Raw genomic sequence first — 47,666 nt, forward strand, 5'->3', positions numbered from 1 at the left:
GCCTCGAAAGCGCCGCGCGAAGCGCAAGTCTCGAGGCCGAAACGGCGAGACACAAGGGGGCCTCGACCCCGCGCGCCGAAGGCGCGCCAAAAAACACAGCACCTTCGCGAGCAAGCCCACGCCCCCCGCCTTCACAAACCAGCCCACACCCCCACCTCCACAAACCAGCCCACACCTCGATCCCACGGCCGGCGCTCCGAACTCAGCGCCTCCAAGAGCGAGCCCGCACCTCCCACCTTCCGCCCTACCACTCCGCACCCCCAACCCCCCGCGCGCGCCGGCGCGCCACAAACACGGCTACCATCCGAGCCATGAGTTCGGAATTGCTCGTCGATGTCTCAGCGGGCATCGCCGTCCTCACGTTGAATCGGCCGGCGAAACAGAACGCCTTCAACCATGCCATGACCGAGGCGCTGGGTGCCGCGCTGAAGCGGTGTGATGCCGAGGACGCGATCCGGGTGGTGGTGATCACCGGTACCCCGCCCGCTTTCTGTGCGGGCGCCGATCTCTCCGACCGGGTGGGCGAGGTGAGCGCGAGTATCGATCCACCGCCGTTCCGAGTGCGTAAACCGGTGATCGCGGCGGTGAACGGGCATGCGGTGGGGGCCGGGCTGGCGTTGGCGCTGCAGTGCGATCTGCGCTACATGGCCGACGACGCGGTCTACGCGCTGAGCCAGGTCCGGCGCGGCGTCCTCGCCGACGGCTATGTGCACTGGACGCTGCCGCGGCTGGCGGGGCTGGCCAATGCCGCCGATATCCTGCTCACCGGCCGTACCTTCGACGGGGCGGAAGCCCGGGCCATGGGCCTGGCCAATGCCTGTCTGCCCGCGGCGGAGGTGATACCGACCGCGATGGCGGTGGCCCACGATATCGCGGGCGGTTCGGCGCCCTTGAGCGCCGCGCTGTCCAAACGGCTGCTGTGGGAGGGGGTCGAGCTGGAACCCGACGTGGTCGCACGGCTCGAGGCCGATCTGAACGAGCACATCGCCGAGGGCCGGGATGCCGGCGAGGCGATGTCGGCTTTCCGGGAGCGCCGGCAGCCTTCGTGGTCCGGATCGATCAATGACGAATGGCCGAGCTGGGCGCGTACGAAATGGTCCGGGCAGCAGAGCCTGGACTGACCCCGCTCAGCCGCCGCCGAGCAGGACCACCAGGAACAGCACCGCCATCACGACCATGAGGATGGTGCCGATCACGCCCAGGATGAAGCCGACGACGACCTGCGTGTGGCCTCCGTACGCGCCACCGGACTCCTCGATCTGATCGAGTGCGCGTTTACCCAGTGCCCAGGCCACCGGCCCGGTCAGCCCGCAACACAGCACGCTGAGCGCACCGAGGAACAGCACCGCCGTCGCATGCGGGTGCTCTACCGGCTTACCGATGGGCGCGTTGGGTATCACCACATGACGAATTCTACGGTGCTGTGCCGGATTTGCGGTCCGGGCGCGGCGGATTCACTCCCGAACCGCTCGCTGACCGCCGCTCCGACACGCCCGATCGCCGTGCCGCGGCGGCGGGCACGGCCCAGCGACCGGGCCGGACCGGCCCCGGGTCCGGGCGTTCAGGCCCGGCGCTGCCGGGCTGTTTCGGCCAGCACCACGCCTGCGGCGACGGAGGCGTTCAGTGATTCCACCGGGCCCGCCATCGGGATGCTCAGGACCGAATCGCAGGTCTCCCGGACCAACCGTGACAGCCCCTTGCCCTCCGATCCGACGACGATCACCGTCGGTGCGGTGCCGTCGAAATCGTCCAGGGACAGATCCCCGCCGGCGTCCAGACCCACGATCTGGACACCGGTGGCGGCCCAATCCTTCAGCGTACGAGTGAGATTGGTGGCACGGGCGACCGGCATCCGGGCGGCGGCGCCGGCGCTGGTACGCCACGCCACCGCGGTGACGCTGGCACTGCGGCGCTGCGGGATCACCACGCCGTGACCGCCGAAGGCCGCGACCGACCGGACGACGGCGCCGAGGTTGCGCGGATCGGAGATATTGTCCAGCGCCACCAGCAGCGCGGGCTCGGCGGATCCCTTCGCCCGGGCCAGCAGATCGTCGGGGTGGGCGTACCGGTAGGGCGGCACCTGTAGCGCCAGGCCCTGGTGCAGGCCGTTGGAACTCATCCGGTCCAGATCAGTGCGCGGCACCTCGAGAATGGAGATGCCGGTATCCGCCGCGAGCCGGACGCTCTCGGTGAGCCGCTCGTCGTTCTCGGTACCCACCGCCACATAGAGTGCGCTGGCCGGGACCCCGGCGCGCAGACACTCCACCACGGGATTGCGGCCCAGCACCAGTTCGGGTCCGTCGTCGCCGCGCCGCCCGGCGGGACGCCCGCGGCCGGGCGGATTGTTCTGCGCGGCTTTGGCTTTCGCCGCCGAGCGACGCGCCGCCGGATGTTTGGTGCGCTGTTCGGCCGGGGGCGTCGGCCCGCGGCCCTCCAGCCCGCGCCGCCGCTGGCCGCCGGACCCGACCACAGCCCCCTTCTTGGTGCCGCCTTTACGGATCGCACCGCGACGTTGTGAATTGCCGGCCATCAGCCCGCCTTTCCAGGGGTAGGTGCGCCCAGGGACCATTCGGCACCGTTGGGTGTATCGGTTACTTCGATTCCGGCCGCTTGCAGCCGATCGCGGACGGCGTCGGCCGTCGCCCAGTCCTTGGCGGCCCGGGCCTGCTGCCGCCGTTCGAGCTCGGCGCCCACCAGTACGTCCAGGGCGGCGTCGGCGGCCGAATGGTCGGCGGCGGCGTGCCAGTGCGGGTCGAGGGGGTCCACACCCAGGACATCGAGCATGGCACGGATCTGCCCGGCGTGTTCGCGGGCGGTGTCGAGCACCCCGGCGTCGAGGGCGCGGTTGCCCTCGTGCACGCCGTGATGGATCTCGGCGAGCGCCTTCGGCACGCCGAGGTCGTCGTCGAGCGCCGCGGCGAATCCGTCGGTCCATTTACCCATCGGAATATCCCCGCCGCGTTCGGCCACCCGCTGCACGAACGCTTCGATCCGCTGATAGGACTGGGCGGCGTCGTTGAGCGCCTTGTCCGAATATTCCAGCATCGACCGGTAGTGGGCACTGCCCAGGTAGAAACGCAATTCCACCGCGCGCACCGATTTCAGCACATTCGGAATGGACAGCACATTGCCGAGCGATTTCGACATCTTCTCGCCGCCCATCGTGACCCAGCCGTTGTGCAGCCAGTACCGCGCGAAACCGTCCCCGGCCGCCTTGGACTGCGCGATTTCGTTCTCGTGGTGCGGGAACACCAGGTCCATTCCGCCGCAATGGATATCGAATTCGGGCCCGAGATAGAACTCGGCCATGGCCGAGCATTCCAGATGCCAGCCGGGCCGCCCGGGACCCCAGGGCGACGGCCAGGCCGGCTCTCCCGGTTTGGCGGCTTTCCACAGCGTGAAATCACGGGGGTCGCGTTTGCCGAGGCCGGCGCTCTCGCCCTGGTGCACATCGTCGAGCCGGTGCCCGGACAGATGCCCGTACTCCGGGTAGCTGCGGACATCGAAATACACATTGCCCGCGGAGGCGTAGGCGTGCCCACGGTCGATCAGGCGCTGCATCAGTTCGACCATCTGGGTGATATGGCCGGTCGCGCGCGGTTCGGCGGACGGCGGCAGCACACCGAGTTGCCGATAGGCCTGATCGAAGGCGCGTTCGTGCGTCGCCGCCCACTCCCACCAGGGCCGGCCGGCCGCGGCCGCCTTGGTGAGGATCTTGTCCTCGATGTCTGTGACATTGCGGATGAACGCGACATCGGAGCCGTTGGCCGTCAGCCAGCGGCGCAGAATGTCGAAGGCCACGCCGCTGCGCACATGACCGATATGCGGTAGCCCCTGCACGGTCGCCCCACACAGGTACACCGAGGCGTGGCCGGGTACCAGCGGCGTGAAATCACGCAGGGTCCGTGTCTCGGTGTCGAACAGGCGCAGCGTCACGGCAGTCGATCCTAGTTTCGTGTATGGATTGCACTCGGATTTGGTGCAGGGGGGATATGGGCAGGGTAGCGGTGCGGCCCGGTGCACCGGCAGTCGGCTCGGCCGCGCGTGGGAACTTCGGTATTCCACTGCTGCGCGTTCACGGTCGACAGTTGTCGCGGTGAGCGGCTCACCGGCTCGAACCGATCACAGACCGGATCGGCCCCGGCGCCGGGCCACCGCACCGAGCGAGCGGCCTCGCGGGCCCTATGCCGGTCGCACCTCGCCACCGTCTCCGGGCTGTCCACTCGGCCGCCCGGGACAGTGCAGCAGCGCGGTCGCGACCGCGGCGATCCCCTCACCACGCCCGGTGAGGCCCAGGCCGTCACTGGTCGTGCCGGACACCGATACGGGCGCGTCCAGCAGATCACCCAGCACCTGCTGGGCCTCGGCGCGCCGCGGACCGATCCGCGGGCGGTTGCCGATCACCTGAACGGCAGCGTTGACGACCGCATATCCGGCGTCGTCGAGCAGCCGGCGCACTTCTTTCAGCATGGCGGCCCCGGAGACCCCGGCCCATTCCGGCCGGCCGGTGCCGAAGACAGAGCCCACGTCCCCCAGGCCCGCCGCGGACAACAGGGCGTCGCAGAGGGCGTGTGCGGCGACGTCACCGTCGGAGTGGCCCGCGCAACCGTCCTCGCCGTCGAACAGCAATCCGGCCATCCAGCAGGGACGACCCGGCTCGATCGGATGCACATCGGTGCCGATTCCCACCCGCGTGTTCAGCACGACGTCACCGCCGGGTTCGAGGCGAGCAGGGATTCGGCCAGACGCAGATCGAGGGGGGTGGTGATCTTGAAAGCCAGTGGGTCGCCGGCGACGGTGCGCACCTCGACGCCCAGGCGCTCGACCAGGCCGGCGTCATCGGTCGCCGAACCCGCGTCGGCGTAGGCGGCCCGTAACGCCCGCGCGGCGAAGCCCTGCGGAGTCTGGATGGCGCGCAATACGCCGCGATCCGGTGTCCCGGTGACCTTCCCGCCGTGATCGACGGTTTTCACGGTGTCCACCACCGGCAGCGCGGGCACGACCGCGGGATGACCGGCGCGCAGTTCGTCCACCACCCGGGCGATCAGGGCGGGCGGAGTGAGCGCACGGGCCGCGTCGTGCACCAGGAAAAACGCGGTATCACCGGCGGCCGCGAGGCCGGCGCGTACCGAATCGGTGCGCTCGGCGCCGCCGACCACGATCCGCACCGGAGCATCGGGGGGTAGGAGAGCTGCCGTCCGGTCGACGTGTTCGGCGGGCACCATCACAATGATCTCGTCGACAACCGCGGCCGCCACCAGCCCGTTCACGGCCAGTGTGAGCATGGGTATGCCGCCGATCGGGACGAACGCTTTGGGTATGCCTGCACCCAAGCGCACGCCACGACCGGCGGCAGGAACCAGTGCGGTGACGGGACCGGCGCCACGGCCGGGACCGTCTCTTCTGTGCACGATCAGGAAGCCGCGGCGAGGACCTCGTCGAGAAGCGTCTCGGCCTTGCCGTCATCGGTGCCCTCGGCGAGCGCGAGCTCCCCGACGAGGATCTGCCGAGCCTTGGCCAGCATCCGCTTCTCGCCCGCGGACAGGCCACGATCCTGTTCCCGGCGCCACAGATCGCGAACGACCTCGGCCACCTTGTTCACATCGCCGGAGGCGAGTTTCTCGAGGTTGGCCTTGTAACGGCGGGACCAGTTGGTGGGCTCTTCCGTGTGCGGCGCACGCAGCACCTGGAAGACCCGATCCAGGCCTTCCTGGCCCACTACATCGCGGACGCCGACATATTCCGCGTTTTCCGCGGGAACCCGAACAGTGAGGTCACCCTGTGCGACCTTCAGGACCAGATACTCTTTCTGCTCACCCTTGATGGTGCGGGTCTCGATAGCTTCGATCAAAGCCGCCCCATGATGGGGATAAACGACGGTATCTCCGACCTTAAAAATCATGTGTCCCGTGCCCCTTTCGATGTTCACAGTTTAACACGCGACTCGATAACGGCGCGATCAACTGCGCAGGTCAGGGCCACAACGACCAGGCACTGGGGCTTGACAGGACGAGTTTGGTGTGCATTACGTTGTGCCCGAACGAGTGTCGGGCACGGGCCCTTCGAGGGCATATGAAAACCCACTCCGCGCGGCGGCGCAAGCGGGTCGCGGAGGCCCGATCGTTACCGGTCAGCGCGACGTCCCGGGACCGCCACGACACCGGTCGGCGAGCCGTTTCACAACACGAACCGGGATGGCGCCCGAGACTACGATCCCCGACCCACCGGACACGCCGTGACGTGCGACAAATCACACACCGCCCGGCATGTAATCCCCCCTGACACCGCCCGGTGCGTCCCGGGCCCGAACCCAACTACTACAGTGCCTAGTTGGAGTGCGCCCACTCGGACATGGAGGACAACCCGTGACTGCCCTGACTGCTGTGACTGCCGCTGGCCCGGTCCCGACCCGGCGGCGCCGCATGGTGGCGGCCGCCGCGCTCGCCGCCGGTGCGGCGCTCGTCCTGTCCGGCTGCGGCGCCGGCCAGATCTCGCAGACCGCCGTACAGGTCGCCGCCATCAACGGCAACACGGCCAACGCCGGCGATATCGCCCTGCGCAATGTGCACATCGTGTTCCCGGGCAACGGCACCACCACCCACACCGCCGGCGGCAAGGCCGCGCTCGCGCTGTCGATCGTGAACACCGGCGCGGTGGGCGCCGATGAACTCACCGGCGTCACCACCGACCTCGGGAACGTCCAGATCACTCCCGGTGAAGGCGGCAAACTCGAGATCGCCCCCTCCGAAACGGTCGTCGTCTCCACCCCGCAGGCCGGGGCGGAGACCCACACCAGCGGCGAAACGATCAAGACCGAAGGTGGCGAGACCACAGCGGCCCGCATCGAGATCACCGGCCTCACCCGGGACATCATCCCGGGCCTCACCTACGAGGTCACCTTCAACTTCAAGAACAACGGGAACGTTCTGGTCCAGGTGCCGGTCGATGCGGGTGTGGCAGCGCCTCGGCACGAATCGGAACTCTCCAAGAGCACCACGGGCTCGGCCGGCGGGCACTGAGCCCTTCGGCGCCGACCACGGCGTCGCGAATGAACACTGTCGGCAGTGCTGCGTAGGGTGCGGCTGTGGCAGTGACCAAGAACAAAGCCGTCTATCGGTGTTCGGAGTGCGCGCACGAGGTCGCCAAATGGGTCGGTAAATGCCCCGGCTGCGGGTCCTGGGGGACCGTGGACGAGGCGATGCCGGTGGCCGCCGCGGCGGCGGGGCCGGGGCGAAAGGCCATGCTTCCGACCACCGCGGCGGCGCCGATCTCCCGGATCGATTCACAGACGACGACGGCGCGGCCGACGGGGGTTTCCGAGCTCGACCGGGTGCTGGGCGGCGGGATCGTCGCCGGATCGGTGGTATTGCTGTCCGGCGAGCCGGGGGTGGGTAAATCGACCTTGCTGCTCGAGGTGGCACACCGCTGGGCGCGGCAGCGCGACGAACGGGCCCTCTACGTCACCGCGGAGGAATCGGCGGGGCAGGTGCGGTTGCGCGCCGACCGGACGGGTGCGGTGCACGACCGGGTGTATCTGGCCGCCGAATCCGATCTGTCGGTGGTACTCGGGCATGTCGATCAGGTGAAACCCACACTGCTGGTGGTCGATTCGGTACAGACGATGCTGGCCGCCGATACCGACGGGGTGATCGGCGGTGTCACCCAGGTACGCGCGGTGACCGCGGCGCTGACGTCGCTGGCGAAGGCGAGTGGTATCGCCGTACTCCTGGTGGGACATGTCACCAAGGACGGTGCGGTCGCCGGGCCGCGCACGCTGGAACACCTGGTCGATGTGGTGTTGCAGTTCGAGGGCGACAAGAACACCACGTTGCGGATGGTGCGCGGGATCAAGAACCGGTTCGGCAGTGCGGACGAGGTGGGTTGTTTCGAACTCCACGACGACGGAATCGCCTGTGTGACAGATCCTTCCGGGCTTTTCCTGCACCATCGCGCGGATTCGGTGCCGGGTACGGCGGTCACCGTCGCGATGGACGGGAAGCGGCCGCTGGTCGGCGAGGTGCAGGGGCTCACGGTGGAAACGCAGGCTCCGGCGCCCCGCCGGGCCGTCAGTGGACTGGATTACAACCGGGTGGCCATGGTGCTGGCGGTGCTGCAGAGCCGGTGCGGTGTCTATGTCGGTAAACAGGACGTCTACGCCGCCACCGTGGGCGGTATGCGGCTCACCGAACCGGCCGCGGACCTCGCCGTCGCGCTCGCCATCGCCAGCGCGGCCCGCGATACGGCACTGCCACCCGGGTGGGTGATCCTCGGCGAAGTGGGACTGGCCGGGGAAGTCCGGCGGATCACCTCGGTGACCCGCCGGCTCGCCGAGGCCGAACGGCTCGGGTTCACCACCGCGGTGGTTCCGCCGGGCACCGACGGCAAGGCCACGCCGATGACCCTGCACGAAGCGTCCAGCCTGCGCGGTGCGCTGCGGTTGGCCGGCCTGACGAAGAAGTGACTCCGCTCAGGCGATGTTGAAGGGTTCGGGCGCGCTGCGCACCGAACCCATCTGCGCCACCACGTTGTAGGCGCCGGCGGGTACCTGCACCCGCTCCCCCGCGCACTCCGGCTGCGAGGTCGCGCCCGTCCAGGTGACGGTGAACGCGGCCTGCTCACCGCGGTCCAGGGTGCGCACATCCGGATCGCCGTCGGGAAAGCAGTCCGTGCTCGCCCACAGTTGCCGCCCGCCGTCGAGCGAATGCACCGATACGCGCTGCAACCCGGATCCCATGTCCCGGGTGCACGGCGCACCGGAGATATTGGTGATCACGATCCCGAACACCGGTTCCTCACCCGTCTGGTAGGTGGGCTGCCCCACCGACACCTTGATGGCCAGTGACTGGTCGGCGCATTGACCGGAGGCCGCCGGGGCGGGTTCGGTACTGCGCGTACCGGATGCCGTACCGGACGCACGAGTGCCGGTCGCCGTGCTGGACGACGAGGCCGAACTCGTGGCCGGCTCGGTGGTCTCGGAGGTCGATGCCGCCGCGGCGGCATCGGGCGAATCACCGCCGCGGGAGACGGTGACGGCCAGCCAGATCACCACCGCGAGCGCGACCACGAGCGCGCCGATGGCGAACACACGACGCCGCCAGTAGATCTCCGGCGGTAACGGTCCTGTCGGTTCCAACACGTGTCAACGGTAAGCGCAGCGGGCGGCGGCGGCCGTCAACGGCACACCCGAAGGTGGCGCCGACGGCCGGGCCACCTGTCAGACGGTCTCCCCGATATTACCGACCACCCGGTGTAGCTGTGCCCGGCCGTCGACGAGTTTGTAGGTCACACAGGCGATCGCACATTTACCGGCCGCGACCCGCTCGGACACGATCATCGACCGCTCCATCAGCAGGCGGCTGGTCTCCACCACGTGACGGGCCTCGAGTTCGTCCACCGATTCGAGTCCTTCGCGGCGCCCGATCAGCATCGACGGCGTCACCTTCTCGACGATGCTGCGGATGAAGCCGCCGGGCACCTCGCCGCCGTCCAGCGCATCCAGGGTCGCTTTGACCGCGCCGCAGCTGTCGTGCCCGAGCACCACGATCAGCGGTACATCGAGGACACCCACGCCGTATTCGATGGATCCGAGCACCGCCGCGTCGATGACATGGCCCGCGGTGCGCACCACGAACATATCGCCGAGACCCTGATCGAAGATCAGTTCCGCGGCGACACGGGAATCCCCGCACCCGAACAGCACGGCGGTGGGATGCTGGCCGCCGACGAGCTTGGCTCGATCGGCGGCTCCCTGGCTAGGATGCAGCAGCGTGCCGTTCACGAAGCGCTCGTTTCCTTCGCGCAGCGACTTCCAGGCACTTACCGGGTTGGACTGAGGCATGGTGTCCATTCTGCACGATTTGATGTGCGCGCTTGCTTCCGTCCCGTTACAGCGCGGCGTCCATCCACGCCGAACCGGTGGAACTGCACGGTGAGGTGAACGGAGCGGGTCGGTGAGCAGCGCAGGTATCGGGAAATCGGGTTCGGGCGGGCGCGGTGCCGTGGCGATCGAACCCGGCGCGATCGACTCCGACACGCTGATCGACTGGTACGCCCGCACGGCCCGGGACCTGCCGTGGCGGCGGCCCGGGGTGAGCGCCTGGCAGATCCTGATGAGCGAGATCATGCTGCAGCAGACACCGGTGTCGCGGGTGGAACCCATCTGGCGGGAATGGGTGCGGCGCTGGCCGGTGCCCTCGGCCATGGCGGCGGCGAGCGCGGGCGAGGTGCTGCGGGCGTGGGGCAAACTCGGCTATCCGCGCCGGGCCCTGCGCCTGCACGAATGCGCGCGGGTCCTGGCGGCCGAGCACGGCGACCAGGTGCCCGACGATGTCGAGGTGCTGCTCGGGCTGCCCGGTATCGGCGCCTACACCGCGCGGGCGGTCGCCTGTTTCGCCTACGGGCAGCGAGTCCCGGTGGTGGACACCAATGTTCGCCGGGTCGTGGCCCGGGCCGTGCACGGACGGGAGGCCGGGAATCCGGCCGCGCGCGATCTACGCGAGACCGAGGCCCTGCTGCCCGGCCGGATCGACCGCGCCGCGGTGTTCTCGGCGGCCCTGATGGAGCTCGGCGCGACGGTGTGCACCGCGCGGACGCCGGACTGCACTCGCTGCCCGCTGCCGCGCTGCGCGTGGGTCACGGCGGGCCGGCCGGTGGCCGAGTCGACGCGCCGGAGCCAGAAATACGAGGGCACCGATCGGCAGGCGCGGGGACGTCTGCTCGATGTGTTGCGGGCGGCGCACGCGCCGGTGGAACGCGTCCGGCTGGACCTCGCCTGGACCCGGGACCCCGGCCAGCGCGACCGCGCACTGGATTCGCTGCTGGTGGACGGATTGATCGAACAGACCGACGACGGACGCTTCGCCCTCGCCGGAGAGGGCTGAAGGCCCCCCGGCCGGGGCGCTCAGACCCCGGCGGCGGTCTCGGGCGCTTCGCGCAGCACGCGAGCGAGGAAACGCTCGACCTCGGCGCGGTAGCGTTCCGGCTGATCATCGTGCACCAGGTGTCCGGCCTCGGGAACCAGGACGTGCTCGGCGGCCGGATGCAGTCCGGCCATCCGGCGCATCTGCCCGGGCGGGGTGATGGTGTGTTCGCCTTCGATCAGCAGGGTGGGCACGGTGAGCCTCCCCCACTCCGTCCAGAACGACCGAGTACCCCACTCCTCCGAGATATCGCGGAAGGTGGCCACCTCGCCGTGCAACCGGTAACCGTCCGGGTCCCGCCGGAAGGAATCACGGAAGTAGCGACCGGCGACGGGACCGAAGTACGCCACCAGGGCGGCCTCGTCCGCGAACGGCTGCGGCCAGGCCTCGACCATCGCGGCCCAGTGGGCGGCGGTACGACCGGTGAAATCGGCCGCCATATCCTCGACCACCAGCCCCCGCACCCGGCCCGGATACGCGGCGGCGAACATCCAGCCGTGCAGGCCGCCCATCGAATGCCCGATCACGATCATCGGCTCGGGGATCCGCGCGGTGGCTGCGGCCAGATCGGCGACGAAGGCGTCGGTGGTGAGTTCGGCCGGAGCGGGGCGCCCGTGTCCGGCGGCGTCGAAGGTCAAAACCCGGCCGTGCTCGCGCAACCACCGGACCTGGCCCTGCCAGGTGCGGGCGCTGCCCATCAACCCGTGCAGCAGCAGTATCGGGACCCCTGCCCCACCTTCGTCGTGCAACACGGGGCCGAGTTTATGCACAACCCTCCACAGAGTTTATGCACAACCCTCCACAGACCGGCGTGGGCGCCACCGGGCGTGGCACGGTCGCCGCACGCTCGTCCCGCTGTGGCGTGCGGCACTGTTCCGTCCGGCCCCGCTGTACCTAAGCTCGAGGTATGCCTGTTGTGAAGATCAATGCGATCGAAGTCCCCGAGGGCGCGGGACCCGAGCTGGAGAAACGGTTCGCCCATCGCGCGCACGCGGTCGAGAACTCCCCCGGGTTCCTCGGCTTCCAGTTGTTGCGGCCCACGGCCGGCGAGAACCGGTACTTCGTGGTCACCCAGTGGGATTCCGAGGAATCCTTCACGGCGTGGCGCGACGGTCCCGCCAAGGAGGCACATGCCGGACAGCAGAACAAGCCCGTCGCCACCGGCGCATCGCTGCTGGAATTCGAGGTCGTACTCGATGTAGCGGGTAAATCCGCTTCCTGACCCGTCCCCCACACCCTGGCCACGCCACCGACCCCGGAGGCGTGGCCAGCGCTTGTTCGCCGCATATTGACGACCGGCAACAGCCGGTGTCACAGTTTCAAGTGAAAGCGGAGGTGATGCGGTAATCCGGTGAGAACCCGGAGCGGTCGCGCCACTGTGATGTCCACCCCGGAGGGTGGGCAGAGTCAGACACCCGCACCTGCGCACAACTCGCGAACCGGACGCGAGCATCCGGATGAGAGGATCCACCATGGCCATAGCGCATGTTCCGAGCAGGGCTACCGATACAGCAGCGACCGTGCTCATCACCGTCGGCGTCGTCGCGCTGGCACTGCTGACGCTCTACCTGGTCGGATTCGACCAGGGCGCCATATCGCGCGGTGGCATGTTCCTGCACGAGCTGATGCACGACGGGCGCCACCTGCTGGGTGTCCCGTGCCATTGAGCGGATCTTTCGGTGCCCTGCTGCTCCGTGGTCTGCTCGCCGGTCTGATCGCCGGTCTCCTCGCGGGTGTCGTCGGTCATTTCGTCGGCGAACCGAAGGTCGATGCCGCCATCGCCATCGAGGAGGCCGCGGCTCCCGTTCCCGACCATGCCCATGACTCCGGCACCGGACATACGCACGGAGAGACAGCACACGGCGACGAGGCCGAGGTGAGCCGGCCGTGGCAGAAGTTCGGGCAGTTCCTGGCCGGTGCGCTGGCCGGGATGGCCTTCGGGGCGATCGTCGCGACCGCGGCGCACTACGCCCGGCGGTTCACCGCCCTGCCCGGCCATCGGCTCGTTCTCGGGCTCGGTCTGGCCGGCTGGGTCGCGGTGGTGGCCGTACCGTTCTTCGAATATCCGGCCAACCCACCGGCCGTCGGTGATCCGGAAACGATCAACGAACGCACACTGCTCTGGGTGGCCGCGGTTCTGCTGGGGCTGGTGGCCGTCGCAGCCGGTGTGTCCCTGTGGAGAGCACTGCGATCGCGGCCCGAATCCCTCCGGCTCGTCGCGGCCGTGGCCGGTTTCGTACTGATCGTCACCCTCGGCTACGTTCTGCTGCCCGGGGTGAACGAGGTGGGGGCCGACTTCCCGGCCACGCTGCTGTGGGAGTTCCGCGCGGCGTCGCTGGCCGTATCGACCACGCTGTGGGTCGGTATGGGTCTGGCTTTCGCGGCGCTCACCGAGTGGAGCGACCGCGGCGGTACCCGGGTAGCGGAGACCGCTGCTACGGCAGGTTGATCCGGGTCGCGATAGTCGCCGGGCAGGGTCGTCGTATGACCGACACTGCACTCGCCCACCGGGACAACCCACTCGCTCAGCGGCCCGCGGCCGTCACCACCGCCTTCATCGCGCTGGTGGCGGCCGTGGGCTTCGGTATCGCCGAAACCGCGATCCGTGGTGCGCTGCTGGGCGACGCCGCGAATATCGGCGCACTCACCGGCGGTTGGCTGCTGCGCAGCGGGATCTATCTGGTGGTCCTCGTTGTCGCGTGGCGAATGCTGCGGGGCGAGCGCTGGGCCAGAAATCTGCTCACCGTCGGGATAGGCGTGCTCGGTACGGCTTCACTGCTGGTGGAGCCCGTGCGAATGCTCATGGACGGGGGCACCGGTGTGTTCGCGGATATGAGCGCCACGACCGTATCCGTGGCGCTCACCCGGGTCGGCCACCTCGGCGCGGTAACCCTCGCGATCCCCGCCATGCACACACCGGGCGCCCGGGCCTGGTTCCGAGCGGGCACGACACCGTGAGGCTCGGGTAGGGGCCGTGCGCTGTCCCGGGCCCGGATCGGGGCCCGGGACAGGCGTTTCAGGATTCCAGGGCGGCGTCGAGGGTGATGTCGTCCACTCCGCCCAGCGCTTTGCTGACCGGGCATCCGGCCTTGGCCGCGGCCGCGGCCGCCGCGAAACCCGCCTCGTCGAGCCCGGACACCCGGCCGCGCACCGTCAGGGCGATCCGGCTGATCCGGAAACCGCCCGCCGGGTCGGGGCCCAGGGTCACCGCGGCCGAGACGTCGAGGCTCTGCGGGGTACCGCCGACCTGAGCGATCTCGTTCGACAGCGCCATCGCGTAGCAGGACGAATGCGCTCCGGCGATCAGCTCCTCCGGGCTGGTCGTGCCGTCGGCATCGTCGGCCGCCCGCTTCGGGAACGACACCTCGTACTTGCCGACCCCCGAGCTGACCAGCTCGACCTGGCCGGAGCCGTCCTGCAGACCACCGGTCCATGCGGTGCGCGCGGTACGTGTGGGCATCACGATCCTTTCGAAGACTATTCGTTGCGAGTCGGAGTCGAACCTACTCGTACCCTCAGCTCGTCGCAGTTCGTTCATCGAGGCGGGCCAGTATCGCGGGCCAGGCCGCCCGATGCCGGTCACGGGCCGCTTCGTCGGCAAACCCGCTGTGCTGCAACCGCAACCGGATGCCACGGGGCTGTTTGACGAACTCCACGCGCACCACCGTTTCCGCGCCCTCGGTGCCGCCGGCACCGGTCACCCAGGTCAATTCGATGAGCCGGCCCGGTTCCAGACGGAGGAAACGACCGTAATGCGGCCGGGATTTCCCGTCCTCCTCCCGGGTCTCGAAATAGAAGGGCTCGTTCACCTCGGGCCGCATTCGCACCGAGGACGGTTCCGCGAGCCAGATATCGAAGCCCTGGGTCCACGCCAAGTAGAGGAGTGCGGGTGCAGCGGTCATCACCCGCTCCACGGTGAGTTCGTACGGCCGTGTGGACAGGTCCGGTACACGCACTTGCTGGTCGACCATCACTGGACCATACCCGCGCAGGCGCGGGTACTGCCGCAGATGCGGGGATCACGCGCCGCTACCGACCGGCCCACCCGGAACCGGCGCGTTCCTGCGCGGAATACCATTGCGGCACCGGGATTCCGGGTGTGCGCCGACGACCGAGCACAGCAGGCGAATAGGGTGGTGCAGGTGGAGAGTCCAGGATGACGAGCTGGCAGATGGTCGGACTACTGGGCTGGGTCGCGCTGGCCGCGGCGCTGTTCGAAGTGCTGCGGCACCGCCGCCTGCTCGCACAGACCCGGCAGGCCCTGACGACCGCCGAACGCACGGTAGCGCGGCAGCAGCGCGAACTCGAGGTCGGCACGGAGCGCTTACTGATCGCCCGGGAACTGCACGATGTGGTGGGCCACAATCTCTCGCTCATCAATGTGCAGGCCGGCATGGCTCTCCAGCAAGTGGAGGCCAAGTCCGCGAAAGCGGCGGGTACGGTCGCCGAGATCAAGACCACCAGCCGCAATGCGCTCGAGGATGTGCAGGCACTGCGCCACGCGATCCAGTCGGTGGAGTCCGTGTCCGGCACACCGGCGCAGCCCTCCCACGACCACGGCCCCACCCGCGGCGAAGACTTCGCCGCGGGCGACCGGGCGAGACGTTCCCGCCGCGGCGGTTTCGCCCGGCGCGACCGGCCCGGTACCGACCGGTCGCCCGGGAACGGAGGCGGCGGCCGCCCACCGGCCGCCGCGCAAGCGCCGCCCCCACCACCTCGTGAACCCGATCCCACCATGTCCGACCTGGACGAACTCCTGCGCAAGCCCAGGCTGGCGGGGCTGACGGTGCACACCCGAGTCCTCGGCACCCCGGATTCCCTGCCCGCGGCGATCGACGACGCCGCCACCCAGATCGTCCAGGAATCCCTGGCCAATGTCGTACGCCACGCCCCGGGCGCCGAGGCCACCGTCACGGTGCGCTACTCCGCCGACTCGGTGGATCTCACCGTCGACAACACCCGCCCCACCGGTAAGCCGGAACACGCCGGCCCCACCCGCGGGATGGGGATCATCGCTATGCGAGAGCGCACCCATGCGCTCGGTGGCGCGTTGACCGCCGGCCCCAAACCCAGCGGCGGCTACCGGGTCGCGGCGCGGCTACCGAGCCGCCCGCTGCGGATCGCGATCGACCCGGATGCGCGCCCGCGAGCCCGCAAAGAAAGCGGCCACAGTACCTCCCGCGAAGCGGCGCCCACGGTAGCGGTGACCGCCGAACCACGCGGCGGCACCGGCGGCCCGGCCGATCCGGGGCCCGCGCCCGAGTGAACGCACGGTTCAGCCCGGTTTCGCCTCACGGCGCTCCTGCTCGGTGAACCCGGCCGCGCGCGCCGAGCCCGCCGGGGCCTGCAGACGCCGTGAATACGCCCCTGCCGCCCGGAACACCCCGGCGACACCCGCCGGGGCCGCCCCGTAGGTGATGGACTGCTGCGGGGCGAAGCCGAGAGCGCTGCCTATCTCGACCGCGTCCATATTGGCGCCGAGGAACAGGAAATCCCAGCTGTAGACGTTCTGCTGCTGTTCGATCAGCGATCGCACGGCGGCATGCGTCCATTCGCGGCTCGAATTCTCGTGCCCGTCGGTGAGGACGACCACGATCACGGTGCCGGGTCGCTCGTCTTCCGGCCGCCCGGCCAGTTCGGCGCCCAGGTCGGTGACCAGCTTGCCGATGGCGTCGTAGAGCGCGGTACCGCCGCGCGGCTGCAACACCGGTGGGGGCACCTCACCGATCGGAATGTTCGAGTACACGCATTCGTACTCGGTGTCGAATTGCGCGAGGGTGACCCGCACGGCCTTCTCCACCTGCCGCTGTTCCTCGAAGTAGGCGGCCAGGCCGCCTTCGGTGTCGGATTTGATGGTCTGCATGGAGCCGGAGCGGTCGAGCAGGACCGCGATCGTGGTGAGATCCGGATTCGTCATGGTGATACCCCCGCTTCGTATCGACTGAACTGCCCCCACCGTACGCGCGCGCACCGACCGGGATCTCTCGCCGACCGGCTGCACCCCACACATACGGAAAAGGGCCTGCCCACCGGTGTGATACCGGTGGGCAGGCCCTGTGTACCGCGCTGTCGGCTACTCGCCGGAAGCGGCTTCGGTCGGACCGTCGGACGCGCCGGTGAGCACGACCTCGGGCTTCTTCTCGCCGTCTTCCTTGGTGAGCTTGGCCTTCGGGGAGAAGGTGAAGCGGGCGTCCTCGCCGGAGCCTTCGCCGTCCCAGCCCTCGACATCGACCTGGACGGTCTGGCCGGGACCGATCTCGCCGAAGAGGATCTTCTCCGACAGCTGGTCCTCGATCTCACGCTGGATGGTGCGGCGCAGCGGCCGGGCACCGAGCACGGGGTCGAAGCCACGCTTGGCCAGCAGGTTCTTGGCATTCTCGGTGAGCGTGATTGCCATATCCTTGTTCTTCAACTGCCGCTCGACGCGGGCGATCATCAGATCCACCATCTCCACGATCTGCTCGGTGGTGAGCTGATGGAAGACGATCACATCGTCGATACGGTTGAGGAACTCCGGCCGGAAGTGCTTCTTCAGCTCGTCGTTGACCTTGAGCTTCATCCGCTCGTAGTTCGAGCCCTCGGCGTTGCTCTGGGTGAAGCCCAGACCCACGGCCTTCGAGATATCGGAGGTACCGAGGTTCGAGGTGAAGATCAGCACCGTGTTCTTGAAGTCCACGGTCCGGCCCTGGCCGTCGGTGAGACGACCGTCCTCCAGGACCTGCAACAGGGTGTTGTAGATCTCCTGGTGGGCCTTCTCGATCTCGTCGAACAGCACGACCGAGAACGGCTTGCGGCGCACCTTCTCGGTGAGCTGGCCGCCCTCTTCGTAGCCGACGTACCCGGGAGGGGCACCGAACAGCCGCGAAGCGGTGAAGCGGTCGTGGAACTCGCCCATATCGATCTGGATGAGCGCGTCGTCGTCGCCGAACAGGAAGTTCGCCAGCGCCTTGGACAGCTCGGTCTTACCGACACCGGACGGCCCGGCGAAGATGAACGAGCCGGACGGACGCTTCGGATCTTTCAGGCCGGCGCGGGTACGCCGGATGGCCTTGGAGACGGCCTTGACCGCGTCCTCCTGGCCGATGATCCGCTTGTGCAGCTCGTCCTCCATGCGGAGCAGACGGGTGGTCTCCTCCTCGGTGAGCTTGAAGACGGGGATACCGGTCCAGTTGGCCAGCACCTCGGCGATCTGCTCGTCGTCGACCTCGGCCACGACATCCAGGTCGCCGGAGCGCCACTGCTTCTCGCGCTCGGCCCGCTTGGCGACGAGCTGCTTCTCCTTGTCGCGCAGCCGCGCGGCCTTCTCGAAGTCCTGCGCGTCGATTGCCGATTCTTTCTCCCGGCGCGCGTCGGCGATCTTGTCGTCGAATTCGCGCAGGTCCGGCGGCGCGGTCATCCGGCGGATGCGCATCCGGGCGCCGGCTTCGTCGATCAGGTCGATCGCCTTGTCCGGGAGGAACCGGTCATTGATGTAGCGGTCGGCCAGGGTGGCCGCGGCCACCAGGGCACCGTCGGTGATGGACACCCGGTGGTGTGCCTCGTAGCGGTCGCGCAGACCCTTGAGGATGTTGATGGTGTGCTCGACCGTTGGCTCGCCCACCTGCACCGGCTGGAACCGGCGCTCCAGGGCGGCGTCCTTCTCGATGTACTTGCGGTACTCGTCGAGGGTGGTGGCGCCGATGGTCTGCAACTCACCGCGGGCCAGCTTCGGCTTCAGGATCGAGGCCGCGTCGATCGCGCCCTCGGCGGCACCCGCACCGACCAGCGTGTGCAGCTCGTCGATGAACAGGATGATGTCGCCACGGGTGTTGATCTCCTTGAGCACCTTCTTCAGGCGCTCTTCGAAATCACCGCGGTAGCGGCTACCCGCGACCAGGGAACCCAGGTCGAGGGTGTAGAGCTGCTTGTCCTTCAGCGTCTCCGGGACCTCGCCGTTGACGATGGCCTGGGCCAGACCCTCGACGACGGCGGTCTTACCGACACCGGGCTCGCCGATCAGGACCGGGTTGTTCTTGGTACGGCGGCTCAGCACCTGCATGACCCGCTCGATCTCCTTCGAGCGGCCGATGACGGGATCGAGTTTGCCTTCCAGGGCCGCCTGGGTGAGATTGCGGCCGAACTGGTCGAGCACCAGCGAGGTGGACGGGGTACCAGCCTCGCCCCGGGCGCCGGATTCCACGGGCTCCTTGCCCTGGTATCCGGACAGCAGCTGGATGACCTGCTGGCGGACCCGGTTGAGGTCGGCGCCGAGCTTGACCAGTACCTGGGCCGCGACGCCCTCGCCCTCGCGGATCAGGCCGAGCAGAATATGCTCGGTGCCGATGTAGTTGTGACCGAGCTGCAGCGCCTCGCGCAGGCTCAGTTCCAGCACCTTCTTGGCGCGGGGGGTGAACGGAATATGACCGGACGGGGCCTGCTGGCCCTGGCCGATGATCTCTTCGACCTGGCTGCGCACGCCCTCCAGCGAGATACCGAGCGACTCCAGGGACTTGGCCGCGACACCCTCACCCTCGTGGATCAGACCCAGCAGGATGTGCTCGGTGCCGATGTAGTTGTGGTTGAGCATCCGGGCCTCTTCTTGGGCCAGGACGACGACACGCCTCGCGCGGTCGGTGAACCTCTCGAACATCGCTCCCTCACTCTCCTGCTCCGGACTCTATGGCCGGCTGACGCCGTGGTGTGTCGTGGACAACCGTCGGCTTCAGCCTGCCATGAAGGCCAGGGGTTGCGGCCCCCGCCTCCCACTCTAGTTGGCAGGGGATTACGCCGCCGCCGCTCCACCCTAATGATGCGGCCCGACGGCAGACCTATTCACTCATAACGCCCTTACCCACCGATTGGTTTCCCACTCGGGTTTTGCCCAGAGCGAACAGAACGACTCCCAGAGCTGGGGAGATGGCCGGCGGCGGACAGCGGACCCCGGTACGCCCCGACCCGGGCAGGCAGTTGCCCCGGTGCGCGCAGTCTGCCCGGGCAAGTACCGGCCGGAGCAGCGGTCCGACGACGCGAGCCCTGGTAGGTCGCTTCCCCGACCCAGGCGGCCACTGTACGAGCGGGCACGGGGAAGCGGCCGCCCGGTCAGAGATCGCGATCGGTGATCAGCCCACTGCGCATGGCCAGCGCGGCCAGCCGGACCCGCTTCTGGTTCTGGGGCAGGTCCTCGACGCCGAACTTGGCGAACAGGGCACGAAGATGGGTCTTGACGGCGTCCACGCTCAGGAACAGTTCATCGGCGATCTGCTGGTTGGTGGCCGGGGCGGCGAAGCCGGCATCCCCTTTGAACGGCCGGCACAGCGCCACGAGCACCCCGCGCTGCGCCTCGGTGAGCGAGCGCACGGTCGGCAGACCGCCACCGGAGGTTCGGGTGGCGTCGTCGGCGACGCCGTTGAAGTCGTGGAAGGACACCAGTGAAGTGCCCACCCGGATACGGTCCCCGGGCATGAGGCGGCGGCGACCGTTGATGCGTTCGCCGTTGACGAACGTGCCGTTACGGGAAAGGCCGTCGTCCACGATGGTCCAGTGCCCGGCGAGGTATTCGACCGCAGCATGCAACCGCGATACCTCGGCGTCCCAGCGCAGCGACAGATCGGCGCCCGCAGAGCGGCCGATGGTGAGCCGCTGCCGGTCGGGACTCAACATCACCTCGCGCCTGCGGCCTTCGTCATCGGTGAATCGAAGGAACGAACCGACGGATCCGGACACTGCGCCGATACCTCACCTCTCCATATCGGCAGCAACTGCCGAACACTGCGGACCCCTTGCACTGCGGCGCACCGCGCCCGGCCGATCACACCTATGGTGCCGGGCAGTCGGCCGCTCGGGCAAGATGGAACGCCGCCGGGCGCAGCGGCCCCGGCGATCGACGCCGGGGCCAGCGGTAATTCCAGATAGCTATCGAGAAGACCAGCCGTCCGCGTGTTCCGTGAATTACCCACACGCGCGACGGTTGAAAGAAGAACTATCCCTTCGCGGCCTTGTTGTATGCGTCGGTGATATCGGCGGAGATACGGCCCCGCGCGGAAACCTTGTGACCATTCCGGCGCGCCCACTCCCGGATGGCCGCGCTTTGTTCGCGGTCCATGGTGGCGCGGGCCTTGGTGCTACCGGAGGCCGCGACCGCGGACTTCACCCGACGCCGGCCGCTCACCCGGCGGGCGCTGGTCACCCACTGCTCCAACTCGTCCCGAAGTTTCGCCGCATTCGTCGACGACAGGTCGATCTCGTACGACACCCCATCGATTGCGAACTCGATGGTCTCGTCCGCGATGGACTCACCGTCGACATCGTCGATCAGGCTAACGGTGACCTTCTTTGCCATGAGATGAACGTCCTCTCGAAATCGTACGGCCTGCAATATCAGGCCGATTACCCGAGGCAAGAATACCTCGAATTCGGAAAATTCCAAGACGAGCAGCCTGCTTTGCAAACCGCTCGCTCAACGGCCGACCGGCCGCACTATTGGGAACAGTATCGTTTCCCGGATTCCCAATCCGGTGAGCGCCATCAACAACCGATCGATTCCCATACCGGTTCCGGTCGTCGGTGGCATCCCGTGCTCCATCGCGGTCAGGAAGTCTTCGTCGAGCACCATTGCCTCGTCGTCACCGGCCGCGGCCAGGCGGGCTTGATCGACGAACCGATCGCGCTGGATCACCGGATCCACCAACTCCGAATAGCCGGTGGCCAACTCGAAGCCCCGGACATACAGGTCCCACTTCTCGGCGACACCGGCCCGCGACCGATGTTGCCTGGTCAGCGGGGACGTCTCGACCGGGAAATCGCGGACGAAAGTGGGCACGTACAGCTTGTCGCCGTAGCAGTGCTCCCACAGTTCCTCCACCAGTTTGCCGTGGCCGTAACCCTTACCTTCGGGAATTTCCAGACCGACTCGATCGGCGAGTTCGAGCAATTCCGGAACAGTTGTTTCCGGCGTGACCTCCACCCCTGACGACTCCGACAACGACGGGTACATCTCGACCGTCGCCCACTCCCCGCTCAAGTCGTATTCCGAACCGTCGGCGAGGGTGACGACCTGAGTTCCCAGCGCTTCCTCGGCGACTTCCTGGATCAATTCCCGGATCATCCGCGCGGAGTCGTCGTAGGTGCCGTACGCCTGATAAGTTTCGAGCATCGCGAACTCGGGCGAATGGGTGGAATCGGCACCTTCGTTACGGAAGTTCCGATTGATCTCGAAGACCCGCTCGATTCCTCCGACCACGCAGCGCTTCAGAAACAACTCCGGGGCAATGCGCAGGTAGAGATCCATATCGAGCGCATTGGAGTGGGTGCGGAAGGGCCGTGCGGCGGCGCCGCCGTGCAGTGTCTGCAGCATCGGCGTTTCGACTTCGAGGAAATCCCGGCGTTCCAGGGCATTGCGCAGCGCGCGCACCACCGCCACCCGGGTACGGGCCGTCCGGCGGGCCTCCGGGCGCACGATCAGATCGACATAGCGCTGCCGGACCCGCGCCTCCTCGCCCATCTCCTTGTGTGCTACCGGGAGCGGACGCAGCGCCTTCGCGGCCATGGACCAGGAATCGGCCATGACGCTCAATTCACCCGTACGCGACGAGATGACCTCACCGTGCACGAAAACCATATCGCCGAGGTCCACATCGGACTTCCACGCCGCCAGCGCCTCCGCGCCGACTCCGTTCAGGCTCACCATGGCCTGCAATGTGGTGCCGTCGCCCTCCTGTAGCTGAGCGAAGCACAATTTGCCGGTATTTCGCATGAAGATGACCCGGCCGGCCACACCGACGAGTCGCCCGGTCGCGGTATCGGCCGCGAGATCCGGATAGGCGGCGCGGATTTCGGCCAGGCTATGGGTGCGCGGCACCGAAACGGGATAGGCCTCCCCGCCCGACTCGAGCAGCCGCTCCCGCTTCTCCCGGCGGATCCGCATCTGCTCGGGGACGTCGTCGACCTCCACAGAGCGGCTGGATCGCCCCGCGGGAACAACGCCCGCGGAGCCGCCGGATGACGAGATGTTCGGGTTGCTCACAGCGAACCACCCTAGCGTGCACCGCAAATCGATTCGTCATCCGCCCGCCCCAACCGCGCGATAAGGAATCACTCGCCGAAGGCGCGCCACGGCGGCCCCGGAGAAATAGACCATTTGGTTGCTTAGAATTTTCCCGGGGCGCCGACGCACGGCGGAAATGTATTGTCGTCCGGCCGCATTCGGCCGAGGACAACAATTCAGAGAACGGCGAGCGAACGAACTTCCCTGGTGAAGTGCGCGGCGCCGGTGGCGACCGCTCGCATACGGGCCGCTTCCAGGGCCTTGTACCCGCCGACCAGATCGGTCGCGCGGTGCAGCCCCAATTGGCGCAACGACGCCGCCGCCAAGCTGGATGTGTAGCCCTCCGAGCACACGACCACCCACTCGACATCGTGATCGGTGGCCAGCGCCAGGCGGGCCGAACTGCTGGGATCGAGCCGCCACTCGAGCACATTGCGTTCGATGACCAGGGCTCCGGGCAGCGCTCCTTCCCTGGCTCGCTGCGCCGCGGGGCGGATATCCACCAGAATCGCCCCGCGGGCGAGCGCGGCGGGCAGTTCTACGGGATGGATCCGGCGCAACTGGGCGCGGGCCTGGTCGAGCATCTGATCGATGGTCAGTCGCGACATCAGAGGTCACCTTCGGGCTGGTCGGTGAGAACGGTGTGGGTACGCCGCAGGCTGCCGTGTCCGGTCACTTCGTAATAGGACATGGCGGTGAGCGGCGGCGAGTAGGCGTGCACACTCAAGGTGGGATCCAGCGGTCCGACTCCGGACGAGCCGGATACCGCGATCCGGTCGGGGGCGCGCACGACATCGTGCACCCAGCCGATCGGGAAGGCGGCCTGATCGCCGGCGGACAGCACCCGGTGCCGCAGTTCGGTACCGTTCCAGCGGTACTCGGCCAGCGCCCCGCTGAGTACGGTGAGCGCCCCGAGCGAACCGGCGTGATCGTGCAGTTTCGTGGATTTGTCGGGAGTCCAGCTGATCAGCCAGACATCGACCTCGTCGTCGGCGACCAGCCGGGTGGCCCAGCGATCGACCGCCGGCCACAGACCGTCCGCGGGAAGCAGATGGTCGTACCGTCCGGAGAGCACGTCCTCACCGGTCTCGTCGGTCAGGCGGAGCAGATCCGCCGGACGCAGCCGCGTCGGCAGGGCCGGGGCGATCGGACGATCGGGAATCGGATCGGCGGCCGCGGCGGAAGTATCACGGGCCGACCGGCGCACTACAGACGAGAGAACAGGCGAATGCATGAGCGCATCTCCAGGATGTAAAGAAACGGTCGAGGACTGCAGAATGCCTCGAACGGTCGAGGCGAATCAGCCTCGACAACACTCCTGGGTACGCATGCGGTTCAGCACACGGTGAGCTTAGCAAGCCGAGCGCGGCGAGGCCACATTCGGATCAACGGAATATGTCACAGCCGCGGGCAGCGACATCAGCCGCGAGTGCGGCGCTGGTTACGTTCGAATACCAGCCGCAACCCCGTGATCGTCAGGTGCGGCTCATGGTGCTCGAGGGTCTCGGATTCATCGATGATCAGCGGAGCCGCCGCACCGGTGGCCACCACCGCCACCCCGTCCTCGGCGAAACCGTCGATATCGTCGCGAATACGATCCACCAGCCCGTCCACCAGGCCGGCGAAACCGAAGATCGCACCGGACTGGATGCATTCGACGCTGTTCTTGCCCACCACCGACCGAGGCCTGCTCAGTTCCACCCGGCGCAACGCGGTCCGCTCGGTGAGCGCCTCGGTCGCGGTCTCCACTCCGGGCGCGATCACGCCGCCGAGGAACTCCCCCTTGGCCGATACGAGATCGACACAGATCGACACACCGAAATCCACGACGATCGCGGCGCCTCCGAAACGATGATGGGCGGCCAGACTGTTGACGATCCGGTCCGCGCCGACCTCTTTCGGATTGTCCACGAGCAGCGGAATACCGGTCCGGACGCCGGGTTCGACCAGCACATGCGGCACATGTTGCCAGTAGCGATCCAACATGAAGCGCAGTTCGCGCAGTACCGGTGGCACCGTCGACAAACCGGCCACACCGGTCACCGCGTCGAGATCCGGGCCCACCAGCCCCCGCAGACTCATCGCGAACTCGTCGGCGGTGTGCAGCGGGTTGGTATGGATCCGCCAGTGCCGGACCAATTCGGCCTCCGGTCCGGACCCCGCGATGAGCCCGACGACCGTGCTGGTCGTCCGGACGTCGATGGTCAAGAGCATGCGGTCACCGGCGCCGCTCAGACGAAGGTCAGCTTGCGTGGGCTGACCAGATCCGAGCCCTCCGGCGCGTGCGCCGGATCCGAACCCAGCTCGACCGGACGATTACGGTCATCGACGAACACGACCTTCGGCTCGTACTCGCGCAACTCGGCCTCGTCCATCATGCCGTAGGCGATGAGAATCACCAGGTCACCGGGGTTGACCAGATGAGCCGCGGCACCATTGATACCGATCACGCCGGATCCGCGCTCGCCCGCGATCACATAGGTCTCGAGACGGGCCCCGTTATCGATGTCGACAATGCAGACCTGCTCGCCCTCGAGCAGATCGGCCGCATCGAGCAGATCCTGGTCGATGGTCACCGACCCGACATAGTGCAGATCGGCGTGAGTCACTGTCGCCCGGTGGATCTTCGACTTCATCATGGTGCGCAACATCATCGTCGCCCTTCTGTATTCATCGCGCCGCCTCCGGCGGCAGCGGGTCGGGGCCCTCGTGATTCCGGCCCGATTCCGGGGGGCATGAGGTCGGCGTCGGGGTGGCCGTCCAGCCGGGCTCCCAACTGGACAGGGGCATTGTCGATCAGCCTGGTGCTGCCGACGCGGGCCGCGATCAGCAGCCGGGCGTTACCGGACTCGGGGGCGGGGCCCAGGTCGGCGGCCCGCAGTTCCAGATAGTCGAGTTCGATCTCGGGCACGGCGGCCAGGACCGCGTGCGCGGCCCCCAGCACAGCGTCCGCGCCGGCCGCTCCGGAGCGCGCGCCGGCCAGTAGGGCCGCCGACAGCGTGGTCGCGAGTTCGCGCTGGATCGGATCGAGGTAGCGATTGCGGGAGGAGAGCGCCAGGCCGTCGGATTCGCGCACGGTCGGCACCGCCACGATCTTCACGTCGAAGTTCAGGTCGCGGACCATCTGGCGGATCAGGGTGAGCTGCTGGTAGTCCTTCTCGCCGAAGAACGCCTCGTGCGGACGCACGATCTGCAGCAGTTTGGCCACCACGGTGAGCATCCCGGCGAAATGGGTCGGCCGGGAGGCACCCTCCAGGTCGGCGCCGACCGGTCCGGGCTGGACGGTCGTCCGCGGGCCGTCGGGATACATATCCGCCGCACTCGGTGCGAAAACCAGCGCCACTCCCTCGCCGCGCAGCAATTCCACATCGGCGTCGAGGGTGCGTGGGTAGCTGTCCAGGTCCTCACCGGCACCGAACTGCAGCGGATTGACAAAGACGGACACCACCACGATCTGGTTGGTCCGCTTGGCGCGGCGTACCAGTTCGAGATGGCCTTCGTGCAGCGCGCCCATGGTGGGCACGAAACCGACGGTGCGTCCGGTGCCGCGCAGTGCGCGAACGACTGCGCCGAGCACGGCCGGATCGTGTTGCACCGTGAGTTCGCCGGCGCGGTACGCGCCGCGCAGGGTCGAGTCCGTCATACGGCCTCCCGCGATCCTTTTGCCTGCGGTCCGCCCGGGCGGCGGTAGCGCGTCATCGGTGGTCCTCCAGCAGCTCGCGTAGTTCGGCGGGGGCCTGGGCCCGTTCGGCGGTACGCCGCGACAGAGCCCGGTAACCGGCGGCGATCTCGGGATCGGCCGCCGTCAGTGCCCCCAGGTGCGCGGCGACGGCTGCGGTGTCGCCGCGGGCCACCGGGCCGGTGAGCGCGGCCTGGCCGCGGCGCAGCGCATTGTCCAGGGCGGCCGAGGCCAGCGGAGCGAGCAACCGCTCCGGCAAGCCGCCCGGCTGATCGTCGACGGTCTGCTGACCCAGCAGCCCCGGTCCGGCCAGCGCCTGGCGCAGCGCTTCCACCGCGTCCAGTACCAGCGTGACCAGATGGTTGCTGCCGTGCGCGAGCGCGGCGTGATAGAGGGTCCGGTGTTCCTCGGCCACCCGGACCGGTTCGCCGCCCATCTCGATCACCAGGGACTGGGCGATGGCATAGCCGACCTCGTCGGCGGCGGTGATTCCGAAACAGGCGTTGGCCAGGCGGGACAGGTCTTCGTCGTGGCCGGTGAAGGTCATCGCGGGGTGCACGGCCAGCGGTAGCGCCCCGGCCTCCCGCAGCGGAGCCAGCACACCGATGCCGTTGGCTCCGGACGTGTGGGCCACGATCGTGCCGGGACGCACCGTGCCCGAACTCGCCAGGCCGCGGACCAGACCGGCCAGCTCGGCGTCCGGCACGGCCAGAATCAGCAGTTCGCTGCGGGCAGCGACTTCCTCGACCGGAAGGATCCGCGAATCGGGCAGCCGCGTCTGCGCCCGGCGCACCGAAGCATCGGATATCGCGGCGACGCCGAACACCACATGTCCGGCGCGCTCGAGCGCGGCGCCGAGGGCTGATCCCACACGTCCCGCCGAGACGATTCCCACCGTCAGTCGTGCGGGCGCCGGATCACCACTCGCTGCCGGGTTGCCAGGAGTCACACGTGGCGAGGTCAACAGTGTCCTCTCGAAGTCGTTCCAGTCCCGCGCTGCGGGTACCGGACGTTACGAGTCGAGGATAGAGCCGCCTCCGGGCGCCGCGCCATGGGCGCCCCGGGTGATATACGCCGCACTTCAGGAGCTGCGCTGTTCCTCTTCCTGACGCAGGTTGGCCATGATCTCGGCGACCGACAGCCGCCGGTTACCGGCGGCATCGGCCTGGGTGCGGCGGCGCCGGGAGTTCGCCGAGCGGGGGAACAGCTTGCCCGCCGCGGCGGGCGCGTGGGTTTTTCCGTTGCCGGAGGGGCCGTCGGCGAGCGGCTCACCCGATTCGGCGGCGACGTCGGTTTCGGAGGCCGCCGCGACCGGCGGACGGGAGTCCGGAGCCTCACGGTCCGGGGCGGGCGGACCGTAGAAGGGTTCGTCGCGCAGCGACGGGCCGTAGCGGTCGTCGCCGGCATCCGGGTCGTCGTGCACCTCGGTGAAGGCGTCAGCCCAGCTCGGCCCCGAGATTTCGGAGGTGGGCGGCGCGTAGGGCGGATCGTCGTCGAGCCGGACGATCGCCGTTTCCGCGGTGACCGGCGCGTCGTCGGGACCGGCGAAGCGCGGCCGGCCCGGGTAGTCGGTTTCGTAGACCGGGGTCACCGTTGTGCGGTCACCGGTATCGGTCGCCGGTTCGGCGGGCCCGGCTTCGGTTTCGACCCAGCCGTCGGCGGCGTGCGACCAGCTCGCCGCGACATCGGCCCAGGCGTCCACGGCCCGCCGCTCACCTTCGTCGGGTCCCTGCCAGCCGGGCGCGAGCCCCGGCCGGTCCTGGGCCCCGGTCAGCTCCTGGACCCGGAAGGCGGACGCCCGCAGCGCGGGCCGCTCCGCCGGAAGGTCGCCGTCGAAAAGGCGTTCCAGCTGCCGCCGCAGCACCGTCAGCTCGGCACGCAGCGCCGCCATTTCCGTCGCGTCGGCACCCAGTTCCGAACGCACCCGCGCTTCGACCCCGAGTTCGTGTTCGCGGCGGGCGCTGATCTCCCGCTCGAGTTCCAACTCGTAGACGCGGCGCAGCTCACGCATTCTCGCCTGGTACCGGCCCGCCGCCCAGGCACCCAGCACCGCCGCCCACAAGGCGACCACCAATCCCACCCGGATGAATTGCAGGCTGTCGCTCAGTACGAGAAAAACGCTGGCCACCAGACCCAGTAGGACGAGTGCACCGAGGAAGAGCTTGCCCACATCTTCCCGGCCGCGCGCGGAAGTACTACTGCGGGACGGTGAAACCATGACCGCAAGGGTAGCCGCGATATTCGTCGTCGCCCAGGTCGGAAAGGGCGGGATCGATCACTGGATCAGGCCTATGACGGCGCCGGATCGTCGGTCGGATCGTCGGGGGCCCGGCAGCAGTACTCGAGCCACAGGGCGGCCACGGCCAGGGCGATACCGGCACCGAATCCGATGAGCGCGCCGGGGTAGTCCGCGTCGGCGGCCCGCAGGTCCCCGCGCTGCGGAAAGATCCACAGCAGGAAGCCGAGCCATACTCCGGCCACCAGCGATCCCACCTGGGCCGACGCCTTCGCCAGCGCGAGCGCGCGCGCGACGGTGATCGGATGCAGCTGGCGTGAATCCGCGCCGATCTGGCGATGGCTCACCCTGGTCCGGATGTAGAAACCGAGGACGGCCTCCAGTAGGGCGACCGGATACAGGGATGCGCCGGCAATGGTGGAGATGGGTGGGAAACTCGCGTAGGCCAGCCGGGTGGCGACCCACGCGATTACTCCCGCGATCAGCACATTGGCCAGCAACTCCCGCACGCGGGTGGGTTTCAGCTTCATGCCGCCGTCGTCGCCGCCGGGACCGCCGCCGGTGTTCATATCACTGCCCCCGAGAGTCATCGGGCCCCTCTCGAAGCGGGTACACACGGGCCGGAGCGTCGGCGGAGGTATCGCGTCATGGCACCGTCCTCGCGGCGGGTAGGAGCGTGAGTTCCGTGCGCCGCACCCCGTCGCGTTCGGCGGGGTCCAGCTCCGCCAGTAGTTCGCGCACGCCGCGTTCGGTCCCCTCGACGGCCAGGGACGCGTCGGGTTCCACATCCAGCCAGGGAATCAGGACGAACGCGCGGTGGTGCGCCCGCGGATGCGGGAGGGTCAGTTCGGGATCGGTGCTGCGCAGAGCACGGAGCCGGGCGCCGGCCCGCTCGGCGCAGGAGACGATGTCCACGTCGAGGGTCCGGGCACCCCAGCGGACCGCCCGCTCGCGCCCGGCAGCCTGCTCCAAGCGCTGTCCGTGGCGCAGCCAATCACGGCAGTCGTAATCCGGGTCCTCGGCCACCAGCACGGCATTGAGGAAATCGTCCTGCTCCACCCCGCCCCAGGGTGCGGTGGTGTACACCGCTGAGACGGCGCGCACCCGCGCTCCGAGCCCGGTGACGACGCTGCGCAGCAGTTCCAGCCGATCCCCCATATTCGAACCGATCGAGAGCACGGCACGCGTCACGGGAACCCCTGCCCTCGGCGACCCGCGGTGACGACCCGCACGTCGGCGAAGTTGTGCGGGATGGGCGCGGCCGGTTTGTGCAGCACCACCTCGACCTCGGCGACGCCGGGCACTTCGCGTACCCGGTCGGCGATCTCGGTGGCGACGGTTTCGATCAGATTCCGGGGCGGGCCCGCCACGATCTGCACGGCGAGCTCCGCGAGCGCACCGTAGTCGACGGTGCGGGTGAGGTCGTCGGTGGCGGCGGCGGTGCCGAAATCCGACCAGACGGTGAGGTCCACCACGAACTCCTGCCCGTCGCGGCGTTCGTGCTCGAAAACCCCGTGCCGGCCGAAGACTCGCAACCCGCGCAGCTCGATCCGGTCCGGTCCGGGTGCCGATGCGCTCATCGCGGCGTTCCCGGCTGCTGCGCGCGACGCCACGCGTCGGTCACGGCAAGAGCGTCCTGGGTACCGCGCACATCGTGGACCCGCACACCCCAGGCGCCGTGCCACGCGGCGAGTGCGGAAACAGTGGCAGTGGCGGTCTCCCGGCCGGCGGGCGGGCGCGGCTCGTCACCATCGGCCAGCAACGACCCCAGGAACCGTTTGCGTGAGGCGCCGATGAGCACCGGGAATCCGTCGGCGACGAATTTGTCCAGGGCGCCCAGCAACGCCCAGTTGTGTTCGGCGGTCTTCGCGAAGCCGAGACCGGGATCCAAGATGATCCGGGCGGGGTCGACACCCGCATCGATCGCGTGCCGCACCTGCACCCCCAGCTCGGCACGGACCTCGGCCACCACATCGTCGTAGTGGTCGGCCGGACCGGTGTGGCGGTAGTCCGACGCGGCCCGCCAGTGCATGAGGATCCACGGGATACCGGCGGCGGCGACAACCCCGGCCATCGCGGGATCGGCGCGGCCGCCGGAGACATCGTTGATCACCGTTACCCCCGCCGCGACGGCTGCCTCGGCGACCCGGGCCCGCATGGTGTCGACACTGGTCGGTATCCCGGCGGCGACCAGGCCGCGCAGCACCGGAACCACGCGGTCGACTTCGGTCTCCGCCTCGACCCGCACGGCGCCGGGCCGGGTCGACTCGCCCCCGACATCGATGATGTCGGCACCCATCTCGTAGAGCCGGATGCCGTGTTCGATCGCGCGCTGGGGATCGAGGTAGCGGCCGCCGTCGGAGAAGGAGTCACTGGTCACGTTGACCACGCCCATCACGACGCAGGAGCGGCCCGGACGCGGCTCCACGCCGGGACGCGGCCGCACCCCGGTGAGAGTCGGTACGGCGAAGGCCGTGCGGGGGTCGGTCACTTGCGCAGGATCAGGTCGAGGGCCTCGGCGCGGGAGGCCGAGCTGGTCTGCAGGATCCCGCGGACGGCCGAGGTGGTGGTGCTGGCGCCGGGTTTCCGGATACCGCGCATGGCCATGCACAGATGTTCGGCCTCGATCACGACGATCGCGCCGCGCGGGTCCAGTTTCCGCATGACCGCGTCGGCGATCTGGCTGGTGAGCCGTTCCTGCACCTGCGGGCGTTTGGCGTAGAGATCGACCAGCCTGGCCAGTTTGGACAGGCCGGTCACCCGACCGTGCGGACCCGGGATGTACCCGACGTGGGCGACGCCGTGGAACGACACGAGGTGATGTTCGCAGGTCGAGTACATCGGGATATCGCGCACCAGGACGAGTTCCTGATGCTCCTCGTCGAAGGTGGTGTTGAGGACCGAGTCGGGCTCGACGTACAGTCCCGCGAACATCTCCCGATAGGCGCGGGCCACCCGGGCGGGCGTATCGAGCAGGCCCGGGCGGTCCGGGTTCTCGCCGACCGCGAGGAGCAGCTCGCGCACCGCCGCTTCGGCCCGCGACCGATCGAAGCGTCTACCGGTGTGCAGCGCGACCAGTTCCGCGGCGGGCGGGCCGCTCTCGCCCAGTTCGGCGGGGATATCGGCCGTGTAGCCGTTGGTCTGCTGATCGGTCGACATTCGAGGACACCTCCACATCTCGGGCCCGGCAGTACACACCGGTCGCCGAACCCCTCCGAGCGTAATCGGCGCAGGTTTACTGCCGACCGTTCGGGCTGTCCCAGGAGTGCGGACCACCACGGCCGGAATCCTCACCGGAGCCGTACCCGGATTCGCCGGGCCCGCGGTCGTGCCCGGGGTGCTGGTCGGGATGCGAGTACCGGGGCTGTTCCTGCCCGCCGGCGTAGCCGCGGTCGGCAGGCGGGGCCTGCGGTTCCTCGCGCGGCGGCCACCCGGGCGCCGACCATCCGGCGGGGGCGCCGTAGTCGGGCCGGGAGCCGTGGGTGCCACCACGGGGGTAACTGGGAGCGGGCTGCGCCGGCGCCGGATAGCCGCTGGGCGGCTGGCCGTAACCGGGCTGCTGCACCGCGCCGCCCGGGAAACCCGCGGGCTGCGGAACATTCCCGGGCACCCCGTCGCGCGGGTCCACACCGGCGGGGACGGCGGGTTGCGGAGGCCACGGTTCGCCGCGTTCGGCGGCGAGCTCGCCCGGGGTCTTCACCGGCGGCTTGTCCGACGGCACGCGATCACCGAAATCGTTGAACGCGGTGATCCGGGGCCGTTTCCGCACCGCGCCGAGGATGGTCTCCAGATCCTTGCGGTGCAGCGTCTCGCGTTCGAGCAGCGCGGTCGCCAGATCGTCGAGCACATCGCGGTACTCGTTGAGGATCGCCCACGCTTCGGTGTGCGCGGCCTCGATGAGGTTGCGCACCTCGACGTCGATGGCGCCGGCGACCTCGTGTGAATAGTCCGAGGAGGTGCCCATGGAACGGCCCAGGAAGGGATCACCCTGTTCCTGGCCGTACCGCACGGCGCCGAGCCGGGCGCTCATACCGTATTCGGTGACCATCGCTCGGGAGATCTTGGTCGCCTGGTCGATATCGGAGGAGGCCCCGGTGGTCGGCTCGTGGAAGACCAGTTCCTCCGCGGCGCGACCACCCATGGCCATGACCAGCCGGGCGATCATCTCCGAGCGGGTCATCAGACCCTTGTCGTCCTCGGGCACGGTCATGGCGTGCCCGCCGGTGCGACCGCGGGCCAGAATCGTCACTTTGTAGACCGGTTCGATATCGGGCATCGCCCAGGCGGCCAGCGCGTGGCCACCCTCGTGGTAGGCGGTGATCTTCTTCTCGTGTTCGCTGATGATCCGGCTCTTGCGGCGCGGGCCGCCGATCACTCGATCGACCGATTCCTCGAGCGCGTCACCGGTGATGGTGGAACCGTTCTCCCGCGCGGTGAGCAGGGCGGCCTCGTTGATGACATTGGCCAGATCGGCGCCCGACATACCGACGGTGCGCTTGGCCAGACCGTCGAGATCGGCTTCCGGGGAGATCGGTTTGCCCTGCGAGTGGACCCGCAGGATGGCACGCCGGCCGGCCAGGTCGGGATTGCTGACCGGGATCTGCCGGTCGAACCGGCCGGGGCGCAGCAGGGCGGGATCGAGGATATCGGGACGGTTGGTCGCGGCGATCAGGATGATGCCGGTGCGATCGCCGAAGCCGTCCATCTCGACCAGCAGCTGGTTGAGGGTCTGTTCGCGTTCGTCGTGGCCGCCGCCGAGCCCGGCGCCGCGCTGGCGGCCCACCGCGTCGATCTCGTCGACGAAGATGATGCAGGGACTGTTCTGTTTGGCCTGCTCGAAGAGGTCGCGGACGCGGGAGGCACCGACACCGACGAACATCTCCACGAAATCGGAACCGGAGATGGTGAAGAACGGGACGCCCGCCTCACCGGCGACGGCGCGCGCGAGCAGCGTTTTACCGGTACCGGGCGGGCCGTAGAGCAGGACACCCTTCGGGATCTTGGCGCCCAGCGCCTGGTAGCGCACCGGATTCTGCAGGAAGTCCTTGATCTCGTAGAGTTCCTCGACCGCTTCGTCGGCGCCGGCCACATCCGCGAACGTGGTCTTGGGCATATCCTTCGACAGCTGTTTGGCCTTGGATTTCCCGAAGCCCATCATGCCGCCACGGCCACCGCCCTGCATGCGCGACATCACGAAGATGAACAGGCCGAGCAGGATCACCATGGGCAGGACGAACAGCAGGATCTGGGTGAGCCAGCTCTCCTGTTTGACCACCGTGTTGTACGGGGCGCCCGAGTCCTGTACGGCCTTGAATATCTGGGCCGAGGTATCGCTACCACCGGGGTATTTTGCGATGATCTTGTCGGCGCCCTGGGTGGCGTCGTTCCCGTTCTTCAGTTCGATCCGCAATTGCTGTTCGCGGTCGTCGATCTGAACGTGGGCGACGTTCTCCTTGTCGGCGAGCTGGCTGATGGCCACCGACGTATCGACGCTCTGCCAGCCGCGGGTGTCGTTGCCGAAGTAACTGAACAGATAGATCACGAGCAGAATGCCCGCGATTATCGCCAGGGTACGAAACACTGTCTTGCGGTTCATAGAGCGTCGGCCGGGCGGCCAGTCCTTTCAGGCGTCTCCGCGTTCTTGCCTAGCGATGCGTCGATCTCGGGCGGCGCAACCCACATCCTTACCGCCCGGTGGGCGGATTCGGGTGCGGACATGCCACGTTACCGCGTACGGTCTAGTCGATACATCGCGCTTCCTGACTCGTCGCAAGCCAGTAGTTCGGCTGGTGATGCAGTTCAAGAGGTAAACGGCCGGAAAACCACGGTGGTTCCCGGGGTCGTGGTCTGTGATATCTCGTAGTGATCACAATCATGGCACGCAGCTAGGACCGATGATGATCGCGTACGACCCGAGCGCAGGGGGTATGGACATAGTCGAGTTACGGACACCCACAGCAATCGTGCGGCACGGCGAAGGGCGATTGGTCGTCCTGCGTCCCGGTGCCGACGGCGAATCCGAGAGCGACGGCGAGCGAGTCCTCGACGTCGCCGTGACCGACCTACTGGAGGTGCGACTCAGCCGGCGGGCCGACGACGCGGTGGTCATCGAGATATATCTGCGCTATCCGACCCCCGTACTGGTCGGCGTTCCGGCCGACCGCACCCCGCTACCCGTCCTGATCGCCGAACACGATGTACCGGCGGCCGCCGGGATCGTCGCCCGCATCAACGACCAGATCCTGGCCGCGCAACGGATCGATATCGCCGCTCCCGAACTGATCGCGCCGCCCCTCGAACAGACCGAGCACGGGCCGGTACGCGCTGATGTGGAGCGCGCCGTCCGCCGGATGTCGGCGACGGGGCGGGGCGAGCCCGCGGTCGCCGATCTGGCCGGTTACGTCACCCCCGACGAATACGTGCTGGAAACCGCGAGCGTCATCGCCCACCCGCCGGTGGGCGATGACGATCCGTGCCTGCTCACCGTCACGACGGCACGGCTGCTGGTGGTCTCGCTCGGTACCGGCGAGGCGTACGCCCACGAATTGCCGATTCCTGTCATCATGCGCGCCCGCGCCACCGAGGAGGCGGTTTCGGTGGTGAAGGACATCCGGGTGCGGGACCGCCGTCCCCTGGTGGAAGTACACGACGGCAATACGACGATGTCGTTCACCGCGCTGGATCGCGCCGATTCCGAACGACTGGCCACCGCGATCAACTTCGCGGTCCGGCTGATCGCCGTGGACGGCGCGGCCGGTCCCGCGGATCCCAGCGTGGCGCATCTGTACTCGGAGTGGGAGCTGCTGGTGGAGCGGCACTCCCTGGGGATGGTCGACGACACCCAGTTCCAGCGCTACGGCCGCGGAATTCTTCGCTCTCTCCCGGGCATCTGAACCGGATCGGCCGGGCGGGCGAACCAGGCCCACCACCGCAGGCCGGTTGTGAGGCCCCGGAGCGTGCGGATCTGCGCGGAGCAGCGCGTGGCCGACCGGCCGATTCTGTCCGGCCGCGCCCGACGAGCCGGATCATCTCGGCCTAGTGGTGTCCCATGAGGCGCCGGCGGGTCCGTTCCGGAGCCCACTCCGGCAACTCGGCGAGCAGACCGGCCAGTGAGGTGGCGGCCAGGCTCGCCCGCCACGCCTCATGCGCCTCGGCCATCTTCACCGCGAGAATGCACGGCTCGCGGCATTCTTCCGAGGGCAGTCCACCCCGGCCCTGCTGCCGGATCTCGCGGCATTCGTAGGGCGCGGCGCCGCCGTCCACCGCCTCGACGATCTCCAGCAGCGTGATGTCCCCGGCCGGCCGGGCCAGCCGGAATCCTCCACGCGGACCCGTGGTCGCGGTCAGCACGCCGGCCCGGACCAGCGCCTGCAGCTGTTTGGCGAGGTAGGGCGCCGGCAGATCGAAATACTGCGCCAACTGCGCCACCGATGCCGTCGTTCCCGGTTCCAGCTGCGCCAGCGAGGTGGCGCAGTGCAACAGCCATTCGGTACTCACCGGCAACTTCATGATCGTGATTCTATCCAAGATATTGCGGATCTATTTAGTCCGAGATAATGTTCCGGCGACAGTGGAAGCGCTCTGGAAGAGGAAGCCCATGACCATGCGAATCGCCGTGGCCGGCGCCACCGGCAATATCGGAAGTCTCACCGTCGAGGCACTGCGGGCCGCCGGCCACGAAGTGGTCCGCATCAGCCGCTCACTCGGCGTGGACCTGCGCACCGGCGCGGGACTCGACGCCGCCCTCGCCGGAGTCCATGCCGTAGTGGACGCCACCAGCGTCGAAATCACCGACCGTGCCGAGGTCGTCGACTTCTTCGGCAGCGCCACCGGTAATCTGCTGGCGGCCGAGCAGCACGCGGGAGTGGGCCACCACGTCCTGCTGTCCATCGCCGGCGTCGGCCGGGTGGAGGGCAACGCGCACTATGCCGGGAAGCGCGAGCAGGAACGACTGGTGGAGCAGGGGAAAGTCCCGTGGACGATCGTCCCGGCGACCCAGTTCCACGATTTCGCCGCCACGGTCACCGGCTGGACCGAACAGGACGGCGTCGCCACCCTCGCCCCGCTGCTCGTCCAGCCGATCGCACCGGCCGATGTCGCCGATATCCTCGCCGAACTCGCGACCGGTGCGCCGCAGGGCCGCTATCGCGATATCGCCGGACCGGAACCGCAGGACCTGGTCGATATGGCCCGCCGCACCAACGACGCGCGGGGCCGCTCGGTCCGGCTGGTGCCGACCTGGTCGTCCCTGTTCGGGCCGGAAATGGCCGGAAACGCGCTGCTACCGGCCGAGAACGCGCGGATCGCCCCGACGACCTTCGACCAGTGGCTGGCCACCCAGGGCTGAGCCCGCGCGGTGGCGGGCGGCCACCGGCTGGGCCGGTTTCCGCCGGTGCTGCCGCCTGGTGCGCGCTCGCGGCGGTAGCCGGAGCGCGCGGGCCGCTCGGCTACACCAGACCGATACGGCGCCAGGGGCTGGTCGGGCGGAGCCACAGGCGCATCAGTTCGAGACGGCGGTCGACACCACCGTCCTTCAGCTCGGCGAGATCCTCGCAGGCCTGCCAATAGGTCCAGCCGGCGAGATAGGCGTCGCCGAACTGCCGCCAGTTGCGGTATTTGCGCTGGGCCAGTGGCAACGCCCGCGCGAGGTAGTCCCATGCGACATCGTCTTCGATATAGCCGGCGGTGTAGGACATGCGCGCCACCGCGACCACCCGGGCCAGATCCCAGGCGTGGATATCGGCCGGTAGAGGACGCGACAGATGGTCGGTGAAACCGATCTTGATCGCCTGGGACCAGATGTCGTAGTCGCGGACCAGTGCCTCGGAGTTGTCGATACCCCGGAACGAGGCGACCTGCCGCAGGAAGGCCCGGTGCCGATCGGCGCGTTCCCCGAACCGGTCGCGTTCGCTGGCATTCAGCGACGCGGTGACCAGAGGATGCACCAGGGCATAGAGCGGGGCGTGCATACCTTCGAGCAGCTGTTCCATGGACGCGCGCGCCTCGGTGCCGTCGGTGATACCCCAGGCCCCGGTGAGGGTGTCGATGGCCAGCTCACGCCGGTCGCCGAGTGGATGGTCACGTTCGGGGCCCAGCAGCAGCGCGTCGTGGAAGGCGTCCCAGCGCGCCGAGTAGAAGGCGCCCAGCGACAACGCGCGCAGGCGGTCGTCGTCGATCTGCGCGCCGGACCAGTGGTCCTCCTCGCGCTTGTCGAGCTCCGGATAGGGAAACGGGGTCGGCGTGGGGAATCCGGCAGCAGCCATACCGTGAGTCTAGGACGCACAGGCCGCGCCCGGTCCGGGCAACGCATTTTCACATTTGTTCCTTGCCCTGTCACGGGCTGTGTCGCAGCGCTAATGTGCATTCATGTGTAGAAACATCACCGTCTTGCGAGGTCTGGAGCCCGCCGCTACCGAGCAGGAGATCTATGCCGCCGCACTGCAGTACGTGCGAAAAGTCGGTGGCCTGTCCGGGCTGAGTTCGGCCACCAAACCCGCCGTGGACAAGGCCGTCGCCGCCGTCGCCGCGGCCACCACCGAACTGCTCGCCGAATTACCCGACCGCCGGGTGCCCCCGGCAACCGAGCCGCCACTGCGCCGGTTGGCTCGCGAACCCCAGTAGATCCCGGCATCGGACACCGCGACCGGGCGCGGTGTCTCGCACAGTGTGTCACGATCGATCCGTGAGCTGATTCACAGTGATCGGCCCAGCGGTTCCGAGCACGACGCAGTGGGAGAACGCAGTGACCAAAACCGAATCGGAACAACCCGGCGCCACGGCGAAAACCGTGGACCCGCCTCCGGACTCGGAGATCCGAGTCCTGAATCCCGCCACCGGTGAGGTGGTCGGCTCGGTACCGGATATGTCGGCCGAGCGGGTCGTCGCGGCCGTCACCGAGTTGCGTGAGCACCAGCGCGCATGGCAGGCCATCGGCGCCGACAAGCGCAAGGAATGGCTGCTCGAGCTACAGGACTGGATCATCGACAACACCGAGGTGCTGGCCGATGTCCTACAGTCCGAGACAGGTAAACCGCGGGTCGATTCGCTCATCGACCCCATCTTCGGCAGTGATCTCATCGGCTATTACGCCCGCCGCGCCGCCAAATTCCTCGCCGACGAGCATCCCGCCCCGCACAGCCCGCTGGCCCGGGTGAAACGGCTGACCACGGTATTCGAGCCGTATCCGGTGGTCGGTGTGATCACACCGTGGAACTTCCCGCTGGCCATGCCGCTGCTCGATGTGATCCCGGCGCTCGCCGCCGGCGCAGCGGTGATCTTGAAACCCTCCGAGGTGACTCCCCTCTCCGCCCTCGAACTCGCCCGCGGCTGGGCAGAGATCGGCGCTCCCCCGGTGCTCTCCGTCGTCACCGGAGCGGGTGCCACGGGCGCGGCGGTGGTGGAGCACGCCGATTACATCCAGTTCACCGGCTCCACCGCGACGGGGCGCCGGATCGCCGCGGCGTGCGCGGCGCGGATGATCCCCTACAGCCTGGAACTGGGCGGTAAGGACCCCGCGATCGTGCTGGCCGACGCCGACCTCGATCGCGCCGCCCACGGCATCGCTTTCGGCGGCATGTTCAACTCGGGGCAGGTCTGCATCTCGGTCGAGCGGGTCTATGTGGAGGCACCGGTCTACGACGAATTCGTCGAAAAACTGACTGCCAACGTCAAGTCCCTGCGACAGGGCCGCGACGATCGCACGCCCCGCAACGATGTGGGGGCGATGGCCAACGAGAGTCAGGTCGGCATCGTCCAGCGGCATATCGACGAAGCGGTTGCGGCCGGCGCGAAAGTCCTCACCGGCGGCAGGCGCACGGGCGTGGGCACCTTCTTCGAACCCACCGTGCTGGTGGACGTCGACCACAGCATGTCGTGCATCACCGAGGAAACCTTCGGGCCGACACTTCCGGTCATGAAGGTGGCCGACGAGGCCGAGGCCATCCGGCTGGCGAACGACTCCGTGTACGGGCTGTCCGCGACGGTGTGGACAGGTGACAAGGCACGCGGCGAACGGGTCGCCCGGGCCCTGCACGCGGGCGCGGTCAATATCAACGACGTTTTCGCCAACCTGTTCAATTTCGCGCTGCCGATGGGCGGCTGGGGTGATTCCGGTGTCGGGGCCCGGTGGGGTGGCGCGAACGGGGTGCGCAAGTACTGCCGGGCCAAGGCGATCACCACGCCGATACTGCCCACCCAGGAACGCGAACTCACCTGGATGCCCTACGACCTCAACAAGATCCTGATCGGATTGGGCGCCATGCGCGCGGCCGGAGCGCGCGGTATGCGCCGGATCGATATCCCCGCACTGCTGCGCCTCAAGGGAGAGAACCGATGAGCAGGACCGGATCGCTTCGCGGCAAGGTCGTCGTCATCACCGGCGGCGCCCGGGGCATCGGCCTGGCCACCGCGGTCGCCCTGGACAAGCTGGGCGCCAGGATCGCGATCGGCGATATCGACGAGAAGACCGTCAAGGAATCGGGCACCGACCACGATTTCGACTACTACGGCCGGCTCGACGTCACCGATAGCCAGTCCTTCACCACATTTCTCGACGATGTGGAGCGTGAGGTCGGGCCGATCGATGTCCTGATCAACAACGCGGGCATCATGCCGACCGGACGGCTGGTCGAGGAAACCGACCAGATCACCCGCCGGATTCTGGATATCAATGTCTACGGCGTGATCCTGGGGTCCAAGATCGCGCTGGCCCGCATGCTCGCCCGCGGCAGCGGCCACATCATCAATATCGCCTCGCTGGCCGGCGAAACCCATATTCCGGGCCTGGCCACCTACAACGCCTCCAAACACGCGGTGCTCGGTTTCACCGACACCCTGCGCGAGGAGTACCGGGGCACCGGAGTGGCGTTCTCGTCGGTGCTGCCGACACTGACCCGGACCGAACTCGGCTCCGGGGTGGCGGCGCCGAAAGGTCTGCCCGCGGCCGAACCGGAGGATATCGCCGCCGCGGTGGTCCGGCTGATCGCCAAACCACGGGCCAAGGCGCGGGTGACCCGCGCGGCGGGCACCATGTCGGTGTTCGTGAACCTGCTACCGCAGTCGGTGGGGGATGCACTGGGCCGGTCGATGGGGTCGGCCCAGACCTTCCTCGATGATGTGAACGCCGATGAGCGCAAGGCCTACGAGGAGCGGATCCGGGGTAGCTGAGCCCCCGCGCGCCGCGCCGCGGCCCGTCTCCGGACGGCCGCGGCGCGGCCCATCGGTCCATCGAAAACCCCACCGAAACCCTATTGTGATCAATGTCACTTGACGTGCCCGGTCGATCAGAAGGTGACACGAAAACGTTTCGCCCGGCCGGCGCCGGACCGCACCCGCGCCCCATGGGCCGAGGTGACAGCACGCGCTGGACGAACAGCTCTACCACGGTAAACGCGGCACATTTTTACGTCGTATTGCCCGACCGTCGGCGATACGAAGAACTCATGATGCACATCACCGCGCCACCCCATAAGCTGTCACTAACAAACCTGCCGACTGTTTCGGCCCCTATATGCGGACCCACCGGACAAATTGGGGCTGGAAATTCGGCAACGATTCTGATAGCAAGGTGCTATGGACCCGCATTTGCGCGATCTGCGGTATTTCGTCGCCGTCGCCGAGGAACTGCACTTCACCAACGCCGCCCAACGGCTGCACATCGCTCAACCGACCCTGTCGCGTCAGATCCGGCAGCTGGAACGTCAGCTCGATGTGGTCCTGTTCGATCGCAACCAGCGCAGTGTCGCGCTCACGGTTGCCGGTAAGGAACTGCTCAGTGGCGCGCGCAAGATCCTGGAGCTCTGGGAGACCACCAACAGCTCGCTGCAGGAGGCAGGTGAAGTCCTGCGGGTCGGCCTGCAATCGACGCTCGGCCGCGGGCTGCTGCACGACCTGGAGAGCGCCAGCGGCCACCGCCTCGCCCTGCACGCCGCCGCCTGGACCGATCCGTCCAGCGGCCTCGCCGGCCGCCAGGCCGACCTGGCGCTGGTCTGGCTCCCGTTACCCGATCCGAACCGTTATCGCTGGCAGATACTACGCACCGAACGCCGCTGGGTACTCCTACCGGAGAAGCATCCCCGCGCCAATCAGGAAATGATCGATTTCGCCGATCTGCTCGACGAGCGGTTCATCGCACTGCCCGCGGAAGCCGGCGCCGTCCGCGATTTCTGGCTCGGCAACGACGCCCGCAACGGCCGCCCCGCCAGCATCGGCGCCGAAGCGGCCACTCCCGAGGACCGGCTCGAGGCCGTAGGGCTCGGGCTGGGCCTGTGCCTGCTCGCCGAGAACAATGTGCCCATGTACCGCTGGCCCGGGCTCACCGCCCGTCCGGTCACCGGCCTGCCACCGTGCGAACTCGCCGTCGCCTGGCGCGCCGACGACACCCGGCCGACCATTCTGGAATTCGGCCAGCGGGCCGTGTCCGGCGGTTTCGCGGCACCTCCGGCCATCCCGGCCTGATCGGATCGCATCGAACGGGTAGGCGGGACGCACCCGCCCACCCGTTCGTGATTCACCCCTGGTCGCCGCCGTAGACCCGCGGATGCAGCGTGCCGATGTAGGGCAGATCCCGGTAGCGCTCGGCGTAGTCCAGGCCGTACCCGACGACGAATTCGTTGGGGATGTCGAAGCCCACATGCGCGACCTCGACCTGGGTGCGCAGCGCGTCGGGTTTACGCAGCAGCGTCACCACCTCGAGCGAGGCCGGGTTCCGGGTGGAGAGATTGCGCATGAGCCACGACAGGGTCAGGCCCGAGTCGATGATGTCCTCGACGATCAGCACATTGCGACCGGCGATGTCCTTGTCCAGGTCCTTCATGATGCGCACCACGCCGGACGACGACGTGGACGATCCGTAGGACGATACCGCCATGAACTCCATCTGAGTCGGCATCGGCAGGGCTTTGGCCAGGTCCGTCATGAAGAAGATGGCGCCTTTGAGCACACCGATCAGCAAGAGATCGCCCTCCGGTGCGTCCGCCGGGTACCGCTTGGCGATCAGTTCGGCCAGTTCGCTGACCTTCGCCGCGATTTCTTCTTCGGTGATCAGGACCGAATCGATATCGTCCCCGTACACGTCAACTGGTTTCCCTTCGGTCTCGGCGTTCCCGATCGGTGCGGGCAAGTGTCAGCCTGCCATGCTCGCGAACGACGACCAACCGGGTCCCCCGCTCACCGCCCCCCACCGCGACCCCGCCCTGTCCCCGCCAGGCCATCACCAGGTCGTCGATACCTCGGATATGTGTTCCGGCCACCCCCGCCACACCCTGGGACAGCAGCCAGGCCCGCACCGCCCGCCGGCGCACCGCGGCCGCGGCCTGTGCCAGCACCGCGCACGCCGGCGCCTCGGCGCCGGCCCGCGACAGCAGCTCGCCGGCGAACGCGTCCAAGGCGGCGTTGTCCTCGCGCAGCTGCGCGGCGGTCCGGGCCAGCGCCGGCGCCACCGCACCGCCGAGCACCTCCTCGAGCAGCGGTAGCACCTCGGTGCGCAGTCGTACCCGGGTGAACTCGGGGGCGTAGTTGTGTGGATCCTCGTAGGGCGTCAGCGCGAGGTCGGCGCAGAACTGCCGGGTCGTCTCCCGGCGGACGCCCAGCAGCGGCCGGCCCCAGGGGCCGTCGCTGGCGGCCATACCCTGGATGGAACGCGCGCCCGAACCCCGCCCGAGTCCCAGCAGTACGGTTTCGGCCTGGTCGTCGAGGGTGTGGCCCAGTAGCACCGGCAGATCCGAGCGGGCGTCGTCGAGCGCCGCGTAGCGCGCCTGCCGCGCCGCCGCCTCCATGCCGCCGGGGCCCTCGACCCGCACCGGCAGCACCCGCGCCGACCGGCAGCCGAGCGCACGCGCCGTCACCGCGGCCGTCGCGGCCACCGCATCCGAGCCCTCCTGCAACCGGTGATCCACGATCAGGGCGTGCACTTCCGCGGATTCGGCGAGAGCGGCCGCGGTGAGCGCGAGGGAATCCGCGCCGCCCGACAGCGCGACGGCCACACAGCGCCGCTCGGGACCGAAATCGGCCAGCCACGCGCGCACCGCATGCCGCACGCCCAGCACCGCGGGGGTCTCCGGTAGCCGGATCGGCCGCTGTTCGGCGTAGGGCACCGTTCAGTCCAGGACGCGGGCGATCCAGCGCCGCGGTTCGTCGATCTCGTCGGTGCGCGGCAACGTGTCGGCATCGGTCCACACCACGTTGAACTGTTCCATACCCACCGTGCCCACCACCTCGTCGACGAAGGCCTTTCCGCGCACGTACTGCGCCACCTTCGCGTCGATACCGAGTAGCGCGCGCAGCAACCGCTGCACCGGGTTCGCGGGGCGAGTGCGCCGCTTGTCGAACGCCGTGCGGATCTGCTCGACCGAGGGCACCACACTCGGGCCGACGGCGTCCATCACATGGTCGGCGTGCCCCTCCAGCAGGGTGCCGAGCAGCAGCAGCCGGTCCAGTGCCGCCCGCTGTTCCGGCGGCTGAGTGGCTCGCAGCAGGCCCACCACGCCGCGCGACGCGGGATCGTCGGAAACCTGGCCGCTGCGCCGCAGTTTCACCTCCGTGAGCAACCGGGACAGCATCTCCGAGGTCGCCTCGTCACCGATCTCGCCGAGCACCTCGACGTTCTCGCGCATGTACCCGGCCAGCCACGGCGACGCCGAGAACTGGACCCGGTGGCACACTTCGTGCAGGCAGACCCACAACCGGAAATCGGCGGGCGGCACCGCGAGCGCACGCTCCACCCCCACGATATTCGGGGCCACCAGTAGCAGGGTGCCGTCCGGACCGGTGAACGGATCGTACTGGCCCAGGATCGCGGTGGACAGGAACGCCAGCATGGCGCCCACCTGCACCCCGGCCGGTTTACCGGTGAACAGACCGGACCGATCCGTGGTTCCGGTACCGGTCAGCTGGGCCATGGAATCGGCCGCGGCCCCGATCCAACCGGGCCGGTCCACAATCCGGGCCGCGGGCACGGGCTGGTCGTCGAGCAGGCCGGTCACCGCCCGCACGGGTGCCTCGGCGCGCACCGAGGCCTCGCCGAGCTCGGCTACCGCCTGCTCGGCGAAGGGCCGCGAGGTACGGGGCCCGGCCGGAACCAGCACGGCGCCGGTACGGGCCGCCCAGCGCCAATCCACCGAGCCCGAGAAGGTACGTCGCGGCGCACCGGAGCCGTTCTCGGCCACTGCCCGGGCGCCGGGCCCATCGGGACCTTGTCGAATCGTCATGCGCCCTCCAGCCGTCAGGAACATCCACAGTTGCGCAACGTGGTCGCGACGGCGTCCAGAGCGGGCCGACTGACCTCCGGGGGTCGATCGCTCGACATGAGTGTGAAAGTCAGGACCCGGCCGTCACGATCCAGCACGTAACCAGCCAACGTACTGGCCACCGACAATGTTCCGGTCTTGGCGCGCACCCAGCCGGCACCGCCCTGGTTCTGTGTGACATAACGGCTGCTCAGCGAGCCGGTACCACCCGCGACCGGCAGGTAGTCCAGCATCGGCACCAGACGGCTGGTGAGTGTGGCGGCCGGTTCCGGCTGCTGCTGCCGGCCCGCGCCCGCACCGAGCGGCGGCGCGAGCGGGGCGGGCGCGGAGGTGGTGGGCTCGGTGTCCGGTTCGGGACCGGCCGCGGTGTTGATGATCTGGTTCAGCAGCCGGGCCGGTATCCGATCGTCCACCGAGAGCCCGCTGCAATCGAACATCGTCACACCGGTCATATCGAAACCGTGCTCGGCCAGCACCGCCGCCACCGCGGCCGCGGCGCCCTCGAACGACATCGGCCGCCCGGTGGCCTGGGCGACCTCCCGGCCGATGGTCTCGGCCAGCACATTGTCGGAATACACCATCATGTCGCGTAGCCGGTCGCGCAGCGGCGCCGAAGCCACCTCGCCCAGCCGCTTGGTGCCCTGCGGTGCCGTACCGACACGCACCTTGGCCGGGTCCAGACCGAGTTCGGTGGCCAGCCGCCGGCCCACATCCAGCGCCGGAGTGCCCGATCGCGGTGAATACTCGCCCGCGGGATCGAGCCGGCCGCCGTCGAGCATCACCGACTCCAGCGGTGCGATGGAACCGCCGGGGATATCGACCGGATCCCAGCCACGGGCCATGGTCTCCCCCGAATAGACGGAGGTGTCCACCAGAATCGTGTCGGCCCGGATATCCGCGTTGCGCACCTGCGCGGCCAGATCCAGCAGACTGCCCGCACCCGGGTAGTAACCCTGCCCACCCGGCTGGGCGGTGAGCGTGGGATCGCCCGCCGCCACCAGCACGATCTCATCGGGCGCCGCACCCGCCACGACCTTGGTGTGCACTCGCTGATCGGCGGGCAGGGTGAGCAACGCCGCCGCGGTGGTCATGATCTTGGCCGTCGACGAGGGCACCCGCGGCTCGTCGGCGCGCTCACTCCACAGCACCGTGCCACTGGCCGCATCGGTGACCGACCCGGCGAAACCACCCAGATCGGGACTGGCGACCACCGGCCCGAGCGCCGCCGCGACACCCGCCGCGCTGGCGGCGGGCGCGGTATCCGGAGCCGGCGCCACCTCCGGCGACACCGTGACGGGAGCGGGTGCTGCGGCGATGGTGAGCCCCCCGTGCCGGAACTCCGGCGTCCACGGTTTCAGGATCACCGCGGCCACCGCCACCGCCCCGGCCAGCACCACCAGCACGATGATCGACCAAGTCCGTACGCCGCGGCGCCGGCGCGAGGCCGACCCATACCTACCGCTGCCGCCCTGCACCACCACGTTGCCCGTCTTCTCCCTTGTCCCCGACTATCACACCCGAGCCCCCGCTGAACCCATGTGCCCGCCGACAACAATATCGGTGTTCGGCTACCGTTCTCGGCGAACAACCGGGTGCGTCGGCGAGGCCGGCCACCACGGCGCATCGTGAGAGCAGCGAAAGGAGCTGGCGTGGAGTTCGACGTCACCATCGAGATCCCCAAGGGTTCGCGCAACAAATACGAGGTCGATCACGAAACCGGGCGCGTGCGCCTCGACCGGTTCCTGTTCACCTCCATGGCCTACCCGGCCGACTACGGCTACATCGAGAACACGCTCGGCGAGGACGGCGACCCGCTGGACGCGCTGGTCCTGCTGCCCGATTCGGTGTTCCCGGGCGTCATCGTCGAGGCGCGTCCCGTCGCCATGTACAAGATGACCGACGAGGCCGGCGGCGACGACAAGATCCTCTGTGTTCCCGCCGGCGACCCCCGCTGGGACCACATCCAGGACCTCGGCGATGTCCCGGAGTTCGAACTGGCCGCGATCAAGCATTTCTTCGAGCGGTACAAGGACCTCGAGCCCGGCAAGTTCGTCAAGGGTTCGGAATGGGTGGGCCGGGCGGAAGCGGAAGCCGAGATCCAGGCGTCCTTCAAGCGTTTGGAAGAGCAGGGGCACTGAGCCCGGTGGGCGGAACTCCTACGAGCCGGCCGGACCGCGAGGTCGGCGGCGCCCTCATGGGCACAGGGGTTCTGCTCACGGGGTGAGCGGGCACGCTCCGGTAGAGGTGAGGTGGCACCCTCGCTCGGGAAGGCGAGGCGGCTACATCCGTCGCGAGGGGTCGGTGTGCTGCTTGCCTGTGCAGGCGGGAAACAAGCTTGCCCACGAAGTCCGGGTAGCACCTCCACCCGCGAGCACGGGGGCCGCTGACCTGGTGGGCGGAGACGCGGGCTCCACCGGCGAAGGCGGGGTATGACCCGCTCGTCAGGTGGGGCAGGTGAGCTCGCTCGCGAAGGTGCTGTGTTTTTTTGGCGCGCCTTCGGCGCGCGGGGTTGAGGCCCCCTTGGTCTCGGGGGGTTGGGGGGCGCGCGAGAGCGGAGGGGCGGGGC

At 68.6% G+C, this 47,666-nt stretch carries 51 protein-coding genes and 1 riboswitch; of the genes, 16 read left to right on the forward strand and 35 right to left on the reverse strand.

Features of this window, described 5'->3' with window-relative positions:
* The first annotated feature begins 311 nt into the window (after positions 1-311).
* Complete coding sequence (locus tag ABZV91_RS22630; protein ID WP_355245015.1) at positions 312-1,121, forward strand: enoyl-CoA hydratase/isomerase family protein; 810 nt, start codon at positions 312-314, stop codon at positions 1,119-1,121.
* 6 nt (positions 1,122-1,127) lie between these two features.
* Here the strand turns inward: ABZV91_RS22630 and ABZV91_RS22635 are convergent, their stop codons facing one another.
* From ABZV91_RS22635 to carD, 6 genes are all read right to left on the reverse strand, one after another.
* Positions 1,128-1,403 (reverse strand): DUF4190 domain-containing protein, encoded by a 276-nt coding sequence (locus ABZV91_RS22635; protein ID WP_355245017.1) that lies wholly within the window; start codon positions 1,401-1,403, stop codon positions 1,128-1,130.
* 158 nt (positions 1,404-1,561) lie between these two features.
* On the reverse strand, positions 1,562-2,530 hold the full coding sequence (gene rlmB, locus ABZV91_RS22640; protein ID WP_355245020.1) for a 23S rRNA (guanosine(2251)-2'-O)-methyltransferase RlmB: 969 nt from the start codon (positions 2,528-2,530) through the stop codon (positions 1,562-1,564).
* Positions 2,530-3,936, reverse strand: a complete 1,407-nt coding sequence (gene cysS, locus ABZV91_RS22645; RefSeq protein ID WP_355245023.1) for a cysteine--tRNA ligase — start codon at positions 3,934-3,936, stop codon at positions 2,530-2,532. Before cysS ends, rlmB begins: the two co-directional genes overlap by 1 nt.
* A 246-nt stretch (positions 3,937-4,182) precedes the next feature.
* Entirely contained in the window at positions 4,183-4,701 is a 519-nt protein-coding gene (gene ispF, locus ABZV91_RS22650; protein WP_355245120.1) for a 2-C-methyl-D-erythritol 2,4-cyclodiphosphate synthase, read from the reverse strand.
* Positions 4,698-5,411 carry a 2-C-methyl-D-erythritol 4-phosphate cytidylyltransferase gene (ispD, locus tag ABZV91_RS22655; RefSeq protein ID WP_355245026.1) on the reverse strand — a complete coding sequence of 238 codons (714 nt, stop codon included), beginning with the start codon at positions 5,409-5,411 and terminating at the stop codon, positions 4,698-4,700. The genes ispF and ispD overlap by 4 nt, the downstream gene beginning before the upstream one ends.
* Positions 5,412-5,413: 2 nt before the next feature.
* Positions 5,414-5,902 carry an RNA polymerase-binding transcription factor CarD gene (gene carD, locus ABZV91_RS22660; protein ID WP_011206964.1) on the reverse strand — a complete coding sequence of 163 codons (489 nt, stop codon included), beginning with the start codon at positions 5,900-5,902 and terminating at the stop codon, positions 5,414-5,416.
* A 481-nt stretch (positions 5,903-6,383) separates the two neighbouring features.
* Between carD and ABZV91_RS22665 the strand changes: the two genes are divergently transcribed.
* Together ABZV91_RS22665 and radA are read left to right on the forward strand one after the other, a co-directional pair.
* On the forward strand, positions 6,384-7,019 hold the full coding sequence (locus tag ABZV91_RS22665; protein WP_355245029.1) for a hypothetical protein: 636 nt from the start codon (positions 6,384-6,386) through the stop codon (positions 7,017-7,019).
* Positions 7,020-7,090: 71 nt separating this feature from the next.
* Complete coding sequence (gene radA, locus ABZV91_RS22670) at positions 7,091-8,461, forward strand: DNA repair protein RadA (protein ID WP_355245123.1); 1,371 nt, start codon at positions 7,091-7,093, stop codon at positions 8,459-8,461.
* A 6-nt stretch (positions 8,462-8,467) separates the two neighbouring features.
* Here the strand turns inward: radA and ABZV91_RS22675 are convergent, their stop codons facing one another.
* The gene (locus ABZV91_RS22675) at positions 8,468-9,136 is read right to left on the reverse strand and encodes a hypothetical protein (protein ID WP_355245032.1); all 669 of its coding nucleotides are present in this window, start codon (positions 9,134-9,136) and stop codon (positions 8,468-8,470) included.
* 78 nt (positions 9,137-9,214) lie between these two features.
* A complete protein-coding gene (locus ABZV91_RS22680; protein WP_355245035.1) occupies positions 9,215-9,838 on the reverse strand; it encodes a carbonic anhydrase in 624 nt (207 codons plus the stop codon).
* Between the two features lie 160 nt (positions 9,839-9,998).
* On the opposite strand from ABZV91_RS22680, the gene ABZV91_RS22685 reads away from it, so the two are divergent.
* A complete protein-coding gene (locus ABZV91_RS22685; RefSeq protein WP_355245126.1) occupies positions 9,999-10,880 on the forward strand; it encodes an A/G-specific adenine glycosylase in 882 nt (293 codons plus the stop codon).
* A gap of 20 nt (positions 10,881-10,900) precedes the next feature.
* Here ABZV91_RS22685 and ABZV91_RS22690 read toward each other — a convergent pair whose 3' ends face one another.
* Positions 10,901-11,671, reverse strand: coding sequence for an alpha/beta fold hydrolase (locus ABZV91_RS22690; RefSeq protein ID WP_355245038.1), 771 nt, complete (start codon positions 11,669-11,671; stop codon positions 10,901-10,903).
* A gap of 155 nt (positions 11,672-11,826) precedes the next feature.
* Between ABZV91_RS22690 and mhuD the strand changes: the two genes are divergently transcribed.
* The 4 genes from mhuD to ABZV91_RS22710 all read left to right on the forward strand — a co-directional run bounded on the left by mhuD (position 11,827) and on the right by ABZV91_RS22710 (position 13,877).
* Positions 11,827-12,141: a mycobilin-forming heme oxygenase MhuD gene (gene mhuD, locus ABZV91_RS22695; RefSeq protein ID WP_355245041.1), complete on the forward strand. Its 315-nt coding sequence runs from the start codon at positions 11,827-11,829 to the stop codon at positions 12,139-12,141.
* Positions 12,142-12,210: 69 nt separating this feature from the next.
* A riboswitch (cobalamin riboswitch) is annotated at positions 12,211-12,357 on the forward strand.
* Between the two features lie 34 nt (positions 12,358-12,391).
* Positions 12,392-12,586: a CbtB domain-containing protein gene (locus tag ABZV91_RS22700; protein WP_355245044.1), complete on the forward strand. Its 195-nt coding sequence runs from the start codon at positions 12,392-12,394 to the stop codon at positions 12,584-12,586.
* A complete protein-coding gene (locus ABZV91_RS22705) occupies positions 12,577-13,368 on the forward strand; it encodes a CbtA family protein (protein ID WP_355245047.1) in 792 nt (263 codons plus the stop codon). The genes ABZV91_RS22700 and ABZV91_RS22705 overlap by 10 nt, the downstream gene beginning before the upstream one ends.
* A gap of 35 nt (positions 13,369-13,403) precedes the next feature.
* Positions 13,404-13,877, forward strand: a complete 474-nt coding sequence (locus ABZV91_RS22710; RefSeq protein ID WP_355245050.1) for a hypothetical protein — start codon at positions 13,404-13,406, stop codon at positions 13,875-13,877.
* A gap of 58 nt (positions 13,878-13,935) precedes the next feature.
* On the opposite strand, the gene ABZV91_RS22715 is transcribed toward ABZV91_RS22710, so the two are convergent.
* Both ABZV91_RS22715 and ABZV91_RS22720 read right to left on the reverse strand, forming a co-directional pair.
* The gene (locus ABZV91_RS22715; RefSeq protein WP_355245053.1) at positions 13,936-14,379 is read right to left on the reverse strand and encodes an OsmC family peroxiredoxin; all 444 of its coding nucleotides are present in this window, start codon (positions 14,377-14,379) and stop codon (positions 13,936-13,938) included.
* 55 nt (positions 14,380-14,434) lie between these two features.
* Positions 14,435-14,890, reverse strand: a complete 456-nt coding sequence (locus tag ABZV91_RS22720; RefSeq protein ID WP_355245056.1) for an SRPBCC domain-containing protein — start codon at positions 14,888-14,890, stop codon at positions 14,435-14,437.
* Between the two features lie 185 nt (positions 14,891-15,075).
* Between ABZV91_RS22720 and ABZV91_RS22725 the strand changes: the two genes are divergently transcribed.
* Positions 15,076-16,185: a histidine kinase gene (locus ABZV91_RS22725; RefSeq protein ID WP_355245058.1), complete on the forward strand. Its 1,110-nt coding sequence runs from the start codon at positions 15,076-15,078 to the stop codon at positions 16,183-16,185.
* Between the two features lie 9 nt (positions 16,186-16,194).
* Here the strand turns inward: ABZV91_RS22725 and ABZV91_RS22730 are convergent, their stop codons facing one another.
* The 18 genes from ABZV91_RS22730 to ftsH form a co-directional block, all read right to left on the reverse strand.
* Positions 16,195-16,836: a vWA domain-containing protein gene (locus ABZV91_RS22730; protein WP_355245061.1), complete on the reverse strand. Its 642-nt coding sequence runs from the start codon at positions 16,834-16,836 to the stop codon at positions 16,195-16,197.
* Positions 16,837-16,992: 156 nt separating this feature from the next.
* Entirely contained in the window at positions 16,993-19,548 is a 2,556-nt protein-coding gene (locus ABZV91_RS22735; protein WP_355245064.1) for an ATP-dependent Clp protease ATP-binding subunit, read from the reverse strand.
* A 449-nt stretch (positions 19,549-19,997) separates the two neighbouring features.
* Positions 19,998-20,558, reverse strand: a complete 561-nt coding sequence (locus tag ABZV91_RS22740; protein ID WP_355245067.1) for an FHA domain-containing protein — start codon at positions 20,556-20,558, stop codon at positions 19,998-20,000.
* 319 nt (positions 20,559-20,877) lie between these two features.
* Positions 20,878-21,237, reverse strand: a complete 360-nt coding sequence (locus tag ABZV91_RS22745; RefSeq protein ID WP_355245070.1) for an Lsr2 family protein — start codon at positions 21,235-21,237, stop codon at positions 20,878-20,880.
* A 117-nt stretch (positions 21,238-21,354) separates the two neighbouring features.
* Complete coding sequence (gene lysS, locus ABZV91_RS22750) at positions 21,355-22,821, reverse strand: lysine--tRNA ligase (RefSeq protein ID WP_355245129.1); 1,467 nt, start codon at positions 22,819-22,821, stop codon at positions 21,355-21,357.
* 296 nt (positions 22,822-23,117) lie between these two features.
* Positions 23,118-23,540, reverse strand: a complete 423-nt coding sequence (locus ABZV91_RS22755; RefSeq protein ID WP_355245131.1) for a rhodanese-like domain-containing protein — start codon at positions 23,538-23,540, stop codon at positions 23,118-23,120.
* An 8-nt stretch (positions 23,541-23,548) separates the two neighbouring features.
* Complete coding sequence (locus tag ABZV91_RS22760; RefSeq protein WP_355245073.1) at positions 23,549-24,175, reverse strand: cysteine dioxygenase; 627 nt, start codon at positions 24,173-24,175, stop codon at positions 23,549-23,551.
* 185 nt (positions 24,176-24,360) lie between these two features.
* On the reverse strand, positions 24,361-25,155 hold the full coding sequence (locus ABZV91_RS22765; RefSeq protein ID WP_355245076.1) for a type III pantothenate kinase: 795 nt from the start codon (positions 25,153-25,155) through the stop codon (positions 24,361-24,363).
* A 17-nt stretch (positions 25,156-25,172) separates the two neighbouring features.
* A complete protein-coding gene (gene panD / locus ABZV91_RS22770) occupies positions 25,173-25,592 on the reverse strand; it encodes an aspartate 1-decarboxylase (protein ID WP_355245134.1) in 420 nt (139 codons plus the stop codon).
* On the reverse strand, positions 25,592-26,584 hold the full coding sequence (panC, locus tag ABZV91_RS22775) for a pantoate--beta-alanine ligase (RefSeq protein WP_355245079.1): 993 nt from the start codon (positions 26,582-26,584) through the stop codon (positions 25,592-25,594). Before panC ends, panD begins: the two co-directional genes overlap by 1 nt.
* A 52-nt stretch (positions 26,585-26,636) precedes the next feature.
* On the reverse strand, positions 26,637-27,569 hold the full coding sequence (locus tag ABZV91_RS22780; protein ID WP_355245137.1) for a DUF2520 domain-containing protein: 933 nt from the start codon (positions 27,567-27,569) through the stop codon (positions 26,637-26,639).
* 132 nt (positions 27,570-27,701) lie between these two features.
* The gene (locus ABZV91_RS22785) at positions 27,702-28,838 is read right to left on the reverse strand and encodes a DUF6779 domain-containing protein (protein ID WP_355245082.1); all 1,137 of its coding nucleotides are present in this window, start codon (positions 28,836-28,838) and stop codon (positions 27,702-27,704) included.
* Positions 28,839-28,909: 71 nt separating this feature from the next.
* A complete protein-coding gene (locus ABZV91_RS22790; RefSeq protein ID WP_355245140.1) occupies positions 28,910-29,386 on the reverse strand; it encodes a DUF3180 domain-containing protein in 477 nt (158 codons plus the stop codon).
* Positions 29,387-29,501: 115 nt separating this feature from the next.
* Complete coding sequence (gene folK / locus ABZV91_RS22795) at positions 29,502-30,047, reverse strand: 2-amino-4-hydroxy-6-hydroxymethyldihydropteridine diphosphokinase (RefSeq protein WP_355245085.1); 546 nt, start codon at positions 30,045-30,047, stop codon at positions 29,502-29,504.
* Positions 30,044-30,436: a dihydroneopterin aldolase gene (gene folB / locus ABZV91_RS22800; RefSeq protein ID WP_355245088.1), complete on the reverse strand. Its 393-nt coding sequence runs from the start codon at positions 30,434-30,436 to the stop codon at positions 30,044-30,046. The genes folK and folB overlap by 4 nt, the downstream gene beginning before the upstream one ends.
* Positions 30,433-31,251 (reverse strand): dihydropteroate synthase, encoded by an 819-nt coding sequence (gene folP, locus ABZV91_RS22805; protein WP_355245143.1) that lies wholly within the window; start codon positions 31,249-31,251, stop codon positions 30,433-30,435. Before folP ends, folB begins: the two co-directional genes overlap by 4 nt.
* A 92-nt stretch (positions 31,252-31,343) precedes the next feature.
* Entirely contained in the window at positions 31,344-32,015 is a 672-nt protein-coding gene (folE, locus tag ABZV91_RS22810; RefSeq protein ID WP_355245091.1) for a GTP cyclohydrolase I FolE, read from the reverse strand.
* Positions 32,016-32,091: 76 nt separating this feature from the next.
* Positions 32,092-34,452, reverse strand: a complete 2,361-nt coding sequence (gene ftsH / locus ABZV91_RS22815) for an ATP-dependent zinc metalloprotease FtsH (RefSeq protein ID WP_355245094.1) — start codon at positions 34,450-34,452, stop codon at positions 32,092-32,094.
* A gap of 298 nt (positions 34,453-34,750) precedes the next feature.
* On the opposite strand from ftsH, the gene ABZV91_RS22820 reads away from it, so the two are divergent.
* Complete coding sequence (locus ABZV91_RS22820; protein WP_355245097.1) at positions 34,751-35,749, forward strand: hypothetical protein; 999 nt, start codon at positions 34,751-34,753, stop codon at positions 35,747-35,749.
* Between the two features lie 142 nt (positions 35,750-35,891).
* Here ABZV91_RS22820 and ABZV91_RS22825 read toward each other — a convergent pair whose 3' ends face one another.
* Positions 35,892-36,365, reverse strand: coding sequence for an Rrf2 family transcriptional regulator (locus ABZV91_RS22825; RefSeq protein WP_355245100.1), 474 nt, complete (start codon positions 36,363-36,365; stop codon positions 35,892-35,894).
* 88 nt (positions 36,366-36,453) lie between these two features.
* Between ABZV91_RS22825 and ABZV91_RS22830 the strand changes: the two genes are divergently transcribed.
* The gene (locus ABZV91_RS22830; protein WP_355245103.1) at positions 36,454-37,203 is read left to right on the forward strand and encodes an NAD(P)H-binding protein; all 750 of its coding nucleotides are present in this window, start codon (positions 36,454-36,456) and stop codon (positions 37,201-37,203) included.
* Between the two features lie 100 nt (positions 37,204-37,303).
* On the opposite strand, the gene ABZV91_RS22835 is transcribed toward ABZV91_RS22830, so the two are convergent.
* Entirely contained in the window at positions 37,304-38,119 is an 816-nt protein-coding gene (locus ABZV91_RS22835; RefSeq protein ID WP_355245106.1) for a DUF1266 domain-containing protein, read from the reverse strand.
* 103 nt (positions 38,120-38,222) lie between these two features.
* Between ABZV91_RS22835 and ABZV91_RS22840 the strand changes: the two genes are divergently transcribed.
* The 4 genes from ABZV91_RS22840 to ABZV91_RS22855 all read left to right on the forward strand — a co-directional run bounded on the left by ABZV91_RS22840 (position 38,223) and on the right by ABZV91_RS22855 (position 42,311).
* The gene (locus tag ABZV91_RS22840) at positions 38,223-38,477 is read left to right on the forward strand and encodes a DUF2277 domain-containing protein (protein ID WP_058853359.1); all 255 of its coding nucleotides are present in this window, start codon (positions 38,223-38,225) and stop codon (positions 38,475-38,477) included.
* Between the two features lie 166 nt (positions 38,478-38,643).
* On the forward strand, positions 38,644-40,191 hold the full coding sequence (locus tag ABZV91_RS22845) for an aldehyde dehydrogenase family protein (protein ID WP_355245146.1): 1,548 nt from the start codon (positions 38,644-38,646) through the stop codon (positions 40,189-40,191).
* Positions 40,188-41,021: an SDR family oxidoreductase gene (locus tag ABZV91_RS22850; protein ID WP_355245109.1), complete on the forward strand. Its 834-nt coding sequence runs from the start codon at positions 40,188-40,190 to the stop codon at positions 41,019-41,021. The genes ABZV91_RS22845 and ABZV91_RS22850 overlap by 4 nt, the downstream gene beginning before the upstream one ends.
* Positions 41,022-41,426: 405 nt before the next feature.
* On the forward strand, positions 41,427-42,311 hold the full coding sequence (locus tag ABZV91_RS22855) for a LysR family transcriptional regulator (protein ID WP_355245112.1): 885 nt from the start codon (positions 41,427-41,429) through the stop codon (positions 42,309-42,311).
* A 52-nt stretch (positions 42,312-42,363) separates the two neighbouring features.
* Here the strand turns inward: ABZV91_RS22855 and hpt are convergent, their stop codons facing one another.
* The 4 genes from hpt to ABZV91_RS22875 are packed head-to-tail and all read right to left on the reverse strand — an operon-like array spanning position 42,364 to position 46,479.
* Entirely contained in the window at positions 42,364-42,927 is a 564-nt protein-coding gene (gene hpt / locus ABZV91_RS22860) for a hypoxanthine phosphoribosyltransferase (protein ID WP_355245114.1), read from the reverse strand.
* Between the two features lies 1 nt (position 42,928).
* Positions 42,929-43,924, reverse strand: coding sequence for a tRNA lysidine(34) synthetase TilS (tilS, locus tag ABZV91_RS22865; protein ID WP_355245148.1), 996 nt, complete (start codon positions 43,922-43,924; stop codon positions 42,929-42,931).
* Between the two features lie 27 nt (positions 43,925-43,951).
* Positions 43,952-45,061 carry a zinc-dependent metalloprotease gene (locus ABZV91_RS22870; RefSeq protein WP_355245117.1) on the reverse strand — a complete coding sequence of 370 codons (1,110 nt, stop codon included), beginning with the start codon at positions 45,059-45,061 and terminating at the stop codon, positions 43,952-43,954.
* A 14-nt stretch (positions 45,062-45,075) separates the two neighbouring features.
* Positions 45,076-46,479 carry a D-alanyl-D-alanine carboxypeptidase gene (locus tag ABZV91_RS22875; protein ID WP_355245150.1) on the reverse strand — a complete coding sequence of 468 codons (1,404 nt, stop codon included), beginning with the start codon at positions 46,477-46,479 and terminating at the stop codon, positions 45,076-45,078.
* Between the two features lie 270 nt (positions 46,480-46,749).
* On the opposite strand from ABZV91_RS22875, the gene ABZV91_RS22880 reads away from it, so the two are divergent.
* Positions 46,750-47,238, forward strand: coding sequence for an inorganic diphosphatase (locus tag ABZV91_RS22880; RefSeq protein WP_030524167.1), 489 nt, complete (start codon positions 46,750-46,752; stop codon positions 47,236-47,238).
* The last annotated feature ends 428 nt before the right edge of the window (positions 47,239-47,666 follow it).

The organism is Nocardia sp. NPDC004568, assembly GCF_040609955.1.
In the GTDB taxonomy this organism is placed as follows: Bacteria; Actinomycetota; Actinomycetes; order Mycobacteriales; family Mycobacteriaceae; genus Nocardia.

Excerpts from the sequence above, each read along its gene's own strand:
- ABZV91_RS22630 (WP_355245015.1), top strand. The coding sequence starts at position 312 with ATGAGTTCGGAATTGCTCGTCGATGTCTCAGCGGGCATCGCCGTCCTC.
- rlmB (WP_355245020.1), bottom strand. The coding sequence starts at position 2,530 with ATGGCCGGCAATTCACAACGTCGCGGTGCGATCCGTAAAGGCGGCACC.
- carD (WP_011206964.1), bottom strand. The coding sequence starts at position 5,902 with ATGATTTTTAAGGTCGGAGATACCGTCGTTTATCCCCATCATGGGGCG.
- ABZV91_RS22680 (WP_355245035.1), bottom strand. The coding sequence starts at position 9,838 with ATGCCTCAGTCCAACCCGGTAAGTGCCTGGAAGTCGCTGCGCGAAGGA.
- mhuD (WP_355245041.1), top strand. The coding sequence starts at position 11,827 with ATGCCTGTTGTGAAGATCAATGCGATCGAAGTCCCCGAGGGCGCGGGA.
- ABZV91_RS22700 (WP_355245044.1), top strand. The coding sequence starts at position 12,392 with ATGGCCATAGCGCATGTTCCGAGCAGGGCTACCGATACAGCAGCGACC.
- ABZV91_RS22710 (WP_355245050.1), top strand. The coding sequence starts at position 13,404 with ATGACCGACACTGCACTCGCCCACCGGGACAACCCACTCGCTCAGCGG.
- ABZV91_RS22715 (WP_355245053.1), bottom strand. The coding sequence starts at position 14,379 with ATGCCCACACGTACCGCGCGCACCGCATGGACCGGTGGTCTGCAGGAC.
- ABZV91_RS22720 (WP_355245056.1), bottom strand. The coding sequence starts at position 14,890 with ATGGTCGACCAGCAAGTGCGTGTACCGGACCTGTCCACACGGCCGTAC.
- ABZV91_RS22725 (WP_355245058.1), top strand. The coding sequence starts at position 15,076 with ATGACGAGCTGGCAGATGGTCGGACTACTGGGCTGGGTCGCGCTGGCC.
- ABZV91_RS22730 (WP_355245061.1), bottom strand. The coding sequence starts at position 16,836 with ATGACGAATCCGGATCTCACCACGATCGCGGTCCTGCTCGACCGCTCC.
- ABZV91_RS22735 (WP_355245064.1), bottom strand. The coding sequence starts at position 19,548 with ATGTTCGAGAGGTTCACCGACCGCGCGAGGCGTGTCGTCGTCCTGGCC.
- ABZV91_RS22740 (WP_355245067.1), bottom strand. The coding sequence starts at position 20,558 with ATGTTGAGTCCCGACCGGCAGCGGCTCACCATCGGCCGCTCTGCGGGC.
- ABZV91_RS22745 (WP_355245070.1), bottom strand. The coding sequence starts at position 21,237 with ATGGCAAAGAAGGTCACCGTTAGCCTGATCGACGATGTCGACGGTGAG.
- lysS (WP_355245129.1), bottom strand. The coding sequence starts at position 22,821 with ATGCGGATCCGCCGGGAGAAGCGGGAGCGGCTGCTCGAGTCGGGCGGG.
- ABZV91_RS22760 (WP_355245073.1), bottom strand. The coding sequence starts at position 24,175 with ATGCATTCGCCTGTTCTCTCGTCTGTAGTGCGCCGGTCGGCCCGTGAT.
- ABZV91_RS22765 (WP_355245076.1), bottom strand. The coding sequence starts at position 25,155 with ATGCTCTTGACCATCGACGTCCGGACGACCAGCACGGTCGTCGGGCTC.
- panD (WP_355245134.1), bottom strand. The coding sequence starts at position 25,592 with ATGTTGCGCACCATGATGAAGTCGAAGATCCACCGGGCGACAGTGACT.
- panC (WP_355245079.1), bottom strand. The coding sequence starts at position 26,584 with ATGACGGACTCGACCCTGCGCGGCGCGTACCGCGCCGGCGAACTCACG.
- ABZV91_RS22785 (WP_355245082.1), bottom strand. The coding sequence starts at position 28,838 with ATGGTTTCACCGTCCCGCAGTAGTACTTCCGCGCGCGGCCGGGAAGAT.
- ABZV91_RS22790 (WP_355245140.1), bottom strand. The coding sequence starts at position 29,386 with ATGAAGCTGAAACCCACCCGCGTGCGGGAGTTGCTGGCCAATGTGCTG.
- folB (WP_355245088.1), bottom strand. The coding sequence starts at position 30,436 with ATGAGCGCATCGGCACCCGGACCGGACCGGATCGAGCTGCGCGGGTTG.
- folP (WP_355245143.1), bottom strand. The coding sequence starts at position 31,251 with ATGGGCGTGGTCAACGTGACCAGTGACTCCTTCTCCGACGGCGGCCGC.
- folE (WP_355245091.1), bottom strand. The coding sequence starts at position 32,015 with ATGTCGACCGATCAGCAGACCAACGGCTACACGGCCGATATCCCCGCC.
- ftsH (WP_355245094.1), bottom strand. The coding sequence starts at position 34,452 with ATGAACCGCAAGACAGTGTTTCGTACCCTGGCGATAATCGCGGGCATT.
- ABZV91_RS22820 (WP_355245097.1), top strand. The coding sequence starts at position 34,751 with ATGATGATCGCGTACGACCCGAGCGCAGGGGGTATGGACATAGTCGAG.
- ABZV91_RS22825 (WP_355245100.1), bottom strand. The coding sequence starts at position 36,365 with ATGAAGTTGCCGGTGAGTACCGAATGGCTGTTGCACTGCGCCACCTCG.
- ABZV91_RS22830 (WP_355245103.1), top strand. The coding sequence starts at position 36,454 with ATGACCATGCGAATCGCCGTGGCCGGCGCCACCGGCAATATCGGAAGT.
- ABZV91_RS22835 (WP_355245106.1), bottom strand. The coding sequence starts at position 38,119 with ATGGCTGCTGCCGGATTCCCCACGCCGACCCCGTTTCCCTATCCGGAG.
- ABZV91_RS22840 (WP_058853359.1), top strand. The coding sequence starts at position 38,223 with ATGTGTAGAAACATCACCGTCTTGCGAGGTCTGGAGCCCGCCGCTACC.
- ABZV91_RS22850 (WP_355245109.1), top strand. The coding sequence starts at position 40,188 with ATGAGCAGGACCGGATCGCTTCGCGGCAAGGTCGTCGTCATCACCGGC.
- ABZV91_RS22855 (WP_355245112.1), top strand. The coding sequence starts at position 41,427 with ATGGACCCGCATTTGCGCGATCTGCGGTATTTCGTCGCCGTCGCCGAG.
- ABZV91_RS22870 (WP_355245117.1), bottom strand. The coding sequence starts at position 45,061 with ATGACGATTCGACAAGGTCCCGATGGGCCCGGCGCCCGGGCAGTGGCC.